The sequence below is a fragment of the Pseudoalteromonas sp. S16_S37 genome (genome assembly GCF_014694405.1).
Lineage (GTDB): Bacteria > Pseudomonadota > Gammaproteobacteria > Enterobacterales > Alteromonadaceae > Pseudoalteromonas.
Map to the genome: position 1 here is coordinate 1 of NZ_JAAUWV010000036.1, position 46,599 is coordinate 46,599.

A 46,599-nucleotide genomic window follows, 5' to 3' on the forward strand; every position below is an offset into this window, starting at 1 on the left:
TTGCGATTAAACCCAGAACTTTACTTGCCTTGGAACTATAAATCACAACGCATAGACTAAATTCTGGACTCAAGCATATTTTTGATGGTGAGTTACGCTAACTTGCCGTAAGCTCACCTTTTGATAGGAACATGATAGGTTTGGCAATGCTGATACAGGAGTGCCTTACCTTGCACACACAGTTGCGCTTTTAGGCTATTACTTGGGTAATAAATGCCTGCATGAACGACTTCGCTGTTTCGGCTACTGGTGTGCTCACCAAAGTGATTATGCTGCTCAATGACAATAACCTCTTGCTGTTCACTGAGCGTTGCTGCGATAGCTAACCCCACGGCACCTGCACCAATGACCAAGGTTTCAATGTGTTCCATAATTTTCAGAGATGTTCATCCATGTTGAATATGTTAGCAAAGCAGTTTACTGGGCAATAGCTGATCAGTGCCTTTCGCTGCGCATCAGTAAAATGGTGAGATATATTTTGGTTGGTAGTGAGCAAATAAGGCCAATAGCAATGCAAGATGCGCCAATAGCAAACCCTAAAGGCCCAAGATGAGTGAGCAAGTTATAACTCAATAAGGTATGGCCCATGAGTATTAAAAATAACCCAATAACTATCATAACTTTTAACAGGAGAATTTGCTTTTGGGTTGGCATGGTACTACCTTGGCGAAACCTTTTGGTATGTGGAAAGTATATGTTGAAAGAAGTTGAAGGAGTATGTTTTTAAGCCAAACTATTGCGCTATATCAAACGATTGGTGTGCTAAAAATCCCGACGACTTGCGCAAGCGTCAACTACACTAGTGAGTATGATAATTATGACAAAAAGATGTATGGCTAAACGACTAAAAATCGCGCTCATCACTTTTCTTTTTATCGCTTCTATGTCACACGCGCAAGTAACTAAAGTGGTGGGAGGGCATAATCCATGGCCACCTTACATTGAAAGTGATGGGTCGGGCTTAGTGCGTGATATTTTAGTGGCGGCTTTTGGCGCACAAGGTATGGAATTAGAAATTCAAATTGCGCCCTTTAGTCGTATGATAGTGCTACTTGAAAAGCGCGAGGTTGATTTTATCGCCGCGCTTTGGTGGACAGAAAAGCGACATAAAACCATTTTGTTTAGTCAGCCTTATTTTCATAATGAACTCGCCGTGGTGAGCAAAAAAAACAAGCTACTGGATTTTCGCGGAGCAAAAAGCTTGAAATACAAAACGGTGGCAGCCATAAGAGGATATGCTTATCACGAGTTGTTTGAAAGTATCGAACAACTCAGCGTCATCGATGTGCACAGTTTACATGCTTGTTTGGAGTTGGTTCATAAAGGTAGAGCCGATTTTGCGGTTGCCGATACATTGGCGTTTCAACATGAATTGAGTATGGACCCTGAACTAAATGATTTGATAGCCCACACACCAACATTATTAAGTTGGCCTTTGCATATTGGCGTAAGTCGCGAGCATCCTGATGGCAAAGAAATTATCAATCGCTTTAACCAAGGGCTAATGCAGATTAAGCGTGAGGGCCTTTATCAAAAAATTGTTGCTAAGTATTTTGGCGGGCACGTGCCACAATAGCTGCTGTCATACGTGACACGCAACATAGTTCGCCTTTCGCATTAGTGATTTTTACTTCCCACACCGAGGTGCGCTTTCCTAAATGTAATGGCTTTGCTGTGGCCGTTAATAAACCATTGCGAGACGCTTTTAAATGGTTGGCGTTTATCTCCTGGCCCACACAGTAGTAGTTGTCAAAATCAACAACAAAGTTAGCTGCATAGCTGGCAACTGTTTCCGCCAGAGCCACATTGGCACCGCCGTGTACCATTCCGATTGGGTTATGATGATCGTCCGTTGCGGGCATGGTGGCGACTAAGTAGTCATCGCCAATTTCTGAGATTTGTATCCCCAATGTTTTCATTAAAGAGCCTTTACCGTGCATCCCTTCGTCGAGTTGCCGACAAAGCTCTAAAGTAATGGGTTTGTACCAAATGGCCATAGTTTCAAAGTGTTCCGCTGAATATCAAGGTGAGGGATAGTGTATGAGAAATGGTGATTTAAGTCACTTAAAGCGAGAAGATGGCATATTCCACCTTCTCGTCTTTTTTGAAACTTAGTTGTCGCTGAGCATATTTCTTAACACGTACTGCAATATGCCGCCATGGCGGTAGTAGTCCCACTCTTTTGGGGTATCAATCCGCACATCAACAAGAAATTCTTTGCTGTCATTTTGCTCGTTAGTTGCGATGATTTTGACTTCATCGCAGTTATCACAGAAGCCCATTACTTCAAAGTGCTCCTCACCAGAAAGCTCTAGCGATTCATGGCTATCCTCAGCTTTAAACTGCAACGGTAGTACGCCCATACCAATTAAGTTAGAGCGGTGTATACGCTCATAGCTCTGGGCAATAACGGCTTTTACACCAAGTAAAAGAGAACCCTTTGCCGCCCAATCTCGCGAAGAGCCAGTGCCATATTCTTTACCAGCTAAAATAATTAGGGGAATGTTGCGCTGTTGATATTCCATTGCGGCATCGTAAATACTCATGATTTTATCATCGGGTAATAAGCGGGTGATCCCACCTTCAGTGCCAGGCGCGAGCTGGTTACGCAAGCGAATATTGGCAAAGGTGCCGCGCATCATCACTTCGTGATTACCACGACGAGAGCCATAGGAGTTAAAGTCGCTTTCTTTGATACCTTGTTGCTCTAAATAACGTCCCGCAGGCGCATCTTTTTTAATGTTACCAGCAGGAGAAATATGATCAGTGGTGACTGAGTCTGCTAGCTTTGCCAAACATCTAGCACCAGTAATATGCGGCAATTTAGGAACGTCTATGGTCATATTCTCAAAAAATGGCGCATGACGAATATAGGTTGAATCTGCTTGCCAAGGGTACAATTCACTGCCTTCAGTGCTAATGTTTTGCCAGTTTTCATCTCCTTGATAAACATTGCTATAGTTTGAGGCAAACATTGTTTTCGTCACAGTCTCGTTAACTAGCTGTTTGACTTCACTCACACTTGGCCAAAGATCTTTTAGGTAAATATCCTTGCCAGCTTCATTTTGGCAAAGTGGCTCGTTATACACATCAATATTGGTACGCCCAGCTAAGGCATAGGCCACAACAAGCGGAGGAGAGGCAAGGAAGTTCATTTTTACATCTTGATGGATACGCCCCTCAAAGTTCCTATTACCTGAAAGCACAGAGCTGACCACTAATTTATGTTTATGGATAGCTCGTGATATTTCGTCAGGAAGCGGACCTGAGTTACCGATACAGGTAGTACATCCGTAACCCACTAAGTTAAAACCGAGCGCTTCTAAATGAGTCAGTAAGCCTGCTTGTTTTAAATAGTCTGTAACCACTTTGGAGCCTGGCGCCAACGAGGTTTTTACCCAAGGTTTTGGTTTTACCCCCAGTTCGTGGGCCTTTTTGGCAACTAATGCAGCGGCTAAAATAACACTTGGGTTAGATGTGTTGGTGCAGCTGGTAATTGCAGCAATAACGCAAGCACCATCCGTAAGCGAAAAGGTTTGCCCTTTATAGTTAACTTTAGCAATACCCAATACCTCAGGCTCTGCAGATGTATCAGTAGGTTGGCCACCTTCGTCTACAATTTTTGCCTCTGGCAATGAGGTACTTTGTTCACGGCGTTTCTCTTGCATGGCTTTAAGTTGCTCGTTTATGAGCTTGCCTGCAGCATCTAAATTAATTCTATCTTGTGGGCGACTCGGCCCCGCAAGGCTAGGTACAACGGTGCTTAAATCTAAGGTGAGTGTATCGCTATATTCGCTCTCATCGCCATCGTATCGCCACATGCCTTGATGCTTTGCGTAGGCTTCTATTAAAGCAAGCTGATTATCATCACGATTGGTTAAGCGCAAATAAGAGAGGGTTTCTTCATCGATTGGAAAAATACCACAGGTGGCACCGTACTCGGGCGCCATATTGGCAATGGTTGCTCTGTCGGCCAAAGGTAGCTGCGCTAGGCCGTTGCCGTAGAACTCAACAAATTTACCGACCACCCCGTGCTGACGTAAAATTTGCGTAATCGTTAACACCAAATCGGTAGCTGTGGTTCCTTCTGGAAGTTCGCCTTCCAATTTAAAACCAACAACTTGTGGTATCAATAAGCTAATTGGTTGGCCAAGCATCGCCGCTTCTGCTTCTATACCGCCCACACCCCAGCCAAGCACGCCTAAGCCATTGATCATAGTGGTGTGCGAATCAGTGCCAACTAATGTGTCAGGATAGGCAAAGATTTCTCCATCAACTTCACTTTGAAATACCACGCGAGCAAGATACTCAAGATTCACTTGGTGAACAATGCCTGTAGCTGGTGGCACCACCGTTAGGTTGTCAAAAGCTGATTGACCCCAGCGTAAAAATTCATAGCGCTCTTTGTTGCGCTGATATTCAAGCTTGGCATTTAAATCAAACGCACCCGAGTGACCAAACTCATCGACTTGAACAGAATGGTCAATGACTAATTCAGCAGGAGAGAGTGGGTTAATTTTTTTGGGGTCTCCGCCTAAACGAGCCATGGCATCTCGCATGGCGGCTAAGTCAACAATGGCAGGCACACCAGTAAAATCTTGCATGATCACGCGCGCGGGTGTAAACGCTATTTCTTTGTTAGGTTTGGCATCTGGTTGCCAATTAAGTAGGTGATCGATATCTTCTTTTGTCACCGCGCGACCATCTTCATGGCGCAGTAAATTTTCCAGCAATATCTTTAGGGAAAAAGGCAAGCGTCTGGCTTTTGCGCCAAGTTTGTCTAATGAATGCAAATGGATCTGTTGCTGGTTGATGGTCAGCTGTGTGAGGGTGTCGTAAGAATTTTGCATGCTACCTCCGCTTGGTGCGTTGTGAAGCGATGATTGGCATATGCCGCTTACCCTGCGGCATATTTTTTAGCCATATTCTTAACTGTATTGTGATTAAATAAAAAAAATCAAGGCTGTGGTGTGTTTTTTAACCAAATGAGATTGGTTTACGCCCTGTGTTACTGTCTTTTTTATCTTTACGGCTTCTATTGCGTTTTTTGCGCTGAGTTGGTGCATCTTGCTCTGTGTTGGGTGCACGGCTCGGCGCTGGACGCTCTACAGGCTCAACCCCTTCGGCTAAGGTAAGTTGGTAGTGCTCACCATCAAACGCTAGCGTATCACCGGCATAGAGTTTTTTTCTCTTTACCGTGCAAGGCTCACCATTAACAGCGACATAGCCTTCACCGATCAACATCTTTGCTTGTCCGCCAGTCTCTGCTAAATCAAGCACTTTCAAAAGGTTGCAAAGCTCTATAGGCTCTTCTTCCAATTCTATTTCGATATATTCTAAGGGCTGTTCTAACATCTTAAGCTCGTAATTTTGCCATTTGCGTTAGTATACCTCTTTGGAGCGATGAGTGACGAAACTTTTTCTGAGTTTAAAAAGTCTTTAACGTAACTGAAGTAATTGGCGTGTATCTTGCTGCCAGATTTGCATGAGTTGATTGTTGCAATTTATGACGAGGAGCAAACAATATGGGTATTCGTTCAACATTAAAAAAAGAGTTGATGAACTTAGATTCACAGGGTTTGATGACCGCGGATGATGTACGAAGCTATTTGCAAAGCCAATTAACGCGAGCAAAAGACAAAAGTGCTCAGCACTTTAACTTGATAGCGCGTTTTAATGCCCATCATAATCAAATCCAATCCGGCTTACCTGCTCAGGAGTCGACGTTAACACACCAGCGCCATCGTTTGTTTAAAGAAGTGCTTTATCCCAAATCTGCGGTACAAAAATGGTTATCTCAACAATATTAAACTGTGATTTACAGACGATTTTTATGTAGTCATTTATTCAGGCAGCGATAGGTTTTCAATAATGGTGAGTTTGACGCCACATGCATTAGCTTCATCAGTTAAGCTTTGAAAGCTATTTTGTAGCACATTTTCAGACATCAATGCTGTGATAGATTGTGTTAATTTAGGTACTAAATCGGCATGCTTTTTGTGCACATAGTGATACGCTTTTAGCTGACCTGTTATTGGTTTGGCATATATTTGTTCTATCTGAGATGCGCACAATGTGCCAACAGAAAATCGGTCGTTAGCGATGAGCGTTGGTGCATAACCTTTTTGCAGCGCAGAGAAAGCCGATACGTCATTAGCGACGATGTTGCAATACAGCTGTCGTTTTTTGCAAAACTGTTCAGTAATTAAAGTGCCCTTAATAATTAAATGCTCTGATCCTTCTTGCAAAGAGCAGTCTTGTGGCTTCATACAATAGATGAACAGTCGAATTGTCGAAAGAGGATAAGGAATTTGTATTACGTTTTCGTAGTGGGACATAGCGCTATCTATCCTACCTGCATCTGCGTCTATTTCACCCTCATTTAGTAGGTTGAGTCCCCGTTTGCTCGGAAGGAAAATCAGCTCTGGTGTTATGGATAACGGTTTATAAATCACAGTAAGTGATTTTAAAACTTTGTCCTTACCCATTTGATAAGCCACGTCTTCACTGACATTGATCACATAAGGTTTGGCTATCAAAGCTAAAGAAAATACCAAGCACATAGTACTCAATAGGTATTTGAACATTACAAACTCAGTAAATTAGCTGCGGTTACTTTTTAGCTTAGCAGATAATGCAGTTTGCAGTGCTCATGTGTACAGAGAGCGGCGCTGCTCGTTATACTAAGTGCAATCAATCAATATAACCCAAAAGGAGTTAGCGATGAATAAACATATTGTTGTAACGGGTGCTAACCGCGGCATTGGATTTGAGTTTTGCAAACAGCTTAGTGAACAAGGTCACAAGGTAACTGCAGTTGTACGCCAAGTATCTCCAGAGCTTGAAGCGCTAAATGTTAATGTAATATCGGGCATCGATGTGAGTAATGCTGAGCAGGTTGCACAGTTAGCAACACGCTTGTCAGGCCAAACAATTGATGTACTGATTAATAACGCGGGTGTGTTTTACAATGAAACGCTCTCTAATATGGATTTTGAGGCAATTGAAACTCAGCTTCAAGTCAATGCCATTGCGCCTATTCGAGTTGTGCATGCGTTGCTTCCTTATTTGAGTGCTCATAGTAAGATTGCCATGATCACCAGCAGAATGGGCTCGATTGCGGATAATGGCTCTGGTGGATATATCGGCTATCGTATGTCAAAAGCGGCGTTAAATGCCGCGAGCGTAAGTTTGGCGCATGAATTAAAAGGCAAAGGAATTGCGGTTGGGTTATTCCACCCAGGCTTTGTACAAACTCAGATGGTTAATTTTGCTGGCGATATCTCACCAGAGGTCGCTGCCGAGCGCTTATGCAAACGTATTGATGCGCTAACAATTGAAAACACGGGCGGGTTTTGGCATTCCAACGGTGATACATTACCTTGGTAAACGCCTTTGCACCTCTCATATGGCTTATCTTGCAGACAAGGTGAGCCTTTGTTCAATTAAGATTAATACTAATTTATGCTAGTATGAGAGCAACTTTGGCTTTTAATGTGACTAGCAATAATGGAATTGTCAGAAAATACCCCCTTAAGCTTACCGCTATTTTTACTTAATGATGAACTTGAACAAAGAGATATGGCAAGCCCAGATCTTGTTCTTGATGTGATCCTCGATGAAACGCTGTTGGCGCATTTGTGTCAAAACCCCAAAGTGGATGAAAGTATCAGTATTAACATTGAGCAATATCAACTAAAAGCAGAGCTGGCACAATATGAAGACGCGCTCAATGGGTCGCACCAAGCTCAGTTATTACTTAACCATGGACCTGTATTAAGCGCAGTTGTGAGCTTTGACAATGAGCAAGTGTTCATCTCTCCACCAATGGAAATGATGCCAACCTTTGATTTGGGTGAAGAAGAGGAAAGTTAATGAAAAAGCGTACTTGGTGGATGTTGGGTGTTGCCATTCTTTTGTGTGGTTGTGTGACTTTGGGCATGAGCCATTTCGATGAGATATATGGTCAACCCAGCGTACAAGTACGTAGCGTTGAGTATACACAAGGTCATGGTTCACAGTATCTACAGCTTGTTAAACCTGTTTTAGAGCAGCGTTGTGTAGTGTGTCATGGTTGTTATGACGCACCTTGTCAGTTAAAGCTTTCTTCCCCCGAGGGTATTGATAGAGGCTTAAGTAAAGAGCGAGTTTACAATGGCACTCGACTATTGGCACAAGCACCTTCACGGTTACTTTTTGATGCCGAAAATACGCAGCAGTGGCGCGATAAAGGGTTTACACCTGTACTGAACGAGCGCGCGCAAAGTGAACAGGCAAATCTGGCGGGAAGCGTTTTATATAACAGCCTGCTGCTCAAAATAAGCAAGCCCTTTGTACAACAAGGCTTACTTGGGGATGAGTTTGATTTTTCGCTGGATAGAGAGCAAAGCTGTCCAAGTATGGATGAGTTTAATGATTTCGCTAAAAGTAAGCCTCATGGCGGTATGCCTTACGGTTTGCCAGCCATTTCTCACGGCGAGTTTACACAGCTAGAGAGTTGGCTTAAAAACGGCGCAAAAATGGCACAGATTGCGCCACCTTTGGACGCAGAGTTGCAGCAAGTGAGTCGCTGGGAGCAGTTTTTAAATCAGCCAGGGCTGAAATATCAACTGGCTGCACGATATATTTATGAGCACTGGTATCTTGCGCACATTTATTTTCCTGAAAAAAATAGCAGTACTTCGCCTAACTTTTTTAAATTGGTACGCTCAAAAACCCCGCCTGGCGAGCCGATAGATCTTATTGCTACGCGCCGCCCCTATGATGACCCAAACGTGTCGCGAGTGTATTATCGATTAATGCATGAGCGCAGCAGCATTTTGTCAAAAACACATATGCCTTTGGCATTATCAGATAAAAAAATGGCGCGCTTGTACGAGCAGTTTATTGGTCCTGATTTTGAGGTAACGCAACTACCAAGTTACGAACCAGAAGTCAGCTCAAATCCTTTTAAGGCGTTTTCAGCCATTCCAGTTAAATCCAAGTATCAATTTATGCTGGATGAAGCGGAATTGATCATTAAAGGATATATCAAAGGGCCAGTGTGTAGAGGTCAGGTTGCCCTTAATGTGATCAATGATCATTTTTGGGTAGCCTTCATCGACCCAGAAAAAAACAGCATCCCCGCAGTGAGCGAACTACTGATGCGCCATGAAGATGACCTTGCCCTACCAGCTCAAGAGCAAAGCAATGTGTTACCTATTTCAAGTTGGGTGAAATATGCCAACCGACAACATGAATATATTCGTGCCAAGACGCAACTTGCGAATGAGCTGCTAGCGGATGGCAAGTTACTGACGACTGACTTGATTTGGCAAGGTGATGGTCATAACGATAATGCTGCGCTCACCGTATTTCGTCATTTTGACAGTGCAACAGTGGTAAAAGGCTTTGTTGGACAAGCGCCCAAAACAATGTGGCTGCTTGATTATGCGTTGTTTGAGCGGATCCATTACTTATTAGTGGCTGGGTTTGATGTATTTGGCAATATTGGGCATCAGCTACACACCCGTTTATATATGGACTTTTTGCGTTTAGAAGGTGAGCAAAACTTTATTAACTTACTGCCTCAAGATGTACGTCAGGAAGTAAAAAATCATTGGTATCGTCGCTCTAATGTCAGCTTGAGTGAGTTTATTAATCGTAAAAGTTTGTTAGCCGCGCCAACTGGGATTGAATACACCACAGACGACCCTAAAACTGAACTATACGAAAAGATAGCGACTGTACTTAAACCCGTGTTGAGCCAGCGCTATAACTACAAAGCAGTAAAAGAGCCATTAGCAAGGTTAAATAACTTGCCTTTTCAAGCAATTAATTTACTGCCGCAAATCTCCTTTGTATTGCAAAGGCAAAGTAATGGCCAACATAAAGCGTTTACGTTAATTCATCACAATGCCCACTACAATATTTCCTCATTACTGAATGAGGACGCACAGCGGGCACTTGAGGAAGACACTGCCACTTTAGTGCCGGGCTTTATAGGTGACTACCCTGAAGCTATATGGTATCTAGCGGATGAAGCTAATACTGAGGCCTTCGTTACGCAACTGCAAGCGGTGAGCAATGAGCAACAATACCGAGCGCTCACTGAGGCGTTTGCTATTCGCCGTACACATCCACAATTTTGGCAATACAGTGATTTATTGCACGATATTGCCATGCAATATCGTGGTGTGGAATACGGCTTATTCGATTACAACCGATTAGAAAACCGCTAATAAGCAGACTTGAAAAGTTACCCCTCAGTCAGTGCACAATCGTGCTGGCTGAGGTATGATAATGGCCTTTTAAAGTACAAAGAGAGAGCGCAATGTCAGCCAATATCACTAAGCTAGCCGTGATGTTAGAAATGCAAAATGCCATGAATACCAAAGTACATGAGCAGTGGTTTAACCAAGGGTTTGAGTGGTACCGAGCAATTTGGGTTGAATGTGCCGAAATGCTAGATCATTACGGCTGGAAATGGTGGAAAAAGCAAACACCGGATACTGAGCAAGTGATTTTAGAGCTCGTGGATATTTTTCACTTTGGTCTTTCTTTGCGTATTGATGGCAAAACCTCTTATCAGCAACTTGCCGAGCAACTCGATAGCGAATTAAGTCAACCACAAACAGCTGCTGATTTTAAACAAACACTCGAAACGTTAGCGGCAAGTGCTGTTGCAAATAAACAATTTAATGCTCAGGCATTTGCTGGCTGTATGCAACAAATCGGTATGGATATTGATGATTTATACCGTGGTTATGTTGGTAAAAATACCTTGAATTTCTTCCGTCAAGATCACGGTTATAAAGATGGCACATATATCAAGGTGTGGAATAATCAAGAAGACAACGAGCACTTAGTTGAAGTGGTAAAAAGCCTAGATACTGAACATCCAGACTTTGCGAAAAACGTTTACGCTGGGTTACAGGCTCGTTACCCAAGCTAACCTACTAGCTAACCTACTATTTGATAGGTAGTAACGTCCTATAGTCTGTAATAGATAAATAGTCAGTAATGACATTTACTGGCTGTTTACTATCAGGATTGGCGACTGCAAGTATGTGAGCAATGCCAAACTCTTCTGCAGCTTTTAGCACACTCAAACTGTCGTCCACAAATAGAGTGCGTTGCTTATCAAAACCAAGATCTGCTTGAACTTGCTGCCAAAGTGATTGGCTTTCCTTACTCACGCCATAATGATGCGTGGAGATTAATACATCTAAATAGTGAGCAAAATCAGCAAGCTCTATTTTTAAGCTCAAACTATCTGGGTGCGCGTTGGTAAGTAATATCAGCTCCTTGCCTGCATCTTTGAGCGCCGTTAAAAACTCAGGCACATCTTCTCGAACAGAGATTAAATCTTGGATCTCTCGCTTTAGCTGCATAATGGGTAAACCCAGTTGCTCTTGCCAGTAGTCCAAGCAGTACCATTGAATTTGGCCATGAACGGCTTCGTAACGTTTTAGTATGTCAGCTTTTGCGGCTTCAAAACTGATGTTTTGTTTTTTGGCATGTTCAGTCGGAATAATATGTTGCCAAAAGTAGCTGTCAAAATGTAGGTCAAGCAAAGTACCATCCATATCGAATAGTACGGTATCAATTTCAGACCAATTTAGCATAGGCATTTATCTTCAAAGGCTTTATGATTAAGTGTATGTCATCATAACAAATAAATACTTATGTCACAGAAAAAGCATCCAATTCCTCCTGAGATCTTACAGTGCGAAGTTACTGCAAAAAGTCGCTTATTTACTGTTGAAGCGTTACATCTGCAGTTTTCAAATGGAGAGCAGCGCCAGTATGAGCGTATTCGTGGTGGAGGGCGAGGTGCGGTGATGATAGTGCCAATAACTGCTAATAATGAGCTATTATTAGTAAGGGAATATTGTGCTGGAACACACAATTATCAGCTTGGCTTTCCAAAAGGGCTTATTGACCCTGGAGAAACGCCAATTGAGGCCGGTAATCGTGAGCTAAAAGAAGAAGTGGGCTTTGGCGCCAAGCAGTTTTGTGACCTAAAAACGTTATCATTGGCACCTAGTTACTTTAATGCCCGAATGCATATTTTGGTTGCCAAAGAGTTGTATCCAGAGCAATTAGAAGGGGATGAACCAGAACCCTTAGTTACCGTTAGGTGGCCTTTAGAGCAGTGGCAAACGCTACTGAGCCAAAGCGATTTTACGGAGGCACGTAGTGTTGCAGCATTGTTATTGCTTCAACAATATTTAGCGGCGGAGGTTTAACATGCAAAAACTGCTCGAGCCTTGTATCGCCCTCGCTATCAAAGCTGGGGACGCAATTATGGACATCTATCAAAATGAAGATATCGGTACGCGAGAAAAGTCAGATCATACCCCGGTTACTGAAGCCGATTTAGCGGCGAATGAAGTACTTATGGCTGGCTTGAAAGCGTTGGCCCCTGATATTCCTATTATGTCTGAAGAAACACCTATCCCCGAGTTGTCTCAGCGTGAAAAATGGCAGCGTTATTGGCTGTTAGATCCGATGGATGGCACGGGAGAGTTCATTTTGCAAAGTGGTGATTTTGCAGTAAATATTGCCTTGGTTGAAAATAATCAACCGGTGTTAGGTGTGATCCACTGGCCATCAAAGCAAACAACTTATTACGCGACTAAAGGACATGGTGCCTTTAAACGTACCGTTGATGATCAGCAGCAGATATTTGTTGCTCCCCCTAATAGTCTGACATTGGCAGTGAGCCGTCGGCAAAAATTAGAAGCTGTGAGTCAATATCTGAATAGCCAATTTGACACAGTGGCTTTAGGGTCATGCTCCTTAAAAGCCTGTTTGATTGCCGAAGGAAAAGCGGATTGCTTTTTACGTGTTGGTCCTACAGGTGAGTGGGACACGGGCGCCTCACAGGTTATTGTTGAAGAGGCGGGTGGATGTATAACCGACGCCGAATTTAACCCACTGACGTACAATCAGCGCGAGCATACAGAAAACCCAGACTTTATCGTGATGGGGCATCCTGATTGGCAATGGCAAAAACTGATCACCCCCCATCATCGCAGCTAATATTGCGTTTTGTGTGATATTTGCTCACTTAGTTTGTTTTGGTGTTTTAAATGCTTGCATTTAAAATTCAATCCTATATGATAGCGACCTCTTCGAAAGACATGCCTTAACAGCTTGTTTATTGAAGGATAAAATTTAAGATATTTTCTTAAATTTACAGGCGCGGGATGGAGCAGCCTGGTAGCTCGTCGGGCTCATAACCCGAAGGTCGTCGGTTCAAATCCGGCTCCCGCAACCAATTTTTTGGTTCTGTAAAACTTCTTCAGTGAGTCAGAAGTATAAAATAGCACTTACAAATTACAGGCGCGGGATGGAGCAGCCTGGTAGCTCGTCGGGCTCATAACCCGAAGGTCGTCGGTTCAAATCCGGCTCCCGCAACCAATTTTTTGGTTCTGTAAAACTTCTATCAGTGAGTCAGAAGTATAAAAAGCACTTACAAATCACAGGCGCGGGATGGAGCAGCCTGGTAGCTCGTCGGGCTCATAACCCGAAGGTCGTCGGTTCAAATCCGGCTCCCGCAACCAATTCTTGGTTATGCCGAAGGTCATCGGTTTTTCAGCACTTTCTTAAATATTTTCAAAAGCTTTTTCACCTGTGATAACAGGCTTTTAGAACTTTCTTGTTTTTCTAAATAAACTCGCTCCCTGATTATGTGATGCCTTGTATTTTTTGTGGCTAAACACCCGCTGGTATCACAAGATTGATAAGAGCAAAGCGAACTTTGCTCTTACATGAAGATATTAAAACTGTGTTGCGTACTCTTCAGCCTGACGCCACACTCGCAGCGTATTGCCACTTAGAATTTTTTTGATCTGACCTTCGCTATACCCTCTATCTAACAAGCCTTGAATAAGGTTTGGGTAGCTAGATACATCTTTAAGGCCTGCAGGAAGAGAATCACCCACGCCATCATAGTCAGAGCCAATACCCACATGATCGATGCCAATCAGTTTTACTACATGGTCAATATGATCTAGTACCTGCTCTAATGATGCGTATGGGAAAGGGTTTTCTTTTATGTATGTTTCTCTCTCATCTGCTTTATTACGTTGTTCATACCAATTACGGGCGCTTGCTGTGACAAAGCTAGAACCAAAATTAATTTGGATCACCCCGCCATTTTTCTTCAGTGCTTTGAGCATCTCATCATCCATATTACGCTCAAAACCAGGCGTGTACTTACGTAGCGATGAGTGAGAGGCGATGACAGGTACTTTAGACAGCTCCATCACTTGATAAAAAGCGGCATCTGAAATATGAGAAACATCGATGAGCATACCGATTCTGTTCATCTCAACAACGAGTTCTTTACCAAATGGGCTCAGGCCTTTCCACTTGCGGCGGATATCATAAGATGAATCAGAAATATGGTTGCTTTGCGAATGCGCTAAAGTGATATAGCGTACACCTCTGTCAAAGAAATGTTTTAGATTTTTTAACTCTCCTTCTATCGGCGAGCCATTCTCCATCCCCATCGCAATGGATATTTTGCCTTGTTTAAAATGGGTGTAGATATCTTTGCTTGATTTAGCCATCGCAAATTTATCTGGCGCTCTGAACACCAACGCTTCCATGCCATCAATGAGCTGGTTAGCCAATTGATAGCTTTTGCCTTTGCCTTCAAATTCAAGATTGGCGGGAATATAAATAGACATAAAAGGCGCATTTAAGCCACCTTTAACAGCTCGCGGATAATCAAAGTCTCCGCCTTCTGTGGCTTGGCTGACATCATCCCATTTATCTTTGATGCGATAGGGAACGTCGATATGAGTATCGATAAGAATACTTTTTTGAGCGATGCGCAAAGCGCGTTCAGACGCTTGATAGTCCTGTGCTTGTACAGATAATGCTGACAAAGCAAGGGCGCAAAGAGTAAAACGTAATGTCATTAGCCTGCCTTAATAATTATTGGTATACCCAGACTATAACTGAAAACTTCGGTAGGCTAAATGGTCTGCGACCAGTTACTCGTATTGCGGGTATTCTTCAGCTCGCATAGCTTGAAATTGCGCCTTTGAGACGATGTTGACAGACTCATGTAACTGCGAAAACACAATGACGGCTTCGCCACTTTTTAATTGCGCCTTTACATGTTCTACTTTGGTTTCTGTAGAGAACTCCTGATCCCCATAATCAGTGCCTTCACGAAGCACGTAATGTTCAATCAGGTTGTTTAAGGTGTCTGTGTCTAATTGTTGGTAAGGGATGATCACTTTAGTTTCCTTTGGTTCAGCTCGTTAAAATAGTGGGGCACCACTTTTTCTAGCCAAAATTGTGGTTTCAGTGGGTTTGTGCCACTAATAAAACCTACGTGCCCGCCAGTGCTAGATACTGCGAGCGTGACGTTATCACTTACTTGCTCAGGTTTTGGGACTGCTTGTGACGACAACATAGGGTCGTCTTCTGCGTGGATCACCAACGTAGGGGTGGTGATATCTTTGAGATAATTTTGGGCACTGGCTTTTGCATAGTAATCCTCGGCATTTTCAAAACCATGCAGCGGGGCTGTGATCAAATTATCAAACTGCCATAAATCATCGATGGCATAAAGCTGCTGCTCATCAACTGTTAACACGTCTGTAATGGTGTCGAGTTTGCGTGCAAAAGAGCGCTTCATTCTATCGAGCAAATATTTTTGATAAAGACCATAACAGCTTTTTCTGATCACTTGGCACGATGATGACAAGTGATGAGGCGCAGAGATCACCGCCGCGCCATGTAAACCACTTTGCGTTTGCTGCTCACCCAAATACTTAGCTAACACGTTGCCACCCAAAGAAAACCCTACCGCGTACAAAGGTCTATCAACATAACGTTGTTTAAGAGTATGTATTAAAAAGCCAAGATCAGAGGTTTCGCCACTGTGATAAGCACGCGGTAAGCGGTTAGCCTGTCGAGAACAGTTACGAAAATGCATCAGTACGGCATCAAAGCCTTTTTGGGTGAGTGCTTTGAGCATACCTTTGGCGTAAAAACTATTAATGTTCCCCTCTAGGCCATGTAACACAATCGCAAGAGGTGCATTAGGGCGTTGCTCTTTAGCCCAAGCTAATTCTAAAAAATCGCCATCTGGGGTGGTTAATTCTTCAAATTTAACAGGCACTTTTTGCAGTGGTCGAAAAAAGCGCGGCAAAATTGTTTGAGCATGTCGATTGCGCATCCACCATGCGCTGTTAAATGAGTAGTCCATAAAGCGTCTTACAATCCAAGGTGGCAGCAGTGTAGCAAAGATCATTAAAACTGTTGAGTGCAAAAATAAAAAGCACCCGACTAACAAGGTTAGTAAGGTGCTTTGTGCGTCGTGCTTAATTCTTTTACTTCTGGGGGAACCAGTAATCGGGTCGTTAACACCCTTAATGTTGATTTAATGCATGGATCATCAAGCTCAACATAGGCTTAAATAATTAATTTGGTACTTCAGCTTCTTGTACTTTTTTAATGAAGTAGTAAACGTAGAAGATACATAGTCCAATCACCACGCCTAAAATCCCAAAAGAGAGAAACAACACTGGGTCACTGAAAAAATCTCTAAAGAATACGTTCATGGCTGATGCCTCCTAACTTGTCGATGAAGTAATCTTAGTTGAGGAGAGATAGGGGAGATATGATCTCGATCAAGTTTCAAACCGGGCAGGCGAAAGCGATACTCAGAGCTTGATCTCGATCATGGTTTATCGGCGATTAAGCTCATTTTTAGTTGCTTGATGTGGTTTTTATCAAGATACAGTGCAAGGTTATTGCTGGGAATTATGGTTGTTAAGTGAGCATGTTTAAGCACACCGATAAGCTCTGATTGCTGAAGCTGCTCCAATTGCAGTTCGCTGTTGAGTAGCTGTTGACGTATCTTGCTATAACTTTGATGGTCAATAAACTGCTGCTTGAGTGTTTTTCGTATTGCACGATGGGGTATTAGAAGATGGGTGTCTAGGTCTTTGCAAACAGCCTCAAGCTGTGTCATTAAGTGTTCGGTGAGCTGTAAATTGAGTGTTTCAAGATAAAGCAACAACAGGCATAAGTTAATGTTCTTTTGTTGCTCATCTTGTAGGTTCAGCAAGGTGTGCTGCGCACTGCCTTGCTGATACACAGCACACGAAAACAGCCAAAAAGCCTGTTCATCTAACGTACTCATGCGTCAATACTTTGCTCAAACTCGGCTTGTTTTTCTTCAAGCTCTTCTAGGGCAAATAATAGTGACTCTTCTACTTCATTGAGTAGTGGCGTTACTTTGGCTTGCTGAGCGAGTAGCTCGGTAAGTTTGGCCTTATTTTCCTCTTGATAGATATCATTGTCAGCAAGCTGCTGTTCGATTTCAGCAAGTTGTTCTGAATAGTTATCGAGTGACTTTTCAAGCTTCTCAATGTTTTTCTTCAATGGCTGTACGGATTTTCTAAACTCCGCTTCAAGACGTTTTTGCTCTTTTCGATTAACACTGGAGTGCGCTTTATGCTGATCTTGTGGCTTTTTGCTGGCTTCTTTATTGGCGTTGAGTAGCCATTGGTAGTAAGCATCTAAATCATAGCCAAACTGCGTGACTTCACCGTTGTCGACTAAATAGTACTCATCCGCAGTATTTTTCAGCATATGACGGTCGTGAGATACGGTTACCATCGCCCCTTCAAAGCCTTGCAAAGCCATAACCAATGCGTGGCGCATTTCCAAATCTAAGTGGTTGGTTGGCTCATCCAGCAGCAGTAAGTTCGGCTTTTGGTAAACTAGCATAGCCAATACCAGTCGGGCTTTTTCGCCACCAGAAAACGGTGCAACAGGCTCAAGTGCCTTATCACCATGAAACGCAAAACCACCTAAAAAGTCTCGCAAGGACTGCTCGCTGGCTTTTGGGTCTAGGCGTTGAATATGCGTGACCGCACTGGCACCTAAATCGAGCGATTCCAGCTGATGCTGGGCAAAATAGCCGACTTTCAAACCTTGATGCATAAACACGTCACCCGATTGCGGCTTCAGTTCACCCGCCAAAAGTTTAATGAGAGTTGATTTACCAGCACCGTTGCGACCTAGTAATGCGATGCGACTACCTGGTACCAAATTAAGTTTAATTTTGTGCAATATGGTTACGTCGCCATAGCCCGCCTGTGCACCATCTAGTGTCATCAGTGGGTTTGGCAGAGTTGTCGGCTCTGCAAATTCAAAATCAAAAGGAGAATCGGCATGGGCAGGGGCTAATTTTTCCATGCGTTCTAGTGCTTTTACACGGCTCTGTGCTTGCTTTGCTTTACTGGCTTTTGCTTTAAAGCGCGTAATGAACTTTTCTAAGTGAGCTATTTGTTCTTGCTGCTTGGCAAATAGGGCTTGGTGCTGTGCCATACGCTCTGCTTTTTGGCGCTCAAATTGCGAGTAATGACCTTTATAAACATTAATTTTTTGCTGGTCTATGTGCCAGATCTGATCTACCACCGCATCTAAAAATTCTCTATCGTGAGAGATAAGTACAAGCGTACCGGTATAGGCTCGCAAGAATCGCTCTAACCAGTAAACGGCATCTAAATCTAAGTGGTTGGTTGGCTCATCCAGTAATAATAAATCGGCGTCACGAATAAGCGCTTGCGCTAAGTTCAAACGCATACGCCAACCACCCGAAAACGCGCTGACAGAGTGCGTAATTTGTTCATTACTAAAGCCCAAGCCATGCAACAGCTCACCTGCTTTGGCTTCGATGCTATAGCCTTTCATCAGTTCTAGCTGCTGGTGAACTTTAGCTTGTTTGGCACCATCTTGCGCTAGCTCTGCTTGTTGTAGCGCAACGCGACATTGATAATACTCGGGATGCCCTTGCAGCACGTAATCCAGTGCACTTATTTCTAATGCGGGCGTTTCTTGTTTAACAGAGGCAATAGACCAGTCTTTGGGAATTTGCAGCTCTCCAGCATCCAAAGTGAGCTCGCCTTTGAGGAGGGCAAAAAGTGACGACTTTCCGCAGCCATTAGCCCCAACAAGGCCGACTTTATGCTCAGGAAACAACGTGGCGCTGGCATCTTTTAATAAACTTTTTGTACCGCGCAGTAATTCAATATCAGACAGCTGGATCATAATGCTCTATTTTAAAACTCGAATTAAGGCGCATCATATCATGAACAATTGTGTTTAAGTCAGTGAAAAAGATGTGTCGATTATCAGCGTATATCTCACACAAACGTATGCTATCTTGTGGGTTTGCGGTAAAATAGTGACCAGAAATGTTGGCTATTAGTTGTAGGGGCAAGCCATGAGACAAAAAAAGCGCTTTATCGCTGGGGCATCGTGTCCTGAGTGCAAAGAACTCGATGTGATGATGCTATTTAAAGAGCATGATGTTGAAAAGGTTGAGTGTGTAAAGTGTGGTCATACCATGACGCAACCAGAGGAAGCTGTCCAAGCATCTACTCGCCAATTTGAGCAAGTGATCGGTGTGTTTAAGCCAGAGTAAACCTCTGGCGTAATAGTTAGTAATGCGGCGGCGGTGGTTCTTGATGCTGCGGCATTAAGCCTTCTTCACGGCTTTCTTTTATTTTTTCACCCAATAGCTCTATTTGACGCTGCATTTTCGCCAATCTTTGCTGGTGCATTTTAAGCTCGTCATTAAGGGTTTCAATGGTATCATCTTGAAAAGCCACTTTTGCTTCTAGCTCCGTAATGCGATTTTCTAATTCTGTCATTGGGTCTCCACTTGATCAAAGCGCTCTAACAAGCCGCTGGAACTTTCAGTCATTAAAGCATTTTTTTGTTCGAGAAATGTGACATCGAACACGACTGCCGATTTAGGCCGACTACCTTCGCGCGCTTGTACTTTCCAAAGGCCAAGCTTTTGTCCATCTTTTACGCGCCACAAAGTCAGCTCTCTATTTGGTGAACCAGTGGCAAGTAAGGTGGCAGATTGATTGAAGCGTACCGCGCTAAATATTTTCTGGCGCGCAATATACTGCAATTGTGAGACGAGATCACCTGATGTCAGCTGCCAAATACTGGCTTTTTTCAAACTATCAGCGGTAAAAGCATATTGTCCGGATGCATCTAACGCTACTTTTGTTACGCGGCTAGGGTGGTTGAAACGGTGGATAACTTGGCCTGTACGAGTGTCCCAAAAATAAGCGGTATAGTCATTTGCCCCAGTTAGCGCAAAGGCGCCATTGGGAGATAAAGCGATAGAATTAATTTTTTCTTGGTGCCCAAGGAACTCTATCCGTCTTCCGCTCTCTAAGTCCAGATGCACAACCACGTTATCGCTACGACCATATAACACAAAGTGACCTTGGTTGCTCACAGCGATATCGCGGATGGTGCCTGTTTGGATTTGATAGAAGCCGAGGTTTTTACCTGTGGCAATGTCCCAAATAGCAAAAGTTTCATTCTCTGCGGTCACTGCAACACTATTATCATAAGCGATGGCCAATGAATGAACTAAATTGCCATCTGGTTTGGATTGTTGCCATTGGTATTTTAATCCGTGGACTTGATTGTCCCAAAGACTGACACCATGTTCAACGGATGACACTAAACTGTAACGGCCATCGTGTGAAATAGCTGCAGCAAATGCGCCGCGGGCGGCATGCTCAACGGTTAAATCGGCTTTTTTATCAGCTGGGGTACAGCTACTTAAGAAAAATAGCGCAGTAATCAGCAATAAGCGATCAAGTTTGGGCATAATGTGGGTATTTCCCCTTAACGCTGTGAGTTACACAAGGTAGACTAGAAGACTCTAAACACTTTGCTTGCATTGTTACTTTGATAGTAGCGTATCGTTATCACAAAGTCGCTACAAGTCACAGAAAACGTTATACATCTGCTTTAGTGCGTTACAATTTGGCATCTTTCACGATGAATGGTAATGTGACTAATATAGATTTAACCATTAATATAATATTAACAGACAGCCGAGAGGCTTGTCGGAGAGAGAGTAATGAAACAGACGATTAAATTGTCTTTGGTAGCAGCATCGGTACTTGCACTGGCTGCGTGTAACCAAAAAGCAGAAGAAAAACCAGCTGAATTAAAACTAGAAACAGAAGCACAGCAGCAAGCCTACGGCATTGGTGCGTCAGTTGGTAACTTTTTACAAAAAGACTTAGCAGACAAGAAAGGCTTTGGTATTGAGCTTGACCAAGCACTTTTAAAGCGTGGTTTTGAAGATGCACTTGCAGGTAGCGCGCAACTTGACGAAGCGAAAATTCGTGAAGTACTGACTGCACTTGATACATCTGTGCGTGAGAAACAAGCAGAAAAAGTGAAGCTTGAAGCTGAGCAAAACAAGGCTGAAGGTGAGAAGTATTTAGCTGAAAATGCTAAAAAAGACGGTGTAGTGGTTACTGACTCAGGTCTTCAATATGAAGTGATTTCTACAGGTGAAGGTAAAAAGCCATTAGATACAGATGTAGTTAAAGTACATTACAAAGGTACTTTACTTGACGGTACTGAGTTCGACAGCTCATATGCACGTAATCAACCTGCTACTTTTGGCCTTCGTCAAGTGATCAAAGGTTGGACTGAAGGTTTACAGCTAATGCCAGTTGGCTCTAAATTTAAGTTCACAATCCCTGCTGAGTTAGGTTACGGCGAGCGTAACTTAGGTAAGATCCCTGCAAACTCTACATTGATTTTCGAAGTTGAATTACTTGAAATTCAAGAAGAAGAGAAAAAAGCGGAAGCTGAATAAGCGGATGTTTAGATAGTAAAAAAGGGCCAAATGGCCCTTTTTTAATACTCAATGCGTTCCGCTACGTAGTGAGTATTAGTCGCTATGATTGGCGTATAAATTATCAATTAACTCGTCTTCTAACTCAAAACGAGACTCTAGTACTTCACCTAGATGAGATAAGTCTTTGTCAAAGTCTTGTAGTACCTGATCTTGTGCGTTTTCAGCGTATTTATCATTGAAATCTAAAGCGACATCAGTTGTATCAGCTATTCGCGGATACAGAGCCTTAGCAAGCTTGGCACTATCGGGGCCTTTCTCTTCACATGCTTCGACTAGATTGTCGTAAATTTCAAAATGCCCAGCAGAAAGGTAATCCATCAGAATTTGGCAAAAAGATTGGATCTGCATTTGATCCGGTAAGGCATGATCCTTTTTATCATAAGGAGAAAATCCCGCAATTTTATAGTACTGCAGTAATAATTCTTGTCGTTCTGCTAACCATGCATCAATAACACTATGGCTGCCTCCCCATTTTTCTTGGGCTTGTTCTAACCTCGAAAGCATAGCGATCTCCTATTGCGGACTATTTTATTCTATAAAAAGGAAATCTGTGGCAAAGGTCAACCTATTTTTATTTTTATTAATGAAAAACATTGTAACTGTATGATTATTATAACGTTCCTTTTTTGTGTATATACATAAAGAAAAACCACCTGAAGAGGTGGTTATAATGCAGTTTAGCTATTTGATAACTATTTTTATTCTTATTATAAAGGTGTATTGTTGTTATTTTTGTAACGCGGCATTTTTATAACAAGTTTTTACCTATGTTGTAAATAGTTATATGACATGTTTTTTGTTTGTTTTTAACGCTGATTTTCTAACATTTTGAGTTAACTGGGGTTTAATCTAGATCATAGGTTGGTGAATTTGCGCTTTGGTTTAGATAGAGTGCTCGCCAAGATAGTGTTACAATCTGCACAATTTTTAAAGCTTTGGAATCGAGATACGCTATGAGCGAATTGAAAAACGATCGTTATTTACGTGCGTTGATGAAACAGCCCGTTGATGTTACTCCAGTGTGGATGATGCGTCAGGCAGGTCGTTATTTACCTGAATATCGTGCAACCCGTGCACAGGCTGGCGACTTTATGAGTTTGTGTAAAAATGCAGAACTTGCATGTGAAGTGACGTTGCAGCCTCTGCGTCGTTACCCACTTGATGCTGCTATTTTATTTAGCGATATTCTTACGATTCCTGATGCGATGGGGTTAGGCCTATATTTTGAAACTGGCGAAGGACCGAAATTTGAGCGTCCGATCAGCTCATTACAGGATGTTAAAAACATTCCAAATATCGACCCAACCGATGAGTTGGGTTACGTAATGAATGCCGTCAGCACTATTCGCAGAGAGTTAAAAGGCGAAGTACCTCTCATTGGTTTTTCGGGTTCTCCGTGGACATTAGCCACTTATATGGTTGAAGGCGGAAGCAGCAAAACCTTTGGTAAGATCAAAAAAATGGCTTTCGCTGAGCCACAAACGCTGCATTTGTTGTTAGATAAATTGGCTGACTCAGTCATCGACTATTTAAATGCGCAAATCAAAGCGGGTGCCCAATCTTTAATGATATTTGACTCATGGGGTGGCGTGCTAAGCCCTCGTGATTATAAAGAATTCTCGCTGCAGTACATGCATAAGATTGTTGACGGTTTAATTCGTGAACATGATGGTCGTAAAGTGCCTGTCACGTTATTTACCAAAAGTGGTGGCCAATGGATTGAAGCTATTGCAGCCACAGGCTGTGATGCAATTGGTTTAGACTGGACAATAGATATTGCCGATGCAAAACGTCGAGTTGGCGACAAAGTTGCGCTACAAGGGAATATGGACCCTGCCATGCTGCACGGCACGCCTGAGCGTATTCGTGAAGAAGTTCAATCAATCTTAGCTGGCTTTGGTGAAGGTTCTGGACATGTATTCAATTTAGGTCACGGGATCACGCCTGATGTTGACCCTGAAAACGCCGGTGTATTTATTAATGCCGTACATGAATTCAGCGCTAAATATCACAAATAAACTTAGCTCAATGCAGAATATAAAAAAACCCAAGCGATGCTTGGGTTTTTTATAAAAGGCTGTCTAAATTATTTGGTAAACGCACGTTTCATAAAGTTAGGAGTTGCTAGTGCTCCTTTGTGAATACCTGTGTTGTAGTATTCAGTTGAAAACGCCGCGTTGTCTGCATCCGTCTCTCTGAAGCCATTAAACTTTTCACCTTTACGTGCCAGCGTTGCTGACCATAACCCGCTTGGATAAATAGGCTGAGGGAATGGTAAAGTTTGTAAGTCCACAAAACCCACCTCTAACATGGCATCGCGCATTTCTAGTAATAACGGCATGTGAGTAAGCGGTGACTCACTTTGTTGAACCATAATACCGCCTAGGCGCAGTGCGTTTAGACAACTTGTGTAAAATGCGTGATTAAATAAACCTTCACCAGGACCTACTGGGTCGGTGCCATCAACGATGATCACATCGATAGACTCAGGCGCTGCTTCGCGCATGTATTTAATGCCGTCATCAAACATAACCGTTGCTCTTGGGTCATTGTTAGACTCACAAAGCTCTGGAAAGTACTTAAGTGACATTTGTGTTACGACTTCGTCGATATCAATTTGAGTTACGCTTTCAACGCTAGGGTGTTTTAATACTTCACGCAGGGTGCCACAGTCACCACCACCAATGATCACCACATTTTTTGGTGCGGGGTGAGAAAACAGCGCAGGATGGCTCATCATCTCATGATAGAAAAAGTTTTCTCTGGTGCTGACCATAGTGCAACCATCAATGATCATCAGGTTGCCGTAATTGGTTGTTTCATACATTTCAACATTTTGAAATGGTGATTGGATCTCATCTAATTTCTTGTTGATGCGCAGTGAAAATGCACTGCCATCGCGGTCGCTCACCTCAGTAAACCAACGATTTGCTTCTAAATTCGACATATCTGTTATTACACTCACAATATTGTAAACGCTAATTTTGCCAGCGCTTTGCGCTGTTCTCAATTTATTTTAGCGTATTTGACGGAGTTATGACTGGAAGTTTTCTGGGTATATCGACTAATGTGCTGACAGCGCTTAACTTTAGTGAAAGTAAGTGAGGCTCAGTATCATTACCGAGCCAGACAAATTCTAGTTGCTTGCTTGTGCCTTCATATATAGGTCTGCATGACTCTTAACAAAGGGCATAAGATCATCTACAGATAAACCTAAATAAGTGGCGAGTTTAGCTTGATTGTCGTTGTACTGGGTGAGCAGATCTGCTTGTAACTGTGGCGTATATTGGGCGCCATTGGTAAGTGCGCGCATTGCCTCAAGTTGATTAAATGGTTTAATCTCTTGCGCATCATCAGTTGAGCGATGTGCTTGGTTGTCAATGCTCGCTAACCAAGCTTCATATTTTATTATTGCTTGTGTAAAGGTGTCTAAGTGAATATTTGCTTGCTGGGCTGCTAGAGCGACGCTTGCACTACTATAAGTTGTGGCTCGTATGTCCGCAGCCATGGCGGCGCTGCTACATAGAGATGAGGCAAACAAGGTGCTCAAAATTAGCTTTTTCAATGGATAGTGTCCTTCTATAAGTAACTTAAAAAAACAGCATCGTTATCAGTTTAATGACACAATGTTTTAGATTGTGATTTAAAAAATGCTTTAGGGGAGTGCCTAGCGCATCTAATTGCAATGTGTATTTATGGCTCTACGTGGCAAGCAATATCGCTATCGCAGTTCGCAGCTCTCTCTTTCCATATGTTATCCCTTCTGTCTTTTTTCCATATTTCAGTCTTGACGTATTGACCATCTTTGGAATAAAACTTTACAACAAACTCTTTGACCCATCCATTGACTTTAACTTTATCAGCTTCCCGTGCCAGTTCAACGTAATCTCGAGGGTCCGCACCAAAACCAGAACAGACATCTCGACATGAAAACTCGACTATGATCCTTTCGTGTGCAGCATATGATTCGATAAGTGTTTTATTTTTGCCAATTGTTTTCCCTGCGGCCATGGCTTGTGTATACACTTTTTCAAACTTATCTAAAAATTTTACATCTATTTGTAAAAAGTTTGCTAGCTTAGCATTATTGATGTTTTTTTGTTTTACCCATTCAGTTACAAGCTCAGGTGTTATTTCTGCTCCTTGTAACACTTTAACGAAAGCGGGTAGCTGATTCATGGGTAAAATATCCCCAACACCTTTAACCTCACCATATTTTTCTGGTGAAAAAGAATACATATATTGAGTATATCGTTGCACTGCGTTGATATAACTGTACTCATCTAGTCCTATTCTCTGAGCATCATTTTGGTATTGGCTTACCAATTCTAATGTAGTGAGTTCATGGCCGTTGTCGGGTGTTTGTGCAAATGCATTCCCGCACAACGTCGTAGTCAAAATACATACGGCCATAGCTAATTTTTTCATTGTTTTTCCTTTGATTAATTAATTTTATTGATTATTTATGTACCTTTTTGTGGGATGTTGTTTTTTTTGCTATTTTGTGTCAATTGTTTTTTTTGTGTTTCTGGTGTTGCGTTTGGTGCGGCATGTCACCTTTTGTTAGCATTCAAGCCGGAGGTTTTTGGATAATTTAATGAAGCTGCCATTGCGATGTTACGGTATAGAGGCGAGGCAAACAGGGCACTCAAAATTAATTTCTTCAATGGAAGTATCCTTCTATAAGTAACTTAAAAAAACAGCATCGTTATCAGTTTAATGACACAATGTTTTAGATTGTGATTTAAAAAATGCTTTAGGGGAGTGCCTAAAGCATCTACTTTCGATGTGTATTTACTAAGGCTCTTGGTAGCAGCCAATTTCACTTTCACATCTTTCGGCTCTTTGCTTTCAAATCAAGCCATCTGCACGAACTCGCCATGTTGCGACATTATGCAAAGAACCATCACGATTGCGGGTAACAACCTTTACATCGGTATAAAAGCCACCATTATGGTAACCTTTTAACATATCTTGTAGATACATGTAATCTAAGCTTGTCATACCAAAATTTCCACATTCGGAACGGCATGTATATTCCACTATCTCAATCCATGATTGATGCATCGTCTTTGTTAAACTTATTTTTAGTTATAACGTCACCATCTATGACCGATTGCGCATATTCTTTTATAAACGGGTAAAGCTCATCAACGGAAAGCTGCAGGTAGCTTGCTAACTTAGCATCATTAATGTTGATTGCGCTTGTCAGGCGTTTTTGAAACTCGGGTGAAAACTCGTCAGCTTGATGCTTAGCTTCAATGACCTCGGGAATTTGGTTAAAAGGCAGGATGTCTGCTGGGACATCAGTATCCTCGTATCCAGCAGGAGTTGCCAGCTTTGTCATAAAACGTTCGTATTTCAGCGCTGCAAAAGCGTAACGCTCTTTGCTGATCCCAACCGCATTGGCATCCGTCAGCAACGCATTTTGCAACGAATGATACTTACTAATTACAACACTGCTTACCGCATTATTGGTGCCAGCGATTGCACAGTGACTCAGTAGTCCAGTAATGGTGATAGCTGCTAGAATTCGTTTTTTCATTTATAATCCCTTAAACTTAATTTATATTTTGTTTACTTTGCGTTTTCATTATCTTTTTTTTTTTTTTTGAGTCAACAGCGTTTAGGTATGTTTTGTACCTTTGTTGTTAATACTGACAAAGTACTATCGCCATGGCGTTATTCACGTATTAAACTACACGTTTTTACATGATTAAGTGAGAAAGCCATGACTTGGGGTTTAGATACTGCGCGAGAAATTTACAATGTCGCTCATTGGAGTGAAGGGTATTTTGATATTAATGCTCAAGGTGAGCTAGTAGCCTATCCTGATGGCGACCACAACAAAGCCCCTATTTCGCTTAATCAACTAACAGAAGAATTTAAAGCCCAGGGTTTAACTTTACCCGTGCTGGTGCGTTTTACCGATATTTTAAAGCACCGTGTTGATACCATGACACAAGCATTCACGCTTGCGTGCCAGCAACGAGATTATCAGGGCCAGTACAATTGTGTTTATCCCATCAAAGTGAATCAGCAACGTTCTGTTGTCACCAAATTGTTGGCACACCCAAGTGGTCAAGTAGGATTAGAGGCTGGGTCAAAACCAGAGCTTATGGCTATTTTAGGTGTAGCAACCACGCCTATCACGATTGTTTGTAATGGCTATAAAGATAGTGAGTTTTTAAGGTTGGCATGTATTGGCCAAGCGATGGGCCACAAAGTGAATATTGTGGTTGAAAAGTTGTCTGAGCTGACAACGTTAATCAAAGAGATTGATGATTTAAAGATTGAGCCTGCCATTGGTATTCGCATTCGTTTGAATTCGGTGGGTAAAGGTAAGTGGCAAAACACCGGAGGCGAAAAGGGTAAATTTGGCCTAACTGCTGGGCAGGTGCTTGAAGCCGTAGACATGCTCAGAGCTGCGAATAAATTACATTTGATGAACTTAGTGCATTTTCATATTGGTTCTCAGATAGCAAACATTCGAGATATTCATCGTGCTCTTAAAGAGTGTGCTCGTCATTTTGCTGAACTCTCTCAGTTAGGCGTTCCACTAAAAACCGTTGATGTGGGGGGCGGTCTAGGTGTTGACTATGAAGGGTCTGGATCTCGTAGCGCATGTTCTATGAATTATACGGTTGCTGAATATGCTCGCAATGTTGTAAGTGCTTTTGCAGAGGTATGTGAGCAACATGATTTGGCTCACCCAGCGATTATTACTGAGTCAGGACGCGCGTTAACGGCCCACCATGCAGTTCTCATTACTGATGTGATCGACGTTGAAAAGGCGCCAAATCATCGCACACCTGAAGCGCCATCAGATGATGCGCATGCTATCTTACAAGAACTTTGGCTAGCATATAGTCGTATCACCGCGCGTTTAGCACTAGAAACTTATCACGATGCAATGCATCTATTCAGTGAAGCGCATGCTCAGTATGTACATGGCTTGGTTAGCATGACTCAGTGGGCTCAGATAGAGCAGTTATACTTCACCATACTCCATCGAGTCAGAGAGTTACTCAATGAAAATGCGCGCACGCATAGAGAAGTGCTTGATGATTTAAACGAAAAACTGGCAGACAAACTGTTTGTAAACTTTTCACTGTTTCAGTCGTTGCCAGATGTATGGGGTATTCAGCAGTTATTCCCTGTTATGCCAATAGAGTCTTTGGACAAACCATTGACGCAAAGAGCTATTTTGCAAGATATAACTTGTGACTCTGATGGCCAAATTCGTGATTATGTGGAAGGCTCAGGTATTGAGTCTAGTTTACCCATTCCGCCATATGTGCCCGGTCAGCAGTACCATATCGCCATGTTTATGGTGGGGGCGTATCAGGAGATCTTAGGTGATTTACACAACTTATTTGGCGATACAGACTCGGTGCATGTAGAGCTTGGTGACGAGGGCTATACATTAACAAATGCGATAAAAGGTGACAGCGTACAAGATGTTTTAAAATTTGTTGATTACGACCATACGCAACTTGCGCAAAACTTTGTCGATAGGATTAAACACAGCGTTGCAGATGAACAACTTAGAGAGCAATATTTACTGGAGTTAAACGCTGGGCTAGCAGGTTACACGTATTTTGAAGATTAGATAAATTATCAGTTGTTAGGTTTTTTGCCTATCGAAAACAAGGTATCATCTTTTGCCATATTAAGGGCTTAGTTAAGCATAATAGAGCTAAGCCAGTTGGTTTGGTTGTAAAGGAAGCATTGCATGTCGTTGTTACGTTGTATTTTGAGTTTGCTACTGTATGCTCTAAACACGCTATTCTGGTTTGTGCCAATTTTTATATTTGGTCTGATTAAGTTATTACCAATTGCGCCACTACAAAAGATATGCAGTCGGTTTGCTAAAGCGTGCGCCGGCTTGTGGGTTGCTGGTAATACTTGGAATCAGCGATTACTCTCTCCATTTACTTTAAATGTAGTTGGTCTAGATAACCTCAGACAACGTGACTGGTACTTGGTGATAGCAAATCATCAAAGCTGGGTTGATATTTTGGTTATGCAGCGTGTGTTGCATAAAAAAATTCCTTTTTTAAATTTCTTTTTGAAAAAGGAATTGTTATATGTGCCTTTTTTAGGTTTGGCGTGGTGGGCATTAGATTTTCCATTTATGACTCGTACCAGTAAAAGCCAACTTAAGAAAAACCCTAAACTCAAAGGCAAAGATGTTGAGACAACACGCAAAGCCTGTGAAAAGTTTAAAACAATGCCAGTGAGTATCGTCAACTTTGTTGAGGGTACGCGATATACTGACGATAAGCACCGACGTCAAAACAGTCCATATCAGCATTTACTAAAACCAAAAGCCGGCGGTATTGCTTTTGTGATGCAAGCCATGGGCGAGCAAATTAGTAAAGTGGTCAATATTACCATTCACTATCCAGATGGTATCCCCACATTTATTGACTTTGTTAGCGGGCGAGTTAAGCAAGTGGATGTGCATGTGGAGATTTTACCGGTCAGTGAAAACTTGATTGGTGATTATAGTAATGACAGTGATTTTAGAGTACGTTTTCAAAGCGAACTGAATCACTTATGGCAACAAAAGGATGAGCAACTGCGGCAGTTAAGTAGTTCAGAATAAATAATCCATGAGGTTGCAAATGCTTAGAAATGTTTTACCAAATTGGTTTTTCGGCTGTTGTGCTACTTTAGTTTTACTTGTAAATACCATTATTTGTGGCTTTATTGTTTTTGCTCTGGGGTTAGTTAAGCTGTGTATACCTATTAATGCCGTATCTCATCTTTTGCATATCGCCTATGGGATGTGGTGCAAAGGTAATAGGCTAGGGCTTGAGATAGGCTGTGAAAGTCTGAATATCGTCGTGCCTGAGCAGGTAAAACAACAAGGCTGGTATCTACTGGTTGCAAATCACATTAGTTGGCTCGATATAGTCGTATTGAGTGCCGTTGAGGCATTGCCTGCACCTAAGTTTTTTCTCAAAGATGAGTTGAAATATATCCCTTTTATTGGTACAGGTGCATGGGCCATGGGCATGCCGTTTATGAAGCGAGCGAGCAAGGCTCAAATAGCCAATAATCCAAAACTAAAGGGCTTGGATGTTGAGCGCACCAAACAAAGTTGCCGTAACTTTAGACGCCACCCAACGACGGTGATTAACTTTGCCGAAGGAACTCGCTTTACACCGCAAAAACAGTACAAGCAAGGTAGTGAATATCAACATCTGCTTAAGCCTAAGGCTGGGGGGACGGCGTTTGCGCTAGAAGTGCTCAATGAACAGCTGGATGGTCTGTTAAGTACCACCTTAGTGTATCAGGCCCTAGATCAACATATTTGCAGAAGTTTTATGCTAGGCCAGTTACACAGTATTCATGTAGCAATTGAATTATATGATATGCACTGTGTACCTCAGGGTAGCTATCAATTAGATAAAGAGTATCGAATTCGTTTTCAAAATTTTTTAAATGCACTGTGGCATGCCAAAGATGAACAAATAACACAACAGTTGCATGAGCACAGCAAAATGGGCCCGCAGACTAGTAAGGAAACTGCACCACTATGACATTGGTACATTTAACGGATCTATTCGACCCTTGGTTTGCCAGCGTGCCGCAGGGGAACTTGCTCAGTGCACTAACGGCAAACAGTGTCGGTTTTATTGGGCTTGTCCTTCTTTATCTATTTACTAGGCGGTTGGTGTTTCCAACCATTCAAAAAGGTCTTATGCGCGTCTCGCCAACCCGTATTGGTCATCTAGCGCCAGAACTCAATAAAGTGACAGGGCGTTTAGCGGCGATGATCTGTAGCGTCGCGTTTTTAGCCTTCAATGATAAGGTACTAGTTGCTCCTAACTGGGTGATGGGGGTACTGCAGTCGTTAGGGCAAGTGGTACTGGTGATCGTTTCGGGCTTCTTATTCAGTGGCATGGTTAATCTCGCACACGCCATTTATAACCAACTACGTTTTGCGCAAGATGTACCAATACAAGGCATAGTGCAAGTAACTAAGCTGATGACATTTATTATCAGCGGTATCTTGGTGATTAGTTTGGTATTGGATAAATCACCTACCTATATTTTGTCGGGCTTTGGTGCGATTGCGGCTATTACCTTATTAGTTTTCAAAGATACAATTTTAGGACTGGTTGCGAGTATACAAATTGCTGCGAATCGTTTGGTAAAAACGGGCGACTGGATCCAAGTTGACGCTTTTGGCGCAAATGGTGAAGTTATTGATTTGGGTTTAAATACCGTACGTGTTCGCAACTGGGACAATACCGTGACCACGATCCCAACTTATATGCTTATTTCGGATTCATTTAAGAATTGGCGTGCGATGCAAGAGTCGGCAGGGCGACGTATCAAGCGAGCCATACTGGTGGACATGCATAGTATTCGAGTGCTGGATGGGAATGAAGTTGCTCGCATACAAAATCAGTTTAGTGAGTTAAAAAACCTTGAACAATGGCCCGATAAAACCACAAATTTGGGGCTGTTTCGTCGTTATGCCGAACAATATTTGCAGCAGCATCCTGCGATAAGCAAAGAGTGTGTGTTGATGGTCAGAGAACTTGCTCCAGCGCACAATGGTCTGCCCGTTGAGTTTTACTGCTTCAGTTCAGACAAAAGGTGGGTAGTCTATGAGCACTTACAAGCCGACATTTTTGACCATATGCTGGCAGTGATGGGCGATTTTGAATTACGCCCATACCAGAATTTTTCAGGGCAGATGTGGCAGTAACACACCCAATCCACTAAATAGTAATAACATCATCCAAATCGGTGGCTGAAAATACTTTAGCAATACAAAGCCTGTGATCACCGCGGCGATATGCCAAAGAGAATGAACGGCTGATTGCCAGATTGGATTATAAAATGCCGCTGTTAACAAGCCCACTACGGCGGCATTCAATGCGGCCGTAATACTTGCGAATCGTGGTAACGAACTCAGCGATTGCCAATTGTGATGACATGCCCACATCAGCAGTAATCCGGGCAAGAAAATAGCGATAGTAGCTTGCAACGCCGACATGATGCTGTTTGCACCCTCTAGTTCTGCACCTAAGTATGTAGCAATGCTAAACATCGGCCCAGGCACCGCTTGCGCCGCAGCATAAGCGGTTAAAAAGCTCTCTTGAGTGAGCCCCAGCACCGTATTTTGTAGCAACGGTAATACCACATGCCCTCCACCAAACACTAACGCACCGGCTTGATAAAATTGTGCAAAAGTGTCGTTGGGTAAACTAAAAAAGGTTAAAACGAATAATCCAATGAACAAAGCAAGCACAGGCCATTTGGGTGTTGAGGTTATGACTTTTTGGCTATCTGGAACGGTGCTAAAACGATATACACACGCAATCAATGTGGTGCTTGCTAGCAACCATAATTGAGTATGCAAGGTTGGAAAAGTTAATAATATCAATGTGCTTGCAAAAGTAACGACTTTTAGTGGGGTGGTTTTACAAAAACTTTTTGCCATGCTTAAGATGGCATCGGCAACGATAACAACGGCAAAAAGTTTTAGCCCTGTAATAATGTTATCGAGCACGCCATGCATCTGTGAGGCTGTCATAGCGAGCATTAACATGATTAAAAAGGAGGGGAGCGTAAAGCCGATAAACGCAGCGATACCTCCGGCAATACCACCGCGCTCTAAGCCTATCGCAAAGCCAACTTGACTCGACCCAGGTCCTGGTAGGATTTGAGATAAGCTGATCATCGTGCCGTACTGTTCACTTCGGATCCAACCTAGATTATCAACGAAGTGCTTTTTAAATATACCTAAATGCGCAGCAGGGCCGCCAAAGCTGGTACAGCCAAGTAAAAAAAATTGATAAAAAATACTCAGTGCCATGGTTTGCCTTGTGATACAGTTAACTTTGTATGGTGACATGCTATTGTGACATATTTATTTCCACTTGATGTGTTTTATTGATTTCGTGAACAAGTGACAAGGTTATGTCAAAGTTAGAGGTATTTGAATTTGCAGCAATTAGTATTGTCTTTGTTGTTTCTCTGCTTTTACTTAAGTAGTAATGCGTATGCTGATCATCGCGCTATTCATGTGGCAGTTGATCACGCCCCTCCGTATAGTTCGGTGAGTAATGAAGGAGAGTCTTCAGGACTCATTTTGGATATCATTCGAGCTACGGCTGCAAACAAATATCAAGTTCGTGCTGTTCCATGTCCTGTGTCTCGCTGTTTACGCATGCTAGAACAAGGCGAAGTCGATGTTATGGGGGGGCTTATAAAAACGCCAGCTCGTCAAAATAGCATGGTTTTTGTAGACCCTCCTTATATGGCATTTTCCTCCTCCTATGTTTTTTATGCCCAAAAAGGCAGCGATTTATCTGTTTCTCGATTCGAGGATTTGTACGGTAAGCGTATAGCAGTAATGAGAGGCGCGGCTTTTTTTGAGCGCTTTGACCAAGACAAGAAACTGAACAAAGTAGATGTGACTTCCGAGCAGGTTGCATTGGATTTGGTGCTAAAAGGTCGGGTAGATTTAGCGATTGCGATAGAAGATACCGCAGAAGTTGCCATGAAAGTGCTCAAACAGCCCATCTCTCAGCTAGAAAAAATGCACTATCGCCATACCAACGTTATTTACGGTTATATGGCATTTAGCCGGAAGTTTTCTCAAACACATGCGGCGGAAGATATCAAAGAGAACATGCAAGAATTGGCTAAAAACAAGTTATTAGATAAGCTGATAGCTCCTTATGCTTTGCCGCCAATCCCTCCTGAACTGATGCAATAAACGGCATAAATTAATATGCCATTCATACAACACCCGTTAGCCTGAACAAAAAATTGTTTGGGGAAAACCATATGATGAATAAGCAAAAAGTGATTGCCATAACACTGGGTTTAGCATTGCTAAGTGGCTGCGAAATGACCAATACTGGCAAAGGTGCGTCGATTGGCGCTGCTACGGGTGCTGTGTTAGGTAAAGCGACTGGTAATCATAAAGATAAGCGTATTTTTATTGGTGCCGCAATTGGCGCGTTAGCTGGCGCTGCCATTGGCGATTATATGGATAAACAAGAAGCTGCTTTTAGAGAGGAGTTGGCTGGGTCGGGTGTTGAGGTGATCCGCGAAGGCGACAATATGCGTCTTGTGATGCCTAGCAATATTACTTTTGCATCTGGGCAGGCGAGTATCTCTCCAAACTTTTATCACACATTGGATGCCATCACTAAGGTGATGAACAAGTATGAAAAAACCTTTTTAACTATTGTGGGGCATACCGACAGCACCGGTTCAACGCAGCTTAACCAGCAATTAAGTGAACAAAGAGCTAACAGCGTTAAGAATTACCTGCTAGGCCAGCAAGTGCTTGCAGCTCGCATACACACACAAGGCATGGGTGAGTCGGCTCCTATTGCCAGCAATGCAAATGAGCAAGGCAGAGCCAAAAACAGGCGAGTAGAGATCCAAATTGTGCCAAACAAAGCATAATCAGCTTCGCGAGTAGTCAATTTCTAAAGCGGTGCACTGGCACCGCTTTTACTTTTGGTTGTTATTTTGAATTAGCCAATTGTAGCGCTAAATGCAAAATAGTATTTAACGCTAGGGCATTCGGCTCGTGGTTGTCATCGCCATTACTTAGCAAAATAACACCATTTTGAGTTTTTACGTTACCAATCATTCGAGACATAACACCTGGGTCTGAACCATCATGGTGAATAAAGTCGCCATCAAGTTCCCAAAAATAACCAATATCACGACTAGGTACAGGTGTTATTGTTTGAGGAGTCAGCATCGCTTTAACAGCCGCTTCAGAGAGTACCTGTTGTTGGTCAATTTTGCCGTTATTCATGCTCGCAATCAAAAAGCGTGACAGATCATTAACCGTTGAAATAGCAGAACCATCAGCATAAGTGATTGCGCCATAGCTTGGCATTGCCATGCGCTCGCCCGTTTGTGGGTGATGTACAAATCGTGTTGCCACATTATTGGCAGGTTTACCAATGCCCCATGTGCTGTTATTCATATTGAGTGGCGTGAATATGTAGTTTTGTGCGAGCTCAACAAATGGTGTATTACGTTTTTGCTCTAAGGCATATGCCGCAACGGCAGTGGCAATATTTGAGTAAATATACACTTCACCTGTGTTATAGCCATACTGAGAGGTGAAGTTTGCCGATTGATAATGTCTGCCGTCGAGATTTAGGTAATCAGACAAATAGCGTTGTAAATCTGGGTTAATCTGTTCATCACAGGTGTTGGTGCCCATCATGGCATCGCTAATATTTTGTTTTGTTTCGTGAATATAATAAGCACATAAATACGCTGGAGTTGCGTCGATAATACCGCTGGTGTGTGTGATCAAGTGCCGTAAAGTAACTGGGGTTTTCTGAGCTGGTATAACATCTATTGCAAATGGTAAGAGCGGTGCGATATTGTCATCAAGCGAAATGGTCTGCTCTGTTACCGCATGTGCCAAGGTCGCTCCTACGAGTGCTTTACTGACAGAGGCAATGTAAAACGGGGTGTCAGCATTAACCGGAGTATTTTGTTCATCAGCGATACCAAAGCCGTTGGCATATTTAACCTGACCATTATTTATAACGGCAACGGCGAGTCCGGGAATGACACCTTGCTCTACATGTTTTTTAACTTGTTGTTCAAATTCGCTGACACTTATTTGCGGTGAGGTTTTCTTGCCCATCATTTCAAGCGCATAGTCGTAAGTTGCAAAACGCTGTATTTCGTTTTCTAGGCTTGAATAGGCGCTGATGTGCACATCTGGTTGCAAGCCTGTGCGTTCAAAGCTCTCCCCTTTAGCATTGCTGTATACTTCGTTGGATAGGCCAATTTCCCAACCATTAGGTAGGGTAAAACTAAGAATATCAGAAAATGCACCAGAGGTTTCCTCACCAATTTGGGTCACGTGAGGAAGCTGTTTCATTGCCATCGCAAACACTTCACCTGCGCTGACCGTCACTTGGCTGGTTAGCATGTAAACAGGCTTGGTATACGCTTCGTTTTTGCCGCCAATTAAAAAGACACTGGGTGTGGTTCTACCTGCGCGGTTAATTGCCTGTTTTTTATAAGCCATTTGACGTTTATTGGTGAAGCGATTGGCAATCGTTGTGGCAATAATATCGTCTCCGCCAAGGTTGTTCCTAATGTCTAAAATGAGCCCGTCGGTGTCTTTTAGGTCACCCATAACCTTATCAATTAATGCTTGCGCCGCCGTATATTGCTGTTGTTCAGTTGCATTTGGGTCTGAATGATATTGCGCCATATTGTTGATCACCAAAATACCAACATTGTCTGGTGTTATTCCCCAAATCAGGGTTTTAATGTCAGTTTCATGGGGAAAGCTTTTTAAGCTTTCTGTAGTGACGTAGCTGGCTGTTGTATCTTGATAGTCATCCAACATATCGTTGAGCACGTCCATGGTGTTTATGTGTAATCCAAAGCGTAGGTATGATCTGGCCTTACCGTGGGCACTTCTAAGCGCTGGCGCAGGTTTCATACTTGTAAAGGATTTAGCATCATTCTTTATTGAAACGTGGGCGTCTTGCAATGGCGAAACCATTTGTGAGAGCACATCAAAGAGCTCGTCGTCAGTCATGCCATCGTGGATCTGTGGGGCATAAGTGACATACTGTGCTTGCCAATCAACGCTGTGCAGTTCAAAGAAAGCGTAATAATCATTAAAAGCATGCCAAAAATATTCAAAAACTTGCGTTGGTGTACTCGGCTGCGCTGTTTGAATGGGCGTTTTACACGACTCAGGGAGGTGGGTTACTTTGAAAAGTGTGTCGCTGTGTACGCTGCCTTTTTCTTTGACGGCTAAAAAGGCAGAGCCCATTAGGTGTAACTGGCTGACACTATTTTGCATGAAGTCTTGATAACTATTGTCACTTATCTGTGTACATGCATAACTGTTATATTCATAGTGCTTGATACGTCCATCTGCAATGGATAAAACCTCACCGTATGCGTGTTTATTCCAAATACCTTGTGCTTTGTTAAGCTGTGAATGATCTGTGATCAGTATGCTGCGTTTGTTGTTATCGTTACAGCCACTGACTAATAAACTGACAGTTATAGCACACGCCAGCGTATTAATTATTGGTTTCATCTTACTATTCCTTGAGTTGTAATTCTTAACACAGGATTTTAGGGGGATTAAAAAAACATTACTGTTGGAGAAGAGCAAGAAAGTGTAAGGAAGTAATGGTCTCGCTTACATATTTACACATACTTCAGGGGTATAGAAAGAGTAAAAGAGCAAGTAGATGCGCCTACAGCTCTTTTTCTGGGAATATTCGCTTTTAAACTATGTTAAAAATAACAACGAATGGTTAAGTCTGAGTTCATGGGTAGCCTGTGGATATAACATGGCAGTACATTATGTTTTTCAGGTTACCAATCAACATAGCGAATGGATAACTAAAATACCTGACAAACATCATCCGCTTTGCAGGTGATCACATTAACGTTTTGGTAGCCCAGTCGTGTCAGCTGCTCTGCGGCAAACACTGCTCGGCCGCCGGCAGCGCAATGTACATATATTGGACGTTGGGCGTCTTTTTCTAATTCGGGCAGTTTAAATTCCAATAATCCTCTAGGTATATTTATCGCACCTTGTGCCGCTTTTGTTTGAAACTCGGCGGGTTCTCGCACGTCTATTAGTAGTCCTTGGTTGTGATCTATTTCTGCTTTCGCTTGTTGTGCACTAAGGCATCTTTGATTGGGTCTTACAATTTTAAGTAGATCTTGAACTGGGGTTAACATGTTTACTCCTTTACACCTAGCTTTTTAAGTAACGTGATCATCGGACACCAATTGGTAAACGCTGATTGAATTAAGTTAGCAGCTATAAAGACACTAAACCATAACCAATTAGCATTTACATACTGGGTAAGTGCAAGAGATAGCAAAAACATAAGGCCTGCAATTAGTCTTAACATTGGGTTTAGTTTCATGATCAATACTCACTTTATATTAGCAATAACTAATATTAGACATTGCTAATGTATATGTCTATACTTTGCACAAATTAATTTTCGTTTGGTAGTGATAATGGACTTTGAAGTCATGGCGCACAATGCTGAGCAAGCTGAAGCGTTGTTAAAAATGATGGCAAATAAAAATCGTTTAATGATCTTGTGTAGTTTATTAGAGCAAGAAATGAGTGTCAGTGCATTGAACGAAGCAGTGCCGCTTTCACAGTCTGCCTTATCGCAACATCTAGCGAGCTTGCGAAGAGCCAAAGTGGTTGAGACGAGGCGAGAGGGGCAAACCATTTACTATCGCGTGATTGATGAGAAAGTGCAGGCTGTTTTACGGCAATTGTATCAGCTATTTTGTGCTCAATAGGATAGATGCTTATGACGCTTTTTAATAAGGTTTTGGCGAGCAGCCTTGCAGGTCGATTGCCTGTGCTTATGCTCTTTATGGCTTTAATGATGGGGATGCTTGCACTGCAGTTTACGCCACGAGAAGAAGAGCCACAAATCGTGGTGCCGATGTTAGATATTAAAGTTAATACCCCAAACTTAAGCGCACCGGAAGTCACTCGCTTAGTGACAGAACCTTTAGAAAAGCTGTTGCAACAGATCCCAGGTGTTGAGCATATTTACTCGACAACGAATGCCGGTGGTACGGTTGTCACGCTGCGTTTTCATGTGGGCGAGAATCGAGAGCAAGCTATTCTCAACACTTATACAAAATTATATGCAAATCAACATAATATGGCTCAGGTGGTGGCTAATTGGCAGATCCAACCTATCGAAGTAGATGATGTGCCGATCTTGATGCTAGGGCTGTACAGCAAAAATGCTGAACAATACTCTGATTACGAGTTGACTCGGTTTGCACAGGAAGTCTCTACACAACTACAAAAATTACCTAATACCAGTGAAGTCAAAGTGATCACAGGGCGTAAAAGGCAGCTTAATGTGCACTTAGACGCGACCGCACTGGCCGCGCATCAAACCACACCACTAGATGTACTGATGGCGATACAAGCGAGTAATCAGTTACAAATGGTCGGCAGTATGATTGGTGACGGGCAAGTAATGACGCTTGAGTCTGGGGATGTACTACGCGATGTGCAGCAAGTTTCTCAGCTGACGGTAAATGTGCTCAATGCTCAGCAAGTGTTACTTAAAGATGTTGCAGTGATAACTGATGGCCCTGCGGAGCCTCAGTCATATCAATGGCTAGCCATTAATGATCAACAACAAAGTTTGCCCTTGGTGACTATCAGTGTTGCTAAACAGCGCGGCAGTAATGCCGTTAATGTTGCACAGCAAAGCTTAGCGTTAATAGATGAATTAAAACAGCGTCTTTTACCCAGTGATATTGATGTCAAAGTACTGCGTAACTATGGTCAAACGGCTGATGCCAAAGTGAATGATTTAACTGCAAGTTTAACGTTTGCCGTGTTTACAGTGGTGATTTTTGTTGGGGTATTTTTAGGCTGGCGGCCTGCGATAGTCGTTGGTCTAGCTGTACCAATCTGTTATGGCATCACTTTAGGTTTGGATTTTGCGTTTGGCTATACCATTAATCGGGTTACGTTATTTGCACTTATTTTATCATTGGGCTTGTTGGTTGATGATCCGATCACAGGTGTAGAAAACATCAGCCGTTTTCTGTCTGCGCGTAAAGACAACGACAGTGCTGATACGGATAGCCATGTGGTATCGGCAATGTCAGAAATTAAAACAGCCCTGCTGATGTCAACACTGACCATCAGTGTGGCGTTTTTACCCTTGGCTTATATCACTGGCATGATGGGGCCGTATATGGCCCCCATGGCATTTAATGTGCCGGTGAGTGTCATTGCATCTACCTTGGTGGCTTTTATTGTCACCCCATGGCTTGCAAAAAAGCTGCTACATAATCACCCCATTGAAATGCAAGATCAGCAGCGTGGTTCGTCTTTATATAGCCGTGTATTAACACCTTTGTTATCAAATCCGGGGCGGGCTAAGGCGCTACTATGGGCGACATTAGCTTTATTCGTCATCAGTGTTAGCTTACCTGTATTTAGAGCAGTACCTTTAAAGTTATTGCCCTTTGATAACAAAAATGAACTGCAAGTGCTGATTGATTTACCAGAAGGGAGCACCCTAGAGCAAACGGCGCAGCTTACTAGGCAAGTACAACAACAAGTGTGGCAACTTAATGAAGTAACCGCGATTGCGGCCTATATTGGCAAGCCCTCAAGTATCGATTTTAATGGTATGGTCAGAGGCTACTATCGTCGTGAGGCTCCTCATTTAGCTGATTTAAGAGTACTTCTGTTAGATAAGACGCAGCGCGCCCATCAGTCGCATGCTGTGGTATTGCGTTTAAGAGAAATGCTTGCACAATTTAATCACGCAGGCATAAAAGTAAAAGTGGTAGAAGTACCACCCGGTCCGCCCGTACTTAGTACATTGGTCGCTCAGGTTTATGCACGGCCCTTTGTTTCGAGCCAAACACATTGGCAAGCCGCTGAAACCTTGATGGCGCGTTTATCGTCTGAGCCGCATGTGGTAGAGGTAGATAGTTCACTAGCTGCGTCTACTTATATAGAGCGGTTTGTGGTCAATAAAGGTAAAGCTGCGTTATCTGGCATTGCTACGCAAGACATCAACCACTCCTTAAAAATAGCCAGTGGTGGCTTGGATGCAGGACTTGCTTATCTTGCGCATGAGTCAGAGCCTGTAACAATTAACCTCAGATTACCTTACGAAGTAAGGCATCAGCAGCATAACTTTGATGCCTTGCAAGTACGTGGGCAAAGAGATCTAAACAAAGTGGGTAATGAGTATGGACTGGATAGTGCGATAAGGCCCCTTGTTGCACTGTCAGAGCTAGGCCATTGGCAAACAATGCAAACCCCTCAGCCTATTGTTCGTAAAGACTTGCAAAATGTTATCTATGTCACCGCCGAACTCAATGGTCGCACCCCAGCTGACGTTATCGCAGATATTGTGGCGGATGAAAACAGCTCTCACAGTACACACATTGATTGGCAACAACGAAACTTTATTTCAAGTGGTGGGGGAGATGCATGGCAACTACCAGCAGGCACCTATTACAGTTTTAGCGGCGAGGGCGAGTGGCGAATTACCGTCGATGTGTTCCGTGATATGGGCATTGCATTTGCCTTTGCATTATTGGCTATCTTCGCGATTTTGAGACTGCAAACAGCATCTAGTGCATTGGCATTAATTATTATGTCGGCAATCCCGTTAACCATGATAGGGATCATGCCAGGATTTTGGTTGCTGAACCAATTTGGCGAGCGTGAAATCGCGGGTGCGCCGGAACCTGTGTTGTTTACCGCAACAGCCATGATTGGAATGATAGCATTGGCTGGGATCGTAGTTCGTAACTCTCTTATTTTAGTAGAATTCATCAATCAAGCCAGAGCAGAGGGCGCAGCGTTAAAGCAAGCGCTTATCCAAGCTGGTGAGGTTCGTATGAGGCCCGTGCTATTAACCGCAGGGACGACGTTACTGGGTAATTTAGTGATTATTCTAGACCCTGTATTCAGTGGTCTCGCTTTGGCAATTATATTTGGCATCATTGCATCAACCATTTTCTCATTGTTGGTTGTGCCGTTAGTTTATTTTTTGGTATTCAGACATTCAGAGGACAGCCGCCATGTTATCAATCCATAACGCAGTTAAGAAACTAGCTTTACCCGCATCCGCGCTGCTCATGCTATTGGTTGTGGTCGCCTATTTAGCGGGATTATTTAATGATGCTGTGCCTGATGGCGTAAAAAATAAACCAGCAGAGTATCAGGGCGAGCGATATACCGTGACTGAGAAGTCAGTCGCACATCACGAAGTGGTGAACGCGAATGTCATTGCAAAAGTAAATACCTTAGTGTCGAGCCGCTTGTTAGCGCAGCTTAAAACGTTAAATGTTAGAGCGGGTCAAAGTGTTAAAGCGGGGCAATTATTGGCTACGATTGATGACGCCGATTTACAAGCCAGAGTGTCACAGGCGAAAGCACAGCAAGATGCCATTGCAGCACAGCTACAGCAGGCTAAAAAGCAGCTTGCACGCAATGAATCTTTGCAGGCGCAAGGCTTGGTTGCTGTGAATATGGTGGATGAATGGCGCACCAAGGTAAATGAGCTTATTGCGCAAGAAGCGGCTTTATCAGAACAACTTGAAGGCGCCAAGGTGGCACTTAGCGATACCAAAATTTTATCGCCAATTGATGGTACGGTTGTCGAGCGTTTACAAGAACCAGGTGTCATGTTAACGCCTGGTGTGGCGATTGTTTCGCTTTATAACCCTGCGCAATTGCAGGTGTCAGCGGCTATTCGAGAGCAACAAGCGAGCCAACTCAAGCTAGGAGATGAATTAAAAATACATGTTCCAGCTAGTGGTATGACGCAATACGCGAAAATCAGCGAGATAGTTCCGGTGGCTGATAGTAATGCACGACGTTTTATGATCAAGCTCGATATAGAGCTTGCTGAAAATGTAAAACCCGGTATGTATGCACAGTTATACTTGCCTGCGGTTTATCAAACGCAAGTGGTTATTCCAAAGCAATTTGTGAAGCGATATGGACAGTTGACCATGGTAGAAGTTGTTGAAGGTGGGCAAGTACAGCGACGTTTTATACGACTTGGAACTGAACTTGATGGTGCGCATGAAGGTGAGGTAGCCGTTCTTGCTGGACTAAGTGCGGGTGAGATGTTGGCAGTGTACTAACTGCCAACCAATGGCTTATAAAAAAGAGGCAATGTCGTCAAATGGCTTTTTCACAAGCGCGTGTTCTGGCACGGTGGCATCCTCACTCGGGTAACCCGCAATGAGTAGCATGTAAGGGCGCTCATTGTCTTTGTCACGACCACAAATGTCAGTTAAAAAACTCATCGGCTTCGGTGTATGGGTTAAAGTCGCAAGTCCTGCATGATGTAATGCTTGAATTAAAAAACCAGTCGCGATGCCAACAGACTCATGAACATAATAGTTAGTGTTTTTGTCTTCGCTGTGTATGCCCCCTTTTTTCTGGCTGAAAATAGCGATTAACCAAGGCGCATGCTCTAAATACGGCTTATCAGCGTCCGTCCCTAGAGGCTTCAAGGCATCTAACCATTCTTCGCCAGCGCGGCCTTGGTAAAATGAACGTTCTAAATCTTCGGCCGCTTCACGAATTTTCTTTTTAATATCAGCGCTGTGAATAGCCACAAAATGCCAAGGTTGATGGTTTGCACCACTTGGCGCACTCGCTGCAGCTTTGATACAAGCCTCGATGACTTCTTTTGGTACTGGGCGATTGCTAAAGCTGCGTATTGTGTGACGTCGTTGGTATTCCTTTAAATTATCTTGTGCTCGTTGCAGCATCTCTTCTTGGGGGTATTCGATAAAATCGCCTAACGGCACATTTTTATGATTTTGCATAATGTAACTCCATGATTATCTTCGTTTGTTAGAGTTGTTCTTGTCATCAATTCTACGCACTTACGTGTATGAGTGCGCTTATTTCACTGCCATGTTGACGTTTGCAAGAGTATGGGGGGCAGATGCAAGCGTCAACATATGAATTGTTATATCTAAGAACCGAGCTTGATGGATAATTAGATTTCTTCATGTTGTTTTGCACGTGGAATATTAATGTTTACATTTTCTTATCTTTATTGTTGTTTATTTTCGCATTGCTATGTTCCGTTTTGGAAAAGGCAATGAAAAAATGAGTGTATAAAATACTTGATTTAAAAGTTAATATTTCGGTTCTCTGGTAGTTTTCAAGTGTTGGTATCGAGCTGAGTAGCTTCTAAACGTAATTTTCATATTGTAAAATTATCAATAGATTAAGAGTTTCTTGAGTGATGAAAATTTGTACTTTGGATTGATATTTTATTTCTGCTTGCCTAGCTTTTAGGGGGCGGTTTTGGATGCCGATGACGTGATTAAAAATGCAGTTAAAATCTTTAATCAGTAAATCACATACTAAAAAGGATGATAGTTATGCAACTAGTCATAGAAGTTGTAAACACATTAGGTAATTTTGATGTTCAGTTGTTTGGTCCACAAGCGTTAGACCCAGTTTTTGTGATCCCAATAATTATTATAGTGACTTGATATATATAGGAATGTGATGCCTTAGATAAGGCTGAAGTAAGTTACATAAGGAAATTAAATAGATAAGGACGTCTTATGAAAAGTTTTGATGAATTTAAAAATATTACCTCAGTGCAAGACGCAATAGAGATGTTGCAAGCCCACGGGGATCAGACATTCTCACCAGATAAAAATCGCTTAGTATTAAAAGATACGCAGTCGCACAGGTTAGTGCTGTATAAAGGCCCCAGTTGTTTTGGTGCAACACTGAGTAATTCTGCCGCACACTCAGTATGCTTGTTACAAGGCGCTTTAAGAATTAAGAGAGTCGCTTTAAAAGAGCAATTCATTAATGAAGGCACTTCGCAAATTTTTGTCGCCACTGGCGGTGTGACGATCACCAGTTTGGAGCAAGGTGAAGCGTTACAAATGGGCTACATGGAAGCTTTTGACTACCACTCATCAAGTGATGCCTGTTGGATGGCGTTGTATGATAAAGAGGTTATGCACTACAAGAGCGTTAAGCTGTGCGCAGTGACGCTTGAGCCAATCATCACGTCGCTTTTGTATCAAAATCATGCGCGTTTATTTAATTTTATCGAAATTTTAGCCCGCTCTACATGTGAAAAGAGTTTTCAAGCTTTATTGGCGCTGTCTAAAAGTCAAATTGATGAGTTGGCGTGGCGTGCGATTGAGGGTATCTATTTACGAGATCCATATAAAGCGGCGCAATTAGTGAGTGAATATAAATCTTCACATTGCTGCGAAGTAGTGCGCAATCGGGCCGCATGTTTGATGCCTTCACTAACGAAAATGGAGGCGTAGCATGACGTACTCATTTAATTTTTGCAGCAAAAGCGCAATTTCGCTGGATGAATTTGTGGAACGTATAAAGTCTCACTATACAGGCCTTGATTGTTTGGATAGAAAACATGTGAATTTTTTTGCTTTGCAACTTCAGTTATTGGCGAATAACAAATACTTTTTAACTGATTTGGTCAGTGACCATGTACTAAAAGAGGCATTAAAAATTGAATCAGGTAACTCATACGGAAATGACTCTTGGGTTATCTACGTTAATAAGTCTCCTTTTTTCCAAGTTAGGGTGTGTTTTTGGCACTCAGATGGTGAAATAAAGCATCAGAATGATAAGTTAAACGTTTACCGTTGCTTGCATGACCATAACTTTGCTTTTTTAACGACGAACTATTTTGGTCCAGGATATATCTCTCGATTATATCAATATGACTACAGCGATGAACTTGAAGAGGGATGTGATGGTTGCTTGCAATCTCTTGGTTCACATCAGCTAAGTTCGGGTGAGGTCATATATTATGAGCCCTCAAAAGATGTACACCTACAAGTGCCTCCCAGAGCTTTTAGTATTTCATTGAATTTGATGTTTGAGACCAATGGCAACAAGCAATTTATTTTTGATACTGATACCGGGCGTATTTTACAAACTGTCACCAGTAGTGATGCCATTGCCAAGCAGTTTATTAGGGAGCTAGTTGATGTGGTGTAGGCGCTTTTACGTGATGCTTATCATATGCTTTATGGTAAGCGGCTGTACTGTAGTAGGTAAATTAAGCGAAGCAACTTTGGTGGCTGGTACGGCAGGCTGGAAATTGCAGCCTGTTTCAGTACGACAAGCTTATCCTGAGTTTATTCAAAAGGTTTACTTTACCGCTGAACTATTTACCTCAAAGGTTTCTGATTGGGAGTTACATTTAATTAGTCGACACTGAAAATCACTTAATGCATTGATCTTCTTGATGATCTAAACGATCTTACTATCCTCATTTTGCAACGTTTGTTTTCTCACCCCTCAAAACCTTGCAAAATGGAGA

General features: G+C 42.6%; 48 protein-coding genes and 3 tRNA genes. 26 read left to right on the forward strand and 25 right to left on the reverse strand.

The window, feature by feature from the left end; genetic code table 11:
- Nucleotides 1-113 precede the first annotated feature (113 nt).
- On the reverse strand, nt 114-371 hold the full coding sequence (locus tag HC733_RS14880) for an FAD-dependent oxidoreductase (protein ID WP_190365816.1): 258 nt from the start codon (nt 369-371) through the stop codon (nt 114-116).
- A 446-nt stretch (nt 372-817) separates the two neighbouring features.
- Here HC733_RS14880 and HC733_RS14885 point away from each other — a divergent pair, with 446 nt between their 5' ends.
- Complete coding sequence (locus HC733_RS14885) at nt 818-1,576, forward strand: substrate-binding periplasmic protein (RefSeq protein WP_190365817.1); 759 nt, start codon at nt 818-820, stop codon at nt 1,574-1,576.
- On the opposite strand, the gene HC733_RS14890 is transcribed toward HC733_RS14885, so the two are convergent.
- From HC733_RS14890 to HC733_RS14900, 3 genes are all read right to left on the reverse strand, one after another.
- Nucleotides 1,545-1,997, reverse strand: coding sequence for a PaaI family thioesterase (locus tag HC733_RS14890; RefSeq protein ID WP_190365818.1), 453 nt, complete (start codon nt 1,995-1,997; stop codon nt 1,545-1,547). The genes HC733_RS14885 and HC733_RS14890 overlap by 32 nt on opposite strands.
- A gap of 114 nt (nt 1,998-2,111) precedes the next feature.
- Nucleotides 2,112-4,850 (reverse strand): aconitate hydratase AcnA, encoded by a 2,739-nt coding sequence (acnA, locus tag HC733_RS14895; RefSeq protein ID WP_190365819.1) that lies wholly within the window; start codon nt 4,848-4,850, stop codon nt 2,112-2,114.
- 127 nt (nt 4,851-4,977) lie between these two features.
- Complete coding sequence (locus HC733_RS14900) at nt 4,978-5,355, reverse strand: RNA-binding S4 domain-containing protein (protein WP_190365820.1); 378 nt, start codon at nt 5,353-5,355, stop codon at nt 4,978-4,980.
- A 170-nt stretch (nt 5,356-5,525) separates the two neighbouring features.
- Between HC733_RS14900 and HC733_RS14905 the strand changes: the two genes are divergently transcribed.
- Nucleotides 5,526-5,810 carry a hypothetical protein gene (locus HC733_RS14905; RefSeq protein ID WP_190365821.1) on the forward strand — a complete coding sequence of 95 codons (285 nt, stop codon included), beginning with the start codon at nt 5,526-5,528 and terminating at the stop codon, nt 5,808-5,810.
- Nucleotides 5,811-5,843: 33 nt separating this feature from the next.
- On the opposite strand, the gene HC733_RS14910 is transcribed toward HC733_RS14905, so the two are convergent.
- Nucleotides 5,844-6,587 (reverse strand): hypothetical protein, encoded by a 744-nt coding sequence (locus tag HC733_RS14910; RefSeq protein ID WP_190365822.1) that lies wholly within the window; start codon nt 6,585-6,587, stop codon nt 5,844-5,846.
- Nucleotides 6,588-6,723: 136 nt separating this feature from the next.
- Between HC733_RS14910 and HC733_RS14915 the strand changes: the two genes are divergently transcribed.
- The 4 genes from HC733_RS14915 to HC733_RS14930 all read left to right on the forward strand — a co-directional run bounded on the left by HC733_RS14915 (nt 6,724) and on the right by HC733_RS14930 (nt 10,933).
- Entirely contained in the window at nt 6,724-7,389 is a 666-nt protein-coding gene (locus HC733_RS14915; protein WP_190365823.1) for an SDR family oxidoreductase, read from the forward strand.
- Between the two features lie 120 nt (nt 7,390-7,509).
- Nucleotides 7,510-7,875, forward strand: a complete 366-nt coding sequence (locus HC733_RS14920) for a hypothetical protein (RefSeq protein WP_190365824.1) — start codon at nt 7,510-7,512, stop codon at nt 7,873-7,875.
- The gene (locus HC733_RS14925) at nt 7,875-10,220 is read left to right on the forward strand and encodes a fatty acid cis/trans isomerase (RefSeq protein WP_190365825.1); all 2,346 of its coding nucleotides are present in this window, start codon (nt 7,875-7,877) and stop codon (nt 10,218-10,220) included. Before HC733_RS14920 ends, HC733_RS14925 begins: the two co-directional genes overlap by 1 nt.
- Nucleotides 10,221-10,312: 92 nt before the next feature.
- A complete protein-coding gene (locus tag HC733_RS14930; protein ID WP_190365826.1) occupies nt 10,313-10,933 on the forward strand; it encodes a dUTP diphosphatase in 621 nt (206 codons plus the stop codon).
- A gap of 16 nt (nt 10,934-10,949) precedes the next feature.
- Here the strand turns inward: HC733_RS14930 and yrfG are convergent, their stop codons facing one another.
- A complete protein-coding gene (gene yrfG, locus HC733_RS14935; protein ID WP_190365827.1) occupies nt 10,950-11,606 on the reverse strand; it encodes a GMP/IMP nucleotidase in 657 nt (218 codons plus the stop codon).
- 60 nt (nt 11,607-11,666) lie between these two features.
- On the opposite strand from yrfG, the gene nudE reads away from it, so the two are divergent.
- The 5 genes from nudE to HC733_RS14960 all read left to right on the forward strand — a co-directional run bounded on the left by nudE (nt 11,667) and on the right by HC733_RS14960 (nt 13,550).
- Complete coding sequence (nudE, locus tag HC733_RS14940; protein ID WP_190365828.1) at nt 11,667-12,230, forward strand: ADP compounds hydrolase NudE; 564 nt, start codon at nt 11,667-11,669, stop codon at nt 12,228-12,230.
- 1 nt (nt 12,231) lies between these two features.
- Complete coding sequence (cysQ, locus tag HC733_RS14945) at nt 12,232-13,026, forward strand: 3'(2'),5'-bisphosphate nucleotidase CysQ (RefSeq protein WP_190365829.1); 795 nt, start codon at nt 12,232-12,234, stop codon at nt 13,024-13,026.
- 161 nt (nt 13,027-13,187) lie between these two features.
- Nucleotides 13,188-13,264 (forward strand) — tRNA-Met (locus HC733_RS14950).
- A 66-nt stretch (nt 13,265-13,330) separates the two neighbouring features.
- Nucleotides 13,331-13,407 (forward strand) — tRNA-Met (locus tag HC733_RS14955).
- A 66-nt stretch (nt 13,408-13,473) separates the two neighbouring features.
- Nucleotides 13,474-13,550 (forward strand) — tRNA-Met (locus HC733_RS14960).
- 216 nt (nt 13,551-13,766) lie between these two features.
- Here HC733_RS14960 and HC733_RS14965 read toward each other — a convergent pair.
- The 6 genes from HC733_RS14965 to HC733_RS14990 all read right to left on the reverse strand — a co-directional run bounded on the left by HC733_RS14965 (nt 13,767) and on the right by HC733_RS14990 (nt 19,071).
- Nucleotides 13,767-14,915 carry a dipeptidase gene (locus HC733_RS14965; RefSeq protein ID WP_190365830.1) on the reverse strand — a complete coding sequence of 383 codons (1,149 nt, stop codon included), beginning with the start codon at nt 14,913-14,915 and terminating at the stop codon, nt 13,767-13,769.
- 75 nt (nt 14,916-14,990) lie between these two features.
- Entirely contained in the window at nt 14,991-15,239 is a 249-nt protein-coding gene (locus tag HC733_RS14970; RefSeq protein WP_190365831.1) for a YheU family protein, read from the reverse strand.
- On the reverse strand, nt 15,236-16,216 hold the full coding sequence (locus HC733_RS14975) for a hydrolase (protein ID WP_190365860.1): 981 nt from the start codon (nt 16,214-16,216) through the stop codon (nt 15,236-15,238). The genes HC733_RS14970 and HC733_RS14975 overlap by 4 nt, the downstream gene beginning before the upstream one ends.
- A 214-nt stretch (nt 16,217-16,430) precedes the next feature.
- The gene (locus HC733_RS14980) at nt 16,431-16,571 is read right to left on the reverse strand and encodes a DUF3149 domain-containing protein (RefSeq protein ID WP_152084616.1); all 141 of its coding nucleotides are present in this window, start codon (nt 16,569-16,571) and stop codon (nt 16,431-16,433) included.
- Nucleotides 16,572-16,690: 119 nt separating this feature from the next.
- The gene (locus HC733_RS14985; RefSeq protein WP_190365832.1) at nt 16,691-17,155 is read right to left on the reverse strand and encodes a TIGR02444 family protein; all 465 of its coding nucleotides are present in this window, start codon (nt 17,153-17,155) and stop codon (nt 16,691-16,693) included.
- Entirely contained in the window at nt 17,152-19,071 is a 1,920-nt protein-coding gene (locus tag HC733_RS14990; protein WP_190365833.1) for an ATP-binding cassette domain-containing protein, read from the reverse strand. Before HC733_RS14990 ends, HC733_RS14985 begins: the two co-directional genes overlap by 4 nt.
- 175 nt (nt 19,072-19,246) lie before the next feature.
- Here HC733_RS14990 and HC733_RS14995 point away from each other — a divergent pair, with 175 nt between their 5' ends.
- A complete protein-coding gene (locus HC733_RS14995; protein ID WP_190365834.1) occupies nt 19,247-19,447 on the forward strand; it encodes a YheV family putative zinc ribbon protein in 201 nt (66 codons plus the stop codon).
- Nucleotides 19,448-19,463: 16 nt separating this feature from the next.
- On the opposite strand, the gene HC733_RS15000 is transcribed toward HC733_RS14995, so the two are convergent.
- Together HC733_RS15000 and HC733_RS15005 are read right to left on the reverse strand one after the other, a co-directional pair.
- Entirely contained in the window at nt 19,464-19,676 is a 213-nt protein-coding gene (locus HC733_RS15000; protein ID WP_190365835.1) for a SlyX family protein, read from the reverse strand.
- Nucleotides 19,673-20,662 (reverse strand): WD40 repeat domain-containing protein, encoded by a 990-nt coding sequence (locus tag HC733_RS15005; protein WP_190365836.1) that lies wholly within the window; start codon nt 20,660-20,662, stop codon nt 19,673-19,675. Before HC733_RS15005 ends, HC733_RS15000 begins: the two co-directional genes overlap by 4 nt.
- 255 nt (nt 20,663-20,917) lie before the next feature.
- Here HC733_RS15005 and fkpA point away from each other — a divergent pair, with 255 nt between their 5' ends.
- A complete protein-coding gene (gene fkpA / locus HC733_RS15010; protein WP_190365837.1) occupies nt 20,918-21,670 on the forward strand; it encodes an FKBP-type peptidyl-prolyl cis-trans isomerase in 753 nt (250 codons plus the stop codon).
- A gap of 75 nt (nt 21,671-21,745) precedes the next feature.
- Here fkpA and rsd read toward each other — a convergent pair whose 3' ends face one another.
- On the reverse strand, nt 21,746-22,216 hold the full coding sequence (gene rsd / locus HC733_RS15015) for a sigma D regulator (RefSeq protein WP_190365838.1): 471 nt from the start codon (nt 22,214-22,216) through the stop codon (nt 21,746-21,748).
- 449 nt (nt 22,217-22,665) lie between these two features.
- Between rsd and hemE the strand changes: the two genes are divergently transcribed.
- Entirely contained in the window at nt 22,666-23,730 is a 1,065-nt protein-coding gene (hemE, locus tag HC733_RS15020) for a uroporphyrinogen decarboxylase (RefSeq protein WP_171627971.1), read from the forward strand.
- Between the two features lie 68 nt (nt 23,731-23,798).
- On the opposite strand, the gene speE is transcribed toward hemE, so the two are convergent.
- The 5 genes from speE to HC733_RS15045 all read right to left on the reverse strand — a co-directional run bounded on the left by speE (nt 23,799) and on the right by HC733_RS15045 (nt 27,257).
- Nucleotides 23,799-24,659 carry a polyamine aminopropyltransferase gene (gene speE / locus HC733_RS15025; RefSeq protein ID WP_190365839.1) on the reverse strand — a complete coding sequence of 287 codons (861 nt, stop codon included), beginning with the start codon at nt 24,657-24,659 and terminating at the stop codon, nt 23,799-23,801.
- A gap of 189 nt (nt 24,660-24,848) precedes the next feature.
- The gene (locus HC733_RS15030; protein ID WP_190365840.1) at nt 24,849-25,277 is read right to left on the reverse strand and encodes a hypothetical protein; all 429 of its coding nucleotides are present in this window, start codon (nt 25,275-25,277) and stop codon (nt 24,849-24,851) included.
- A gap of 128 nt (nt 25,278-25,405) precedes the next feature.
- A complete protein-coding gene (locus HC733_RS15035) occupies nt 25,406-26,140 on the reverse strand; it encodes a hypothetical protein (RefSeq protein WP_190365841.1) in 735 nt (244 codons plus the stop codon).
- 423 nt (nt 26,141-26,563) lie between these two features.
- Nucleotides 26,564-26,716 carry a hypothetical protein gene (locus tag HC733_RS15040; RefSeq protein WP_190365842.1) on the reverse strand — a complete coding sequence of 51 codons (153 nt, stop codon included), beginning with the start codon at nt 26,714-26,716 and terminating at the stop codon, nt 26,564-26,566.
- Between the two features lie 43 nt (nt 26,717-26,759).
- A complete protein-coding gene (locus tag HC733_RS15045) occupies nt 26,760-27,257 on the reverse strand; it encodes a hypothetical protein (protein ID WP_190365843.1) in 498 nt (165 codons plus the stop codon).
- Nucleotides 27,258-27,443: 186 nt separating this feature from the next.
- On the opposite strand from HC733_RS15045, the gene speA reads away from it, so the two are divergent.
- The 4 genes from speA to HC733_RS15065 all read left to right on the forward strand — a co-directional run bounded on the left by speA (nt 27,444) and on the right by HC733_RS15065 (nt 32,441).
- Nucleotides 27,444-29,324, forward strand: a complete 1,881-nt coding sequence (gene speA / locus HC733_RS15050; RefSeq protein ID WP_190365844.1) for a biosynthetic arginine decarboxylase — start codon at nt 27,444-27,446, stop codon at nt 29,322-29,324.
- A gap of 123 nt (nt 29,325-29,447) precedes the next feature.
- Nucleotides 29,448-30,323, forward strand: coding sequence for an acyltransferase (locus tag HC733_RS15055; protein WP_190365845.1), 876 nt, complete (start codon nt 29,448-29,450; stop codon nt 30,321-30,323).
- A 19-nt stretch (nt 30,324-30,342) separates the two neighbouring features.
- Nucleotides 30,343-31,263, forward strand: coding sequence for an acetyltransferase (locus HC733_RS15060; RefSeq protein ID WP_190365846.1), 921 nt, complete (start codon nt 30,343-30,345; stop codon nt 31,261-31,263).
- Nucleotides 31,260-32,441, forward strand: a complete 1,182-nt coding sequence (locus tag HC733_RS15065) for a mechanosensitive ion channel family protein (protein ID WP_190365847.1) — start codon at nt 31,260-31,262, stop codon at nt 32,439-32,441. Before HC733_RS15060 ends, HC733_RS15065 begins: the two co-directional genes overlap by 4 nt.
- Here HC733_RS15065 and chrA read toward each other — a convergent pair.
- On the reverse strand, nt 32,421-33,554 hold the full coding sequence (gene chrA / locus HC733_RS15070; RefSeq protein ID WP_190365848.1) for a chromate efflux transporter: 1,134 nt from the start codon (nt 33,552-33,554) through the stop codon (nt 32,421-32,423). The two genes, HC733_RS15065 and chrA, sit on opposite strands and share 21 nt — an antisense overlap.
- Nucleotides 33,555-33,683: 129 nt before the next feature.
- Between chrA and HC733_RS15075 the strand changes: the two genes are divergently transcribed.
- Nucleotides 33,684-34,460 (forward strand): substrate-binding periplasmic protein, encoded by a 777-nt coding sequence (locus HC733_RS15075; RefSeq protein WP_238937569.1) that lies wholly within the window; start codon nt 33,684-33,686, stop codon nt 34,458-34,460.
- A 74-nt stretch (nt 34,461-34,534) separates the two neighbouring features.
- Nucleotides 34,535-35,161, forward strand: coding sequence for an OmpA family protein (locus tag HC733_RS15080; protein ID WP_446727643.1), 627 nt, complete (start codon nt 34,535-34,537; stop codon nt 35,159-35,161).
- A gap of 61 nt (nt 35,162-35,222) precedes the next feature.
- Here the strand turns inward: HC733_RS15080 and HC733_RS15085 are convergent, their stop codons facing one another.
- The 3 genes from HC733_RS15085 to HC733_RS15095 form a co-directional block, all read right to left on the reverse strand.
- Nucleotides 35,223-37,799 (reverse strand): serine hydrolase, encoded by a 2,577-nt coding sequence (locus HC733_RS15085; RefSeq protein WP_190365850.1) that lies wholly within the window; start codon nt 37,797-37,799, stop codon nt 35,223-35,225.
- A 311-nt stretch (nt 37,800-38,110) separates the two neighbouring features.
- On the reverse strand, nt 38,111-38,455 hold the full coding sequence (locus HC733_RS15090) for a rhodanese-like domain-containing protein (protein WP_190365851.1): 345 nt from the start codon (nt 38,453-38,455) through the stop codon (nt 38,111-38,113).
- A 2-nt stretch (nt 38,456-38,457) separates the two neighbouring features.
- Entirely contained in the window at nt 38,458-38,646 is a 189-nt protein-coding gene (locus HC733_RS15095; RefSeq protein WP_190365852.1) for a YgaP family membrane protein, read from the reverse strand.
- 97 nt (nt 38,647-38,743) lie between these two features.
- Here HC733_RS15095 and HC733_RS15100 point away from each other — a divergent pair, with 97 nt between their 5' ends.
- Genes HC733_RS15100 through HC733_RS15110 form a run of 3 tightly spaced genes read left to right on the forward strand, consistent with a single transcriptional unit; the run spans nt 38,744 to nt 43,396 of the window.
- Nucleotides 38,744-39,040 (forward strand): ArsR/SmtB family transcription factor, encoded by a 297-nt coding sequence (locus HC733_RS15100; RefSeq protein ID WP_190365853.1) that lies wholly within the window; start codon nt 38,744-38,746, stop codon nt 39,038-39,040.
- 11 nt (nt 39,041-39,051) lie between these two features.
- Nucleotides 39,052-42,342 (forward strand): efflux RND transporter permease subunit, encoded by a 3,291-nt coding sequence (locus tag HC733_RS15105; RefSeq protein WP_190365854.1) that lies wholly within the window; start codon nt 39,052-39,054, stop codon nt 42,340-42,342.
- A complete protein-coding gene (locus HC733_RS15110) occupies nt 42,326-43,396 on the forward strand; it encodes an efflux RND transporter periplasmic adaptor subunit (RefSeq protein ID WP_190365855.1) in 1,071 nt (356 codons plus the stop codon). Before HC733_RS15105 ends, HC733_RS15110 begins: the two co-directional genes overlap by 17 nt.
- 15 nt (nt 43,397-43,411) lie before the next feature.
- On the opposite strand, the gene HC733_RS15115 is transcribed toward HC733_RS15110, so the two are convergent.
- Nucleotides 43,412-44,089 carry a nitroreductase family protein gene (locus tag HC733_RS15115; RefSeq protein ID WP_190365856.1) on the reverse strand — a complete coding sequence of 226 codons (678 nt, stop codon included), beginning with the start codon at nt 44,087-44,089 and terminating at the stop codon, nt 43,412-43,414.
- 756 nt (nt 44,090-44,845) lie between these two features.
- On the opposite strand from HC733_RS15115, the gene HC733_RS15120 reads away from it, so the two are divergent.
- Genes HC733_RS15120 through HC733_RS15130 form a run of 3 tightly spaced genes read left to right on the forward strand, consistent with a single transcriptional unit; the run spans nt 44,846 to nt 46,497 of the window.
- Complete coding sequence (locus tag HC733_RS15120; RefSeq protein WP_190365857.1) at nt 44,846-45,574, forward strand: hypothetical protein; 729 nt, start codon at nt 44,846-44,848, stop codon at nt 45,572-45,574.
- A 1-nt stretch (nt 45,575) separates the two neighbouring features.
- The gene (locus tag HC733_RS15125; RefSeq protein WP_190365858.1) at nt 45,576-46,274 is read left to right on the forward strand and encodes a hypothetical protein; all 699 of its coding nucleotides are present in this window, start codon (nt 45,576-45,578) and stop codon (nt 46,272-46,274) included.
- A 10-nt stretch (nt 46,275-46,284) separates the two neighbouring features.
- Nucleotides 46,285-46,497 carry a hypothetical protein gene (locus HC733_RS15130; protein WP_190365859.1) on the forward strand — a complete coding sequence of 71 codons (213 nt, stop codon included), beginning with the start codon at nt 46,285-46,287 and terminating at the stop codon, nt 46,495-46,497.
- The last annotated feature ends 102 nt before the right edge of the window (nt 46,498-46,599 follow it).

Bases quoted from the DNA above. Each gene is read 5' to 3' on its own strand.
- hemE (WP_171627971.1), top strand. From the start codon at position 22,666: ATGAGCGAATTGAAAAACGATCGTTATTTACGTGCGTTGATGAAACAG.
- HC733_RS15105 (WP_190365854.1), top strand. From the start codon at position 39,052: ATGACGCTTTTTAATAAGGTTTTGGCGAGCAGCCTTGCAGGTCGATTG.
- HC733_RS14910 (WP_190365822.1), bottom strand. From the start codon at position 6,587: ATGTTCAAATACCTATTGAGTACTATGTGCTTGGTATTTTCTTTAGCT.
- rsd (WP_190365838.1), bottom strand. From the start codon at position 22,216: ATGCTTTCGAGGTTAGAACAAGCCCAAGAAAAATGGGGAGGCAGCCAT.
- HC733_RS15005 (WP_190365836.1), bottom strand. From the start codon at position 20,662: ATGCCCAAACTTGATCGCTTATTGCTGATTACTGCGCTATTTTTCTTA.
- speE (WP_190365839.1), bottom strand. From the start codon at position 24,659: ATGTCGAATTTAGAAGCAAATCGTTGGTTTACTGAGGTGAGCGACCGC.
- yrfG (WP_190365827.1), bottom strand. From the start codon at position 11,606: ATGCTAAATTGGTCTGAAATTGATACCGTACTATTCGATATGGATGGT.
- HC733_RS15000 (WP_190365835.1), bottom strand. From the start codon at position 19,676: ATGACAGAATTAGAAAATCGCATTACGGAGCTAGAAGCAAAAGTGGCT.
- nudE (WP_190365828.1), top strand. From the start codon at position 11,667: ATGTCACAGAAAAAGCATCCAATTCCTCCTGAGATCTTACAGTGCGAA.
- HC733_RS15055 (WP_190365845.1), top strand. From the start codon at position 29,448: ATGTCGTTGTTACGTTGTATTTTGAGTTTGCTACTGTATGCTCTAAAC.
- HC733_RS15065 (WP_190365847.1), top strand. From the start codon at position 31,260: ATGACATTGGTACATTTAACGGATCTATTCGACCCTTGGTTTGCCAGC.
- HC733_RS14980 (WP_152084616.1), bottom strand. From the start codon at position 16,571: ATGAACGTATTCTTTAGAGATTTTTTCAGTGACCCAGTGTTGTTTCTC.
- HC733_RS15125 (WP_190365858.1), top strand. From the start codon at position 45,576: ATGACGTACTCATTTAATTTTTGCAGCAAAAGCGCAATTTCGCTGGAT.
- HC733_RS14900 (WP_190365820.1), bottom strand. From the start codon at position 5,355: ATGTTAGAACAGCCCTTAGAATATATCGAAATAGAATTGGAAGAAGAG.
- HC733_RS14975 (WP_190365860.1), bottom strand. From the start codon at position 16,216: ATGGACTACTCATTTAACAGCGCATGGTGGATGCGCAATCGACATGCT.
- HC733_RS15035 (WP_190365841.1), bottom strand. From the start codon at position 26,140: ATGAAAAAATTAGCTATGGCCGTATGTATTTTGACTACGACGTTGTGC.
- speA (WP_190365844.1), top strand. From the start codon at position 27,444: ATGACTTGGGGTTTAGATACTGCGCGAGAAATTTACAATGTCGCTCAT.
- HC733_RS14925 (WP_190365825.1), top strand. From the start codon at position 7,875: ATGAAAAAGCGTACTTGGTGGATGTTGGGTGTTGCCATTCTTTTGTGT.
- HC733_RS15080 (WP_446727643.1), top strand. From the start codon at position 34,535: ATGAATAAGCAAAAAGTGATTGCCATAACACTGGGTTTAGCATTGCTA.
- HC733_RS14995 (WP_190365834.1), top strand. From the start codon at position 19,247: ATGAGACAAAAAAAGCGCTTTATCGCTGGGGCATCGTGTCCTGAGTGC.
- HC733_RS14915 (WP_190365823.1), top strand. From the start codon at position 6,724: ATGAATAAACATATTGTTGTAACGGGTGCTAACCGCGGCATTGGATTT.
- HC733_RS14905 (WP_190365821.1), top strand. From the start codon at position 5,526: ATGGGTATTCGTTCAACATTAAAAAAAGAGTTGATGAACTTAGATTCA.
- HC733_RS15085 (WP_190365850.1), bottom strand. From the start codon at position 37,799: ATGAAACCAATAATTAATACGCTGGCGTGTGCTATAACTGTCAGTTTA.
- HC733_RS14890 (WP_190365818.1), bottom strand. From the start codon at position 1,997: ATGGCCATTTGGTACAAACCCATTACTTTAGAGCTTTGTCGGCAACTC.
- HC733_RS15060 (WP_190365846.1), top strand. From the start codon at position 30,343: ATGCTTAGAAATGTTTTACCAAATTGGTTTTTCGGCTGTTGTGCTACT.
- HC733_RS14990 (WP_190365833.1), bottom strand. From the start codon at position 19,071: ATGATCCAGCTGTCTGATATTGAATTACTGCGCGGTACAAAAAGTTTA.
- HC733_RS14985 (WP_190365832.1), bottom strand. From the start codon at position 17,155: ATGAGTACGTTAGATGAACAGGCTTTTTGGCTGTTTTCGTGTGCTGTG.
- HC733_RS14885 (WP_190365817.1), top strand. From the start codon at position 818: ATGACAAAAAGATGTATGGCTAAACGACTAAAAATCGCGCTCATCACT.
- chrA (WP_190365848.1), bottom strand. From the start codon at position 33,554: ATGGCACTGAGTATTTTTTATCAATTTTTTTTACTTGGCTGTACCAGC.
- HC733_RS14930 (WP_190365826.1), top strand. From the start codon at position 10,313: ATGTCAGCCAATATCACTAAGCTAGCCGTGATGTTAGAAATGCAAAAT.
- fkpA (WP_190365837.1), top strand. From the start codon at position 20,918: ATGAAACAGACGATTAAATTGTCTTTGGTAGCAGCATCGGTACTTGCA.
- acnA (WP_190365819.1), bottom strand. From the start codon at position 4,850: ATGCAAAATTCTTACGACACCCTCACACAGCTGACCATCAACCAGCAA.
- HC733_RS14965 (WP_190365830.1), bottom strand. From the start codon at position 14,915: ATGACATTACGTTTTACTCTTTGCGCCCTTGCTTTGTCAGCATTATCT.
- HC733_RS15090 (WP_190365851.1), bottom strand. From the start codon at position 38,455: ATGTTAACCCCAGTTCAAGATCTACTTAAAATTGTAAGACCCAATCAA.
- HC733_RS14920 (WP_190365824.1), top strand. From the start codon at position 7,510: ATGGAATTGTCAGAAAATACCCCCTTAAGCTTACCGCTATTTTTACTT.
- HC733_RS15120 (WP_190365857.1), top strand. From the start codon at position 44,846: ATGAAAAGTTTTGATGAATTTAAAAATATTACCTCAGTGCAAGACGCA.
- HC733_RS15110 (WP_190365855.1), top strand. From the start codon at position 42,326: ATGTTATCAATCCATAACGCAGTTAAGAAACTAGCTTTACCCGCATCC.
- HC733_RS15040 (WP_190365842.1), bottom strand. From the start codon at position 26,716: ATGACAAGCTTAGATTACATGTATCTACAAGATATGTTAAAAGGTTAC.
- HC733_RS15100 (WP_190365853.1), top strand. From the start codon at position 38,744: ATGGACTTTGAAGTCATGGCGCACAATGCTGAGCAAGCTGAAGCGTTG.
- HC733_RS14880 (WP_190365816.1), bottom strand. From the start codon at position 371: ATGGAACACATTGAAACCTTGGTCATTGGTGCAGGTGCCGTGGGGTTA.
- HC733_RS15095 (WP_190365852.1), bottom strand. From the start codon at position 38,646: ATGAAACTAAACCCAATGTTAAGACTAATTGCAGGCCTTATGTTTTTG.
- cysQ (WP_190365829.1), top strand. From the start codon at position 12,232: ATGCAAAAACTGCTCGAGCCTTGTATCGCCCTCGCTATCAAAGCTGGG.
- HC733_RS15045 (WP_190365843.1), bottom strand. From the start codon at position 27,257: ATGAAAAAACGAATTCTAGCAGCTATCACCATTACTGGACTACTGAGT.
- HC733_RS15115 (WP_190365856.1), bottom strand. From the start codon at position 44,089: ATGCAAAATCATAAAAATGTGCCGTTAGGCGATTTTATCGAATACCCC.